We start from the raw sequence: 57,671 nt of genomic DNA on the forward strand, positions 1-57,671 counted from the left end.
CGGTCCGACAACCGCTCACCCGCAGGCACCCTGACCTGCCCCACCCTCGCCACACCACAACCAACGAGCGCAGGACATTTAAGTCACCGGCATTGCGTCTAGGCCACGACTGAGCCCCCGTCCTCGACCCAGGGCCCCGTCCTGCGCCCAAGCCTGTCCTCGGCCCAGAGCCCCGTCCTGCGTCCAAGCCTGTCCTCGACCCAGGGCCCCGTCCTGCGCCCAAGCCCCCGTCCTCCGCCCGGAGCCCCGTCCTCCGCCTAGAGCCCCTCGTCCCCGTCCCCGTCGTCGCCGGTCCCGTCCCCGTCCTCGTCGTCGCGGGTCGCCAGGGCCGGCACGCGTATCGTCACCGCGCCCGAGGCGAGGTCGATCGGCCCACGCCCGGGGTCCGCGTCACCCAGGTCCTCCCGGGTCAGTTCGAGCCGCTGCCGTTCGTCGGAGGCGTGCTTCTGGCTCGGCGCGAAGAGTTCTTCCATCAGGTGGAACATCGGGCTCCTATTCGACCTCCAGGCGGAGGATCTTGTCGTCGCCGGGCTCGGGCGTGCCCCGGGTGTCGGTCTCGCTCGTCGTCAGCCAGAGCCGGCCGTCACCCGCCGCCAGGACCGTGCGCAGCCGGCCGTACTCCTCCACGAGGAACGCCTCGGGGTCTCCGGAGCGTTCCGCTCCGGACAGCGGGATCCGCCACAGGCGCTCGCCTCTCAGGCCCGCCATCCAGATCGCGCCCTCCGCGTAGGCGATGCCGCTCGGCGACGCCTCGTCCGTCCGCCACTGGGCCACCGGGTCCACGAAGCCCGAGACGTTCGCCGTGCCCTCGACCTTCGGCCAGCCGTAGTTCTTCCCGGCCTGGATCAGATTCAGCTCGTCCCAGGTGTTCTGGCCGAACTCGGCCGCCCACAGCCGTCCGTCCGCGTCCCAGGCCAAACCCTGGACATTGCGGTGACCGTACGAGTAGACCACCGAGCCGGGGAACGGATTGCCGGGCGCCGGCTTCCCCTCCGGCGCCATCCGCAGGATCTTGCCGCCCAACGACTCCACGTTCTGCGCGAGCCCCGTCTCACCGCGCTCGCCCGTGCCCGCGTACAGCATTCCGTCCGGGCCGAACGCGATCCGCCCGCCGTTGTGCACGTTGCCCTTCGGGATGCCCGAGAGGACCACCTCGGCCGCGCCGAGCCGGTCCGACGCCCCGCCTCCGTACGGCATGCGAACGATGCGGTTGTCCGACTCCGCCGTGAAGTACGCGTACACGTGGCCGTCCCGCACGGCGAGTCCGAGGAGACCGCCCTCGCCCCCGGGGACCACCCCCGGCACCTCTCCGACCGGCGTCTTTCCTCCCGTCTCCGCGTCGACCCGGGTGATCGTGCGCTCGTCACGCGAGGCGACGAGGAGATCACCGTCCGGCAGCGCGGCCACGCCCCACGGCGACTCCAGATCCTCGGTCAGCGTCCCGGCGACGCGCACGGAGCCCGGAGAGCCCCGCGTCCCGGATTCCGTGGCGGACACGGACATCGAGGGCGCTGCCGAGGGCGGCGCGGCTCTCTCCCCGTCTCCGTCCGACGCACAACCCGTCAGCAGCCCCAGAACGGCGGCGGCCCCCACGGCTCCCACTGAAGTTCGGCCCACGGTCCCGGTCCCTTCGAACGGCGATCTCTACCCTTGATACACCGCTCGGCCCGGTCAGGTTCCCGCTCTCACCGCCGATCCTGCGGCTCGCGCTCTCAGTCCCACGATCCACGCGGCCCGGGCAGCCCCGCGATCTCCGCGAGATCCCGGGCCGTGAGCACCAGTTCCGCCGCCCGCGCGTTCTCCACCGCCCAGCACTCCCGCTTCGCCCCCGGGATCGGCACCACGTGCGGCCCCTGGGCCAGCGCCCACGCCAGCGTCACCTGCGCCGGAGTGACGTGCTCCCCGTGCCGCGCGGCCACCCGCCGCAGCCCCGCCACCAGCGGCTGGTTCGCGGCCATCATCTCGGCGGTGAACCGGGGATGCCTGGCCCGTGGGTCGTCCGGCTCGAAGCCCCCGCCCGGGGTCAGGGTCCCGGTCAGGAACCCGTTCCCCAGCGGCATCGCGGCCAGGAACCCCACGCCCCGCGCCTCACACCACGGCAGCAGCCGCTCCAGCGCCTCCGGGGACCACACCGACAGCTCCGCCTCCACCGCGCTCACCGGGAAGACCTGCTGGATCCGCTCCAACTGCCGGATCGTTCCCTCGTACACGTGTGCAACTCCGCCGCGCCGTGCCGCCCGCGCTCCGACCGCGCAGAACCCGAGCGCCCGCACCTTGCCGGCCGACACCAGCTCGGCCATCGCGCCCCAGGTCTCCTCGACCGGCACCTCCGGATCCGCCCGGTGCAGCTGGTAGAGGTCGATCACGTCCGTCTGCAGCCGCCGCAGCGAGGCGTCGCAGGCCCGCCGTACGTACCCGGGCCGGCCGTTGGCCACGATGTGCTGGTCACCCACGAGCAGACCGCACTTCGTCGACACGAACGCCTCCGCCCGGCGTTCCCTCAGGGCCCGCCCCACGAGCAGCTCGTTGGTGAAGGGGCCGTACATGTCGGCGGTGTCGAGCAGACTCACCCCGGCGTCGAGCGCCGCGTGCACCGTACGCAGCGAGCGGTCACCGCGCTGCTGCGAGGCTCCGTAGGCCCAGTTCATCGGCATACAGCCCAGGCCGACCGCGCCCACGTCGAGCGCCGCCGCCCCGATAGTCCTGCGCTCCACCTGCCGGTACCCCTCCCTGTGCCGCCCCCAAAGTAACCAATGGCGACCGGGATTCTTCGCATAGCCTCCCGGTCATGACATTCGATGAGACGACCGCCGACGTGTGGCTTCCGATTCCCGCGGACGAGATCGAAGGACTTCCCGACCCGGGCGCGTCGGGACTCAACTACCGTCTCTGGGAAGGCGGTCGTGACTTCCCCTCCGATCCGGCGCGCTGCGTCTTCTACGTCGTCCCGTACATGAAGGGCTCGGAGGTCGCCGTCCGGCCGCTCGCCCATATGACCTCGGTGCGCGCGGTGCAGACGCTCTCGGCGGGCACGGACCATGTGACGCCCGGTCTCGGCTCACTGCCCCCGGGCGTCGAGCTGTGCAACGCCAAGGGCGTCCACGAGGCCAGCACCGCCGAGCTGACGCTGGCCCTGATCCTCGCCTCGCTGCGCGGGATCCCCGGCTTCGTCAGGGGCCAGGACAAGGAGGAGTGGCGGGACGGCTTCTATCCGGCCCTCGCCGACAAGTCCGTCCTCATCGTGGGGTACGGATCGATCGGCGCCGCCATCGAGGACCGGCTCGTGCCCTTCGAGTGCGCGCGGGTGATGCGCGTCGCGCGCTCCGCACGCGCCACGGAGCGCGGTCCCGTCCATCCCCTCTCGGAGCTGCCCGCCCTTCTGCCGCAGGCGGACGTGGTCGTGCTCTCCACTCCGCTCACGCCCGGGACCAGGCACCTCGCCGACGCGGGGTTTCTCGCCCGGATGAAGGACGGCGCCCTTCTGGTGAACGTGGCCCGCGGTCCCGTCGTGGACACCGCCGCGCTGCTCAAGGAGGTCGAGAGCGGGCGGATCACCGCCGCGCTCGACGTCACCGATCCCGAACCGCTGCCGCCGGGCCACCCGTTGTGGCACGCTCCCGGTGTTCTGGTGAGTCCCCATGTCGGCGGCTCAACTTCGGCGTTCATGCCCCGTGCCAAGCGGCTGATCGCGGCCCAGCTCACCCGTTTCACGGCGGGGGAGCGGCTGGCGAACGTGGTCCTGACCACCTGATCCGCGCGGCCGAGCGGAGCGCCCCCTCAGTGCGCCTGCGGCGAACCCCAGGCCCGTCACGCAGCGTACAGCACCCCTGTCCCTGAGTGACGGTCCTGGTGTATCGTCCCGAAGCGGGGGGCTGCGTCGAGTACGAGCTGACGCCGGGGAGCGACGTGACGGGACATCAGATTCCGAGGGGGGCGACGGGTGACGTACGGGCGACGGACCGACGATCCGACGCGGCGGGGCTGCCGTCGACCACCCTCGCGCGCGACGACGGCACGGGGCCGCCCCGTCAGGGCGCGGGACTCCGCAGGCCGACCGGTGGAGTCGGCCTCCCCGTCCAGGCCGACCGGCGCACCGCCGAGCCGGACGCCTCGGGGCCGCACGCGACGGCCCAGCGTCCCGGAGCTCCGGACCGCGACGCGGACGCCCTGGAAGTACTCGCCTCACCCCTGGCCCCCTCGGGCCCCGCACCGGCTGCTCCGGTCTCCGCGGAGGTCGCCTCAGTCCCCGTCGAGGCCGACGCGGGCCACGCCGCGAGCGCCGCGCGTCGCGCCTGGCGCTTCACGATGCCTCGGCGCCCTGGTGCGGACGAAAGCCCGGTGGCGATGAGCGCCCCCGGCGCGCTCATCGAGCGCGGCCGCGTCGCGGGACCCGCCGTCGCCCCCGGCTCGGGGGAGCGCCGTCGCGGCCCCCGCTCAGGGTCCCCGGTGGTCCTGACCCAGATCCTCCTCGGGTTGATCTGCGGGGGATACGCGACGGGTGCCGCCCTCGGCTGGGGTTCCGAACAACTGGCCCTGATCATGGGTGACTTCGGCCTCAGCGTCGCCGCCCTCGCCGCGGCCGTCTCCTGCTTCGTCTACACCCGCGTCCACGAGAGCCGCTCCCGCCCGGCCTGGCTGCTCTTCGCCTTCTCCTCGGCGATGGCCGCCGCGGGGAACGCCGTCTGGGGGTGGTACGAGGTCGTGCTCCACAGGGAGGTGCCCAGCCCCTCCGTCGCGGACGTCTTCTTCCTGCTCTTCGCGCCGCCCGCCATCGTCGGCCTGCTGGTGCTCGCCAAGAAGCCCGTCACCCGGGCCGGATGGGTCTGCCTCGCCCTCGACGCCTGGCTCATCGGCGGCTCGCTGCTCACCCTTTCCTGGAGCCTCGCCCTCGCGCACACCGCCCACTTCGAGGGCGAGAGCGTCGCCCGGACCGCCCTCACCCTGGCGTACCCCCTGCTGGACATCGTCCTCGTCAGCATGGTCCTCGCCCTGCACTTCCGACGCTCGCAGGCGAACCGCTCGGCGACCAACACCGCCATCGCCGCTCTCGCGCTCACCGTCCTGTGCGACGCCCTGTTCACCTCGCCGCTGCTGCGCGAGAGCTACACCTCCGGCCAACTGCTCGACGCCGGCTGGTTCGCCGGCTCGCTGCTGCTGGCGTACGCCCCCTGGGGGGTGCGCCGGACGTCCGAGGGCGCCCCCTCCCCGCGCGGCCAGCGCCAGCACAGCCGCCCCGTCGCCGGCTCGCTGGCCGCCCTCACCCCGTATCTCGCCGCCGCGGTCTGCACGCTCGGCATCCTGTACAACGTCGTCGAGGGACGCAGAGTGGACCGCGTGGTCGTCTTCACCGGCTGTACGGTCGTGCTCGCCCTGGTCGTACGGCAGGGCATCATGCTCCTCGACAACATCGCCCTCACCCACGAACTGGCCCAGAAGGAGAACCACTTCAGGTCCCTGGTACAGGGCTCCAGCGACGTCATCATGATCGCAGCACCCACCGGCATACTCCGCTACGTCAGCCCTGCCGCCTCCGGGGTCTACGGACGGGAGGCCGAGGACCTGATCGGCTCCGAGCTGGCCTCGCTCATCCATCCCGAGGACCTCGGCGGAGTCGTCCACGAGGTCCGCCGCTTCCTGGCCGCTCCTCCTTCGGAGGAGCCGACCACACGGATCGAGTGCCGCTTCCGCTCCGGCCGCGGTGACTGGCTCAACGTCGAGTCCACCGTCAACCGCCACCAGGGTGGGCTGATCTTCAACAGCCGGGACGTCACCGAGCGGGTCCGCCTCCAGGCCCAGCTCCAGCACAACGCCGAGCACGACCCGCTCACCGACCTGCCCAACCGGGCGCTGTTCACCCGGCGCGTCCGCAAGGCGCTCGCCGGCCGGCGCTCGTCCGACCCCGGCACCGCCGTGCTCTTCATCGACCTCGACGGCTTCAAGGCGGTCAACGACCGGCTCGGCCACCAGGCGGGCGACGAGCTGCTCGTCCAGGCCGCGCGCCGCCTCCAGGACTCCGTACGGGCCGGGGACACCGCCGCCCGGCTCGGCGGCGACGAGTTCGCCGCGCTCATCCTCGGTGACGGCGCACGCGACCGCTCCGCCCGCGAGTACCAGGTCCGCGAGATCGCCGACCGGCTGCGCCTCACGCTCTCCCAGCCGTACCAGGTCGAGGGCGGGAACGAGGTGCGGGTGGCCGCCTCCATCGGCGTCGCCTTCGCCGAGCCCGGCATCAGCGCCGGGGACCTGCTGCGCAACGCCGACCTGGCCATGTACCGGGCCAAGGCGGCCGGCAAGGACCGCGTCGAGATGTACGCCCCGCAGATGCAGGCCGAGATCGTCCGCAGGACCGAACTGGCCACCCGGCTGCGCACCGCGCTGGACGACGGCGAGTTCGCCCTGCTCCACCAGCCGGTGGTGGACCTCTCCACCGGCCGGATCACCGCCGTCGCCGCCCAGGCCCGCTGGCGCTCCGCCCAGGGCGTCCTCTTCACCCCGGCGGAGTTCCTTCGGGTCGCCGAGGACGGCGAGCGGGTCGCCCAGCTCGGCCGCTGGCTCCTGGAGCAGGCCGTCGAGCAGGCCGCCGAGCGGGCCGCGTTGGGCCACCGGACCCCGGTCTCCGTCCGGCTCTCCGCCCGTCGCCTGCTCGACCGCTCGCTGCCGCTCGGCTCTGTCGAGGCGCTGCTGACCCGGTACGAGCTCCCGTCGGGCTCTTTGGTGATCGAGCTGGCCGACAGTGACCCCCGGGTCTCCTTCGACGACCTGGAGCAGCGCCTGGTCGTTCTGCGCCGGCTCGGCGTCCGGATCGCGCTCGACGGCTTCGGCAGCGGCTACGCGGCCATCAACGCGCTGCGCCGCCTCCCCGTCGACGTACTGAAGCTGGACCGGGGACTCGTCGAGGGCGTGGTGGAGTCCGCCCGGCTCCGCAAGATCACCAGCGGACTGCTCCGGATCGCCTCCGATCTCGGGCTGCAGTCCGTCGCCGACGGCGTGGACGTCCCCGAGCAGGTGCTCACCCTGCGCGCCATGGGCTGCACCCACGGCCAGGGAATGGCGTTCTCGGGCCCGCTCGACGAGTACCGGCTGCGCCGCGCGCTCGTGCGGGAGGAGTACCCCGTCCCCGGTGGCGAGGCGGTTCCGGCCGGAAACCATCACCCGATGCGCTCAAATAATGAGACGCCCGTCCCACCCACTTGACACTGATAGTGCGTCGGGGGGAGGGTCAGTGCCATGCGCACCCGAATTCTCGTACTTGGAAAGCGCGTCGGCTGAAGCAGGGCCATGACGGCCCGGCTTGAAACGCTACCGACGCGCTCCCCTCGCTTGCCTCCCGGCACGAGGGGTTTTTTGTTGCACCGGCTCCCCCCAAACCCTCGCAAAAACCCTCTGCTTCGAGAAGAGAATGCTGATGACCGAGCAGGCCACCGGGCACCATCCGCAGCCGCGGGCCCGTAGCGGCGGACAGATCGCCACCACCGTCGAGCACGTCACGGGTGCGCAGTCCCTCATCCGTTCTCTCGAGGAAGTGGGGGCCGACACCGTCTTCGGTATTCCGGGCGGCGCCATCCTCCCCGCGTACGACCCGATGATGGACTCCCAGAAGGTCCGCCACATCCTGGTCCGCCACGAGCAGGGCGCGGGCCACGCCGCAACCGGCTACGCCCAGGCGACCGGCAAGGTCGGCGTCTGCATGGCGACCTCCGGTCCCGGCGCCACCAACCTGGTCACGCCGATCGCCGACGCCCACATGGACTCCGTCCCGCTGGTCGCGATCACCGGCCAGGTCGCCTCCAAGGCCATCGGCACGGACGCCTTCCAGGAGGCGGACATCTGCGGCATCACGATGCCGATCACCAAGCACAACTTCCTGGTCACCAAGGCCGAGGACATCCCGAGGACGATCGCCGAGGCCTTCCACATCGCCTCCACCGGCCGTCCCGGCCCGGTCCTGGTCGACATCGCCAAGGACGCCTTGCAGGCGAAGACCACCTTCAGCTGGCCGCCGCAGACCGACCTGCCCGGCTACCGCCCGGTGACCAAGCCGCACGCCAAGCAGATCCGCGAGGCCGCCAAGCTGATCACCGGCGCAAGGCGCCCGGTCCTGTACGTCGGCGGCGGCGTCCTGAAGGCCGGCGCCACCGCCGAGCTGAAGGTGCTCGCCGAGCTCACCGGAGCCCCCGTCACCACCACCCTGATGGCGCTGGGCGCGTTCCCCGACAGCCACCCGCTGCACGTGGGAATGCCGGGCATGCACGGTGCGGTCACAGCCGTCACCGCGCTGCAGAAGGCCGACCTGATCGTCGCCCTCGGAGCCCGCTTCGACGACCGCGTCACCGGCAAGCTGGACAGCTTCGCCCCCTTCGCCAAGATCGTCCACGCGGACATCGACCCGGCCGAGATCGGCAAGAACCGCGCCGCCGACGTCCCGATCGTCGGTGACGCCCGCGAGGTCATCGCCGACCTGGTCCAGGCCGTCCAGGCCGAGTACAGCGAAGGCAACCAGGGCGACTACACCTCCTGGTGGAGCGACCTGAACCGCTGGCGCGAGACGTACCCGCTCGGCTACGACCTGCCGGAGGACGGCAGCCTCTCGCCGCAGCAGGTCATCCAGCGCATCGGTCAGCTGGCCCCCGCCGACACCATCTACGCGGCCGGCGTCGGCCAGCACCAGATGTGGGCGGCGCACTTCATCGACTACGAGAAGCCGGCCACCTGGCTGAACTCCGGCGGCGCCGGAACGATGGGCTACGCCGTCCCCGCCGCCATGGGTGCCAAGGCCGGCATGCCGGACCGCCCGGTCTGGGCGATCGATGGCGACGGCTGCTTCCAGATGACGAACCAGGAACTCGTCACCTGCGCGCTCAACAACATCCCGATCAAGGTCGCCATCATCAACAACGGCGCCCTCGGGATGGTCCGCCAGTGGCAGACCCTCTTCTACAACCAGCGCTACTCCAGCACGGTCCTGCACGCCGACGAGACCGGCCACGAGGCCACCGGCTCCCAGGTCGGTGCCAGCACGGCGCCCCGCAAGGGCACCCGTATCCCGGACTTCGTCAAGCTGTCCGAGGCCATGGGCTGTGTCGCCCTGCGCTGCGAGGACCCGGCCGACCTGGACAGGGTCATCGAAGAGGCCAACGCCATCAACGACCGCCCGGTCGTGATCGACTTCATCGTCCACGAGGACGCCCAGGTCTGGCCCATGGTCGCCGCCGGCACCTCCAACGACGAGGTCATGGCAGCCCGGGGCGTCCGCCCCGACTTCGGCGACAACGAAGACGACTGAGACCGAGAGCCGTAGGAAGAGGAACGACACATGACTAGGCACACGCTCTCCGTCCTGGTGGAGAACACCCCCGGCATCCTCGCCCGGATCGCCGCGCTGTTCTCCCGCCGCGGCTTCAACATCGACTCGCTCGCCGTCGGTGTCACCGAACACCCCGACATCTCCCGCATCACGATCGTGGTCAATGTCGAGGACCTGCCGCTGGAGCAGGTGACCAAGCAGCTCAACAAGCTGGTCAACGTCCTGAAGATCGTCGAACTCGAGCCCTCCGCTGCGATCCAGCGCGAGCTCGTCCTGGTGAAGGTCCGCGCCGACAACGAGACCCGCTCCCAGATCGTCGAGATCGTCCAGCTGTTCCGCGCCAAGACCGTGGACGTCTCGCCCGAGGCGGTCACCATCGAGGCCACCGGTTCGAGTGACAAGCTCGACGCGATGCTCAAGATGCTGGAGCAGTTCGGCATCAAGGAGCTCGTGCAGTCCGGCACGATCGCCATAGGGCGTGGTGCGCGGTCCATCACGGACCGTTCCCTGCGGGCCCTCGACCGCAGCGCCTGACCGGCCACTACGGCCGGCCTCCAGGGCGGTCCGTCGACGCGTCCGTCGACCGGTCCGCCTGGCGAGACAGAAGACTTCCCTTCCCCCGCCCGCCGTACGGTGGGACGCAACACCAGCACACCAAGGAGATTCCCAGTGGCCGAGCTGTTCTACGACGACGATGCCGACCTGTCCATCATCCAGGGCCGCAAGGTCGCGGTGATCGGTTACGGCAGCCAGGGCCACGCCCACGCGCTGTCGCTCCGTGACTCGGGTGTCGACGTCCGTGTCGGTCTGCACGAGGGCTCCAAGTCCAAGGCCAAGGCCGAGGAGCAGGGCCTGCGCGTGGTGACGCCCGCCGAGGCCGCCGCCGAGGCCGACGTCATCATGATCCTGATCCCGGACCCGATCCAGGCCAAGGTCTACGAGGAGTCGATCGCCCCGAACCTGAAGGACGGCGACGCCCTCTTCTTCGCGCACGGCTTCAACGTCCGCTTCGGCTTCATCAAGCCCCCGGCCGGCGTCGACGTCGCGCTCGTCGCCCCGAAGGGCCCGGGCCACCTGGTCCGCCGCCAGTACGAGGAGGGCCGCGGCGTCCCCGCGATCGCCGCGGTCGAGCAGGACGCGACGGGCAACGCCTTCGCCCTGGCGCTCTCGTACGCCAAGGCCATCGGCGGCACGCGTGCGGGCGTCATCAAGACGACCTTCACCGAGGAGACCGAGACCGACCTGTTCGGTGAGCAGGCCGTCCTGTGCGGTGGCGCCAGCGCCCTCGTCAAGGCGGGCTTCGAGACCCTGGTCGAGGCCGGCTACCAGCCGGAGATCGCCTACTTCGAGTGCCTGCACGAGCTGAAGCTCATCGTCGACCTCATGTACGAGGGCGGCCTGGAGAAGATGCGCTGGTCCGTCTCCGAGACCGCCGAGTGGGGCGACTACATCACCGGCCCGCGGATCATCACCGACGCCACCAAGGCCGAGATGAAGAAGGTCCTCGCGGAGATCCAGGACGGCACCTTCGCCCAGAACTGGATGGACGAGTACCACGGCGGTCTGAAGAAGTACAACGAGTACAAGACCCAGGACGAGAAGCACCTCCTGGAGACCACCGGCAAGGAGCTGCGCAAGCTCATGAGCTGGGTGAACGACGAGGAGGCGTAAGCCTTCGTGGGGGGCCGGACACAGCGTCCGGCCCCTCCCCGCGTCGTTGGACAGGCCGTCCAACCACGGACGGGTGATCCTTCCAACGAGGCGCATGATCGACGCCGACGCACCACTACACTGCTCAACAACATACGCGTTCAGGCCCACAGCGTCGTGCGCTTTCACGCGGCAAGCCCCCTCCACCGCCTGCGGCCGTCGGGACGGCCGTCCTCCCCCGCAGCGCTGCGCGCGCGGGAGGTGCCCCCATGGATCTGTGAGGACTCACGTGAGCTCGAAACCTGTCGTACTCATCGCTGAAGAGCTGTCGCCCGCCACCGTCGACGCACTGGGCCCGGACTTCGAGATCCGGCACTGCAACGGCGCGGACCGCGCCGAGCTGCTCCCCGCCATCGCCGACGTGGACGCGATCCTCGTCCGCTCCGCCACCAAGGTCGACGCGGAGGCCATCGCCGCCGCGAACAAGCTCCGGGTCGTGGCCCGGGCCGGTGTCGGCCTGGACAACGTCGACGTCTCCGCCGCCACCAAGGCCGGCGTGATGGTCGTGAACGCCCCGACCTCCAACATCGTCACCGCCGCCGAGCTCGCGTGCGGTCTGCTCGTCGCCACCGCGCGCAACATCCCGCAGGCCAACACCGCGCTGAAGAACGGCGAGTGGAAGCGCTCCAAGTACACCGGCGTCGAGCTCAGCGAGAAGACCCTCGGCGTCGTCGGTCTCGGCCGCATCGGCGTCCTGGTCGCCCAGCGGATGTCCGCGTTCGGCATGAAGATCGTCGCGTACGACCCCTACGTGCAGCCCGCCCGCGCCGCGCAGATGGGGGTGAAGCTGCTGGCCCTGGACGAGCTCCTGGAGGTCGCCGACTTCATCACCGTCCACCTGCCGAAGACCCCCGAGACCCTCGGTCTCATCGGCGACGAGGCCCTGCACAAGGTCAAGCCCTCCGTCCGCATCGTCAACGCCGCGCGCGGCGGGATCGTGGACGAGGAGGCGCTGTACTCGGCGCTCAAGGAGGGCCGGGTCGCCGGCGCGGGCCTCGACGTGTACGCGAAGGAGCCCTGCACGGACTCCCCGCTCTTCGAGCTCGACCAGGTCGTCTGCACCCCGCACCTCGGCGCGTCCACGGACGAGGCTCAGGAGAAGGCCGGTATCGCGGTCGCCCGTTCGGTGCGCCTCGCGCTCGCCGGCGAGCTGGTCCCGGACGCGGTCAACGTCCAGGGCGGTGTCATCGCCGAGGACGTCAAGCCCGGTCTGCCGCTCGCCGAGAAGCTCGGCCGCATCTTCACCGCGCTCGCGGGCGAGGTCGCGGCGCGGCTCGACGTCGAGGTGTACGGCGAGATCACCCAGCACGACGTCAAGGTGCTCGAACTCTCCGCGCTCAAGGGCGTGTTCGAGGACGTGGTCGACGAGACCGTGTCGTACGTCAACGCCCCGCTGTTCGCGCAGGAGCGTGGTGTCGAGGTCCGTCTGACGACCTCCAGCGAGTCCCCCGACCACCGCAACGTGGTCACCGTGCGCGGCACGCTCTCGAGTGGCGAGGAGGTCGCGGTCTCCGGCACGCTGGCCGGCCCCAAGCACCTCCAGAAGATCGTCGCCGTCGGTGACTACGACGTGGACGTGGCGCTCGCCGACCACATGGTGGTGCTCCGCTACGAGGACCGCCCGGGTGTCGTCGGCACCGTGGGCCGCATCCTCGGCGAGGCCGGTCTGAACATCGCGGGCATGCAGGTGGCGCGCGCGGAGGAGGGCGGCGAGGCGCTCGTCCTCCTCACCGTGGACGACACCGTCCCGTCGGCGGTGCTCACGGAGATCTCGGACGAGATCGGCGCGGCGTCGGCCCGCTCGGTCAACCTGGTCTGATCCCGGTCCGGGCGCGGCCCGGTCCCGCACAGGTACCCGTACCCGGTGCGCTAGACGATCGTCTTACACGATCGTATGGCGGCCGGGTACGGTGCTCTCATCGGACACAGGGAAGACCTGCTGGACGGCGCCAAGCGCTGCCTCCTGGAGAAGGGGTACGCCCGCACCACGGCCCGCGACATCGTCGCCGCCTCGGGCACCAACCTGGCCTCCATCGGCTACCACTACGGTTCCAAGGAGGCCCTGCTCCAGCAGGCGTTCCTCGCGCTCACGGAGGAGTGGGGCAACCGGGTGGGCCCGGCCGGGAGCGGTGAGGAGGGCAAGACGCTCCCCGCGGACCCGTACGAGCGCTTCCACACCGTCTGGGAGCGGGTCATCGCCGCCGCCGGCGCCGGCCGGCCGGTCTGGAAGCTCCAGACGGAGGTCGTCACCCGCCTCGACGACGACGAGAATCTCCGCGAGGCCGTCAAGGAGCCGCAGCGAGAGGGCCGGCTGGCGATGGCCGAGGTCTTCCTCGGCCTGGACCCGGAGGCCGACCCCGAGAAGGCCCGGGTCGCGGGACTGCTCTGCCAGGCCCTGGCGACGGGCGTGATGATCCAGTGGATGGTGGACCCGGAGACGGCTCCGACCGCCGACGACCTGACCGAAGGGCTCAAGGCGCTGATGGGGGAGCGATAGCGCCGGTCCCGCCCGGAGTCGGCGTGGCGGCGCGCCTCAGCGCCACGGGATGTTCCGCCAGGGGCTGCCCTCGTGCTCCGTCAGGACGCGGTGGGCGGCCACGTTGTCCTCGTGGTACGAGCCGTACTCCTCCGCGTCGAAGCGCAGCACCCGCCCGAGCGCGTACCCCGCCGAGTACTCCTCCCACGACCCGTAGGCCGAGCGGGCGAGCGCGCCCGCGTGGACGATGGCCTGTTCCGCCTCCGGGGGCGCGCAGAACCGGGCCGTCAGACCCCAGCGGGCCATGTTCACCGCCCGGCCGTAGTCGTACGCGACCGTCTTCCGCACCCGCCCGTCCGGCGCGAGCAGCCCGTCGGCCCGGAACCGGGCCTCGTAGCGCAGGATGCGGCGCACCAGTGCCTCGATGTGCCGCACCGTCACCGGGCTCGCGCCCAGGTCCTGGGCGTGCCCGGCGGCCGTCTCGCGCCATTCGTCCGGCGAGGGCACCGCGCCACGGGCGGCCCGCAGCTCCTCGCGGACCCGGAGGGCGAAGTCCGGCTCCGGCGGGCTGTTGCGCCCGTCGAGCAGCGCGTCCAGCTCCTTGTGCCAGCCCTCGCGGTCGGCGACGTCCCATCCGTCGCGGAGCGTGTCGAGGACGGTGGTGTACCCCATGTACGCCGAGCCCACGTCGTTCCACGGGACGCCGTTGCCGAACGCCAGATGGGCGCCGCAGGCGAGGCCGAAGGCGAGCGGACCGTGCAGGGGGCCGTGCCGCAGTGCGACGAACCGGTCGCCCGGACCCCGCTCCTTCTCGGCGTACGCCCGCAGCCACCCCGCGCGGTGCTCGGGCGTGGCGGGCAACAGCAACTGGCCGGGGGTGCCGCCGTTGACCGAGAGGAGAACCCGGGGGTCGCGCCAGTCGAACTCGGCGGCCCAGCGCAGGGTGACCTGGTGGAAGACCCACTCCGGATGCCAGGGCGGCAGCATCCCGCGCGTCAGGACCGGCCGGACGAGGAGTCCCTTGGCCACCTGCTGGGCGCGCCACCAGACGGCTTCCGGGTCGGCGTCCACCTCGGCCTTGGAGGCGGCGATGAAGAGTTCGGCCCCGGCCAGGACACGGACCTGCCCCGCGAGATCGCCGCGGCGCCCCGCCTCGTACAGCAGCTGCTCGGTCTCGGACGGCGGGATCCAGGGGGCGCCCTGCGGTGCGGGCGGACGGCGAGGACTCATGACCACGGGATGTTCCGGTAGGGGCTCGACGCGTCCTGCGTGAGCGTGCGGTGGACGGTGAGGGATTCCTGGTACATCGGTTCGGGGTCATCACCCTCGTCGAAGTGGATCAGCCGGGCCAGCACATAGCCGAGCGAGAACTCCTCCCAGGAGCCGTAGGTCCGCCGGGCGGCTTCGAGGACGCTCAGGACGGACTGCTCCGCCTCCTGCGGATCGCAGTAGCGCGCGCCGAGCGCCAGCCGCACGACGTTGACGGCGCGGCCGTGGTCGAAGGCGGCGAGGGTGTCGACCCGGCCGCCCGGCGGGAGCAGGCCGTCGACGCGGAACCGCCCCTCGTAGTGGATGATCCGGCGCAGGAACTCCATGGCCTCGGCCCGGTCCTCGCCGTAGGGGTCCTCCAGCTGGAAGGTCTCGGTGACCGCCGCCGCCCACTGCTCGTCGGAGGGCAGGCCGCCCAGCCGCGCGGTGAGACGGCGCCGGACCCCGAGGACGGCCTCGGGGATCCGGCCGACGAGCCGGGTGGCGATCAGGGTCCGCAGCTTCTCCCGGAAGTCCGCGCGGTGGCGGACCGCCCACGGCCTGCGCAGCCGGGCGACATCGGTGGGGTAGTCCTCGTACTGCGCGCCGAGCCCGTTCCACACCAGGCCGTTGAGCACGGCGAGGTGCGCGCCGAGCGCGAGGGCGTGCGCGACCGGGCCGTGCAGGTGCCCGCCTGTGTGGGTGAGCAGGCGCAGCCGCGCGGGGCCGCCGCCGCGCGCGCCCGCTTCCTGCCAGGCCCGCCGGTCGGCGGACCGGGCCGGCAGGGCGGCCTCGAACGGGGTGTCCGGGTTGACCGCCAGCCACCACCGGTCGTTCGGCCAGGCGGCGGCGAGGCGGTCGATCGTGGTCTGCCTGAAGACCCACTCCGGGTGCCACGGCGGCAGCATGCCCTCGGTCAGCACCGGTACGACGGTGCGCCGGGCGGCCTTGTCGCGCCGGCTGGGGAGCGGCGGGGTGTGTCCGGGCACGTCGGCCTGCAGCCGGGGGAGGAGCACGTAGAGACGGGTCCGCCCGAGGGCGTCCAGGACGGCCGCCCGGTCCCCCCGCTCACCGGCCTCGTACAGCAGCTGCTCGGTGTACGTCGGCGGTGCCCAACTCCCCGTGGTCATGGGGAGATCCTATGAACCTGCCGGAAGTGGGCTCACGCTCAGAGCCTGGCCGCCTTCAGTGCCATGTGCAGCAGCAGGCGGTCCTCGCCCGAGTCCAGGTCGAGGCCCGTCAGCCGCTCGACGCGCGAGAGGCGGTAGTAGAGCGTCTGGCGGTGGATGCCGAGGGCCGCCGCCGTACGGCCCGCCTGGCCCGCGTGGTCGAGGAACACCTCGGCGGTGTGGGCCAGTTCGGTGTGGTCGGGGGTGAGCAGGGCTCGGACCACCGGGTCCGGGTCGGTTCGGGGGAGGGCGGTGAGCAGGCGGTACGGGCCGATGGCCGACCATTCGGCCAGTGGGCCGAGCCCCGGCTGGGCCGTTGCCGCCCGCGCGCCCGCCGCGGCCTCGTGCCAGGCGGTGTCCAGATCGGCGAGCCCTCGGCGCGGGAGCGAGACCCCGGCGACGGCTCCCGGGCCCGCGGTGTCCCGCAGCCGCCCGGCCGCCGAGGCGGCGGGCGCGAGGTTGTCCGCGGCCCGCAGCCGTACCAGCACGCCGAGCGCCCACGCGCCCTCGCCGCCGAGGGCCGTGGTCCGCGCCGGCTCCGGCTCACCGTCGGATCCGCCGGCCTGGCCCCCGCCCCGTTTCGACGGGCCCGCCGGGAGGCGCCACGGCACGGTGCAGAGCGCCGCGGCGGCCGGGACCGTACGGGGCGACGGGCTGTCCTCACCCGGCCAGGGCGCCACGCACGCCATCGCGTGCAGCCCGTCCGCGTCCGGCCCCAGGGCCGTACGCAGCGCCGTGAGCGCCATGTCGTACTGCCAGCCGCGCTCCGCCGTCAGGGCCGCCCGCAACTCGCGGGAGAGGTCCGAACCCGCGCGCTCCTCGTCCGCGAGCAGGCCGCCGATCCGGGTGGCGACCTCCATGGCCGCCGTGAGCTGGGCGTGCGTGGGATGGGGCTCGGCGTCCAGCAGCCAGACGTACCCGAGGACGACGCCCCGATGCCGTACGGGAAGACAGATCCGGTCCCGGAACACCCCGGCGTCCGGGGCGGCCGGGATACGGACCGGGCCCGTCGCCCGGGTGATGCCGAAGCCCTCGAACCAGGCGCGGACCGCCGGGGTCGACTTCCGGGTCAGGATCGAGCGCGTCCGGACCGGGTCCAGCGTCGTTTCGTCGAAGTCACTGCCGCTGTCGTGGGCGCCGAAGGCGATCAGCCCGAAGTCACGGTTCTCCAGCGTCGCAGGCGCTCCCAGAAGCGCGGAGATCTCGTCCACCAGTTCTTGGTAATCGCCCTTCACGGTGTCATTCTCGCACCCCTTCAGACATTTGTATGAGATGCCGCGCACGGATGCGTGACAGCTGTCGATGGCAGAGGATCGGAGCGATCCTTAGGTTTCACGGTGGTTCTCCGTGCTGTTCCCGATTGCTTACGAAAGTTCGGGTAGGCACCCTTCGTCACCCTGCCCTTCTGGAGGTCCCCGTGCTGGGTCCCGTGATCCTCGCCGCGTCCCGCAGCGACAAGATGCGCCGTTTCGTGTCGGCCGCCCCCGGGACCAAGCAGGTCGTGGACCGGTTCATCGCCGGTGAGAGGGTCGACCACGTCATCCCGATCGTCCAGGACATCACCGGCCGCGGCCTGGAGGTCACCCTCGACGTCGTCGGTGAGGACATCACCACCGTCGAGCAGTCCCACGCCGCGCGTGACGCCTACCTGGAGCTGATCGGCCGCCTGAAGGAGCTGGGCCTCGGCGAGCGCGCCGAGATGTCCGTCAAGCTCTCGATGTTCGGTCAGTCGCTGGAGATCGAGGGGGGCGCGCCCGCAGGGCTCTCGGTCGAGGGCGGTGGACGACGGACGGGCGGTCATGAGCTGGCCCTCGCCAACGTCCGCCCGGTCGTCGCGGCCGCCGCCGAGATCGGCACCACGGTCACCCTGGACGCCGAGGACCACACCACCCTCGACTCGATGTTCGCCATCCACGAGGAACTGCGGAAGGACTTCCCGCAGACCGGCTGCGTCATCCAGGCGTACCTCTTCCGCACCGAGGACGACGCCCGCCGCCTCGCCGCCAACGGCTCCCGGGTCCGGATCGTGAAGGGCGCCTACAAGGAGCCCGCCTCCGTCGCCATCCAGGACAAGCCCGAGATCGACCGGGCCTACGTCCGGATCATGAAGATCCTGATGGAGGGCGAGGGCTACCCGATGATCGGCTCCCACGACCCCCGGCTGATCTCCATCGGCCAGGAGCTCGCCCGCCGCGCGGGGCGCAAGCTGGACGAGTACGAGTTCCAGATGCTGTACGGCATCCGCAGCGAGGAGCAGAACCGTCTCGCCGCCGAGGGACACCGCATGCGTGTCTACACCGCGTACGGCACCGACTGGTACGGCTACTTCATGCGCCGCCTCGCGGAGAAGCCGGCCAACCTCCTCTTCTTCGTCCGCTCCATCCTCACCAAGGGCTGAGCCCACCCCTCAAAAGGAGTTTCGAGACTCATGGACGCTGTGACCCAGGTCCCCGCTCCGGTCAACGAGCCGGTGCACAGCTACGCCCCCGGTTCCCCCGAGCGCGCCCGTCTGGAGGCCAAGCTCAAGGAGCTGGCCGACAACCCGCGCGACCTGCCGATGACCATCGGCGGCGTGAAGCGCATGGGCGGCGGCGAGCGCGTCGACGTCGTGCAGCCGCACAACCACAAGTCCGTCATCGGCACCTTCGCCGGCGCGACCCGGCAGGACGCCCAGGACGCCATCGACGCCGCCCTGGCCGCCGCCCCGGCCTGGCGCGCGATGTCCTTCGACGATCGCGCCGCGATCATCCTGCGCGCCGCCGAGCTGCTGGCCGGCCCCTGGCGCGAGACGCTGGCCGCCTCCACCATGCTGGGCCAGTCCAAGACCGCGCAGCAGGCCGAGATCGACACCCCCTGCGAGCTCGTCGACTTCTGGCGCTTCAACGTGGCGTACGCCCGCCAGATCCTGGCCGAGCAGCCGCCGGCGAACTCGCCCGGTGTCTGGAACCGCCTCGACCACCGCCCGCTCGAGGGCTTCGTCTACGCGATCACGCCCTTCAACTTCACGGCCATCGCGGGCAACCTGCCCACCGCCCCCGCCCTCATGGGCAACGTGGTGGTCTGGAAGCCGTCCCCGACCCAGACCCACTCCGCCGTGCTCCTGATGGAGCTCCTGGAGGAGGCCGGTCTGCCGAAGGGCGTCATCAACCTGGTCACGGGCGACGGCATCGCCGTCTCCGAGGTGGCCCTCAACCACCGGGACCTGGCCGGCATCCACTTCACCGGTTCGACCAGGACCTTCCAGCACCTGTGGAAGACGGTCGGCAACAACATCGAGTCGTACCGCTCGTACCCGCGGATCGTCGGCGAGACCGGTGGCAAGGACTTCGTCGTCGCCCACCCGAGCGCCGACCGCGCGATCCTGAAGACCGCGCTGACCCGCGGCTCCTTCGAGTTCCAGGGCCAGAAGTGCTCCGCGTCCTCGCGTGCGTACGTCCCGGCCTCCCTCTGGAACTCGGGCTTCAAGGAGGAGTTCGCGGCCGAGGTCGACGGCATCAAGATGGGTGACGTGACCGACCTGACGAACTTCATCGGCGCCGTCATCGACGAGCGCGCGTTCGCCAAGAACAAGGCCGCGATCGACCGCGCGAAGGCGGACGACACCTGCACGATCGTCGCCGGTGGCACGTACGACGACTCGGAGGGCTACTTCGTCCGCCCGACCGTCATCGAGTGCACCGACCCTTCGAACGAGGTCTTCACGACAGAGTACTTCGGCCCGATCCTCGCGATCCACGTCTACGAGGACGACAAGTACGACGAGATGCTGACCCAGATGGAGTCGGCCTCGGACTACGCGCTGACCGGCTCGGTCATCTCCGGCGACCGTGCCGCCACGGCGTACACGATGGAGAAGCTCCGCTTCGCCGCGGGCAACTTCTACATCAACGACAAGTCGACCGGCGCCGTCGTCGGCCAGCAGCCCTTCGGCGGCGGCCGCGCCTCGGGTACGAACGACAAGGCGGGCGCCCCGCAGAACCTCATGCGCTGGACGCTGACTCGCGCGATCAAGGAGACGCTGGTCCCGCCGACCGAGTACGGCTACCCCCACATGGGCTGACGCCCCCTGGGCCGCCCTGAGGCCCACCCCTGACACCGCCCCCCTCCTGGACCCCCAAACCAGGACGGGGGCGGTTCTCATGCGCTGGGCTTACGCTGCTGGGAGGGGGCTCGGCGAGGAGGTACGACATGCCTGGTTCGACGACGATCCGCCCCGGGCACGGCGTCGACGCGATCGAGCACCTCGACGCGCTGCGGATGACGTCCCTGATGAAGGAGCTGCACCGGCTGCTGACCGTGTCGGGACCCGACCGGATCACGGACGCACAGGTCGCGGCCATGTGCGGGGACGAGGCACGCGGTCGAGCGGAGTTCACCGACTGGATCGAGCGAATGGTCCGCGATCTGGAGAAGGCCACGGCCTGACGGGGACGCGCCGCGTGAGGAAGTCGGCGATCAGCTCGGCGATCCGCGGCGCATGCGTCTCCAGGGCGAAGTGGACCGTCGGCAGAAGGTGGATCTCCGCGTCGGGAAGGTCGCCGGGAAGGCCTTCGCGCCCGCCGGGACGAAGACCTCGTCTCCCTCGCCCCAGACGGCCAGCAGGGGGACCTGCGTGGTGCGGAAGTACTCCTGGAAGGCGGGGTGGAGGGCGAAGTTGGAGCCGTAGTCGCCGATCAGGTCGAGCTGGATCGCGTCCTGGCCGTCCCGGGCCATCAGGGCGGCATCGTGGTGCCAGGCGTCCGGGCTGAGCAGGTCGCGGAACCCGGCCGGGACGCCCGTCTCGTACTGCCATCTGATGCCGTCGAGCGAGCGGATGGAGCGTACGGGCTCCTCGGTCCCGGGGGTCCGGTCGGCGATCATCGCGAGGGCCGGTGCCCAGGCCTCGGCGCCGAGGCCCTCCTCGGCCGACGGCGCCGCGCTGCGGCCGAAGCCGAGATGGTCGGGGGCGATCAGCCGGAACGGGTCGGCGAGCCGCGGGATCAGGTCGCGGAACATGTGCGAGCTGGTGGGGAACCCGTGCAGCAGAAGCAGGACGGGTGCGTCGGCGGGCCCGGCCTCCCGGTAGTGCCGCGAGTCGCCGGTCTCGGTGGTGAGACGGCTCCGGAGCCTCGGTGGTGGGACGGCTCCGGCCCTGCCCCGATCCGGCCGGCGACGCTAGCCGGATCGGGACACCAGCATCTTCCCGATGTTCTCGCCGCGCAGCATCCCCAGGAACGCGTCCACGATGTGCTCGAAGCCCTCCTTCACCGTCACGTCCAGCGGCAGCCGCCCGCTCCGCAGATGCGGCACGGCGAAGTCGTACAACTCCTGCTGCGCGTCCGTGTGGTTGCTGACCAGGAAGCCTTCGAGGCGGATACTCTTCTCCACCAGGTCGAAGAGGTTGCGCGGGGCCGGCGGGGGAGCGGAGAGCGCGTGGTACTGGGCGACCGCGCCGACCCAGGCGATCCGGCCGTGCTCGCGCAGTGAGGCGATCGCCGCCTCCAGATGGTCCCCGCCCACCCCGTCGAGCACCGCGTCCACACCCTCCGGCGCCGCCTTCGCGAGCAGCTCCGCCACCGGCCCGTCGTGATAGTCGAAGGCCGCGTCGAAGCCCGCCTCCTCCGTCAGATACGCGACCTTCCGCGCCGAACCCGCGCTGCCGACGAGCCGCCCGGCGCCCAGCAGTCGGGCGAAACGGCCGGCCGCCGTGCCGACACCGCCCGCGGCGGCCGAGACGAACAGGTCCTCGCCCGGCTGAAGCCGGGCGATCCGGGTCAGACCCACGTATGCCGAGAGGCCCGTGCCGCCCAGGACGCTCAGATGCGCGGTGAGTGGCACGCCCTCGAAGTCCGGGACGGCGCGCACCTCGTCGGGCGCTACCAGGGAGTGCGTACGCCAGCCCTTGCGGTGCAGGACCAGGTCGCCGGCGGAGAGCGCGGGGGTACGGGAGTCCAGGACGCGACCCAGGGTGCGGCCCTCCATGGGGGAGCCGAGTGTCCACAGGAAGTCGCCGTCCATCGCCTCGCGGTGGTACGGGTCCACGGACCAGAGGAGGTTCTCGACGAGTGCGGTACCGGGCGCCGGGGAGGGGACCGGGGCCTCCGTGAAGGCGAAGTGGTCGGAGGTGGGGAAACCGTCGGGGCGGGCGGTCTGATGGACGGTGATCATGGTGCTGTGCGTCATGAGGGAGACCGTAGAAAGGAATCCGGAGGCCGGGCAGTAGGTTGCTCCGATGGATCAATCCGGTCCATCGAAGTCCCTCATACCCCGAGGTGGAAGCCCGATGACCGACCTGGCGCCGCACGAGTTGCGCGTTCTCCTCGCCGTCGGGAGGGAGCGCGGCTTCTCGGCCGCCGCCCGGGCGCTCGGTACGACCCAGTCCGCCGTCTCCCACTCCGTACGGACCAGTGAGCGCAAGCTCGGCGTGGTCCTCTTCGACCGGGGGCGGAACGGGGCCGCGCCCACCGCCGCCGGGGAGCGGGCCCTCGCCCATGCCCGGCGGGTGCTGCGGCTCCTGGAGGTGATGGCCGCGGAGGTGCGCGGGGCCGAGAGCGGCACCGTCGCCGGGCCGCTGCGGATCGCCGCCTTCCGCAGCGCCGCCCTCCATCTGCTGCCGCGCGCACTGGAGCGGCTCGCCGCCCGGCACCCGGACCTCGTCCCGGAGGTGCGGATCGTGCGGGAGGTGGGGCGCGGGACGGCCGGCGAAGTCCTCGACGGGCGGGCGGACCTCGGTATCGCGACGATCGGGACGACCTCCCCCGTACCGCCGCGGCTCGTCGGGGGCGTGCTGGTCGAGGAGGCGTACGCGCTGGTGCACCCGGCCGGACATCCGGCGCCGCGCTCGCTGCCGCTCGTCGACTGGGCGGAGAACTGCACCTCCTACACCCGTCGATGGTGGGCGGAGCAGGAGTGGCTGCCGGCGGCGACCGTCGAGGCCGAGGACGACGGAGCGGTGCTCTCGATGGTGAGCAGTGGTTTCGGTATGGCCGTGATGCCGGAGCTCTCCCTGATCGGAGCACCGCCCTCGGTGGAGATCACCGATCTCGGACCGGAGCGACCGACCCGGTCCGTGGGCTACGTCACCACCCCTGAGCTGGCGAAATCCCTGGCTGTCCGGGCGCTCATCCGCGAACTGAGGGCCGTCCGGCAGCCGGTGTGAGCCGAGCGCCGTCTCAGATAGTAGGAAGTCCGAGTAATTGTGGAGACAGATGCGACCGCCTGTCCTAGCTTTGTAGGAGCCGAACGTCTCGCTCCATCAGCGAATGGCGGTCGTGAGCGCGATGCCCCCGTGCAGGCAACCCCTGCGGGCCCGCTCCCCGCCCCTTCCGGCGCCTTCGATCACCACTGATCTCGGATCATCACTGATCTCAAGGAGTCGATCCCCCATGGCCGCTGAGACCATCCGCCGTGTCCGCCACTCCGTCGCCCGCCCCAGTGGCGACGACGCCCGAAAGAACGCCGCCGCAGCCCTGCAGCGCGCCCTCGACCGCCGGGACAACGGCGGCTCCACCGGGCACTGACCCCACGGGGCCCCGACGTCCCGGGCGCGTGCCAGGCCCCGACGTCCCGGGCGCGTGCCTCCAGGCGGCGACCCCGGGTGCCGGGGTGCCGAGCCCGGGCGCCGGCCCCGGGCGCCTGGCCCCATGGGGGCCGTACCTCCGGGCCGTACCCCTGGGTCGTGCGCCTGGGCCGTACCCCTGGGGCCGTACCCCTGGGCCGTGCGCCCGGCCCCGAAGGGGTCGACGCGCGCGCCCGGTGCTTCGCGAAGAGCCGCAGACGCGGGCTGAACGGCGTTCGAGGAACGCAGGTTCGTCCGCATGATGGACGGCGAGTGTCAGACCGTGGGACGAGGAGTAGGGTGCCGACATGTCTCACAGCATCAATCTCGCAGTCATTCCCGGCGACGGCATCGGACAGGAAGTCGTGGCCCAGGGCCTCAAGGTCCTCGCTGCCGCGCTCCCGCAGGACGTGAAGCTGGAGACGAAGGAGTTCGACTTCGGCGCCAGGCGCTACCACGCGACCGGTGAGACCCTCACCGACGCCGACGTCGAGGCCCTCAAGCAGCACGACGCGATCCTGCTCGGCGCGATCGGCGACCCGTCGGTCCCCTCCGGCGTCCTGGAGCGCGGCTTCCTGCTGAAGCTCCGCTTCCTCTTCGACCACCACGTGAACCTGCGTCCGTCGAAGCTGCTCCCGGGCGTGTCGACCCCGCTCAAGGGCCAGCCCGAGATCGACTTCATCGTGGTCCGCGAGGGCACCGAGGGCCCGTACACCGGCAACGGCGGCTCGATCCGCACCGGTACCCCGCACGAGGTCGCCACCGAGGTCTCCGTCAACACGGCCTTCGGTGTCGAGCGCGTCGTCCGCGACGCCTTCGCCCGCGCCCAGGCCCGCCCGCGCAAGAAGCTGACGCTGGTCCACAAGAACAACGTCCTGGCGTACGCGGGTCACCTCTGGACCAACATCTTCAACCAGGTGGCCGAGGAGTTCCCCGAGGTCACCACCGACTACCTGCACGTGGACGCGGCGACGATCTTCCTCGTCACGCAGCCCGAGCGGTTCGACGTGATCGTCACCGACAACCTCTTCGGCGACATCATCACCGACCTGGCCGCGGCCGTCTCCGGCGGCATCGGCGTCGCCGCCTCGGGCAACATCAACCCGAGCGGCGAGTTCCCGTCCATGTTCGAGCCCGTCCACGGCTCCGCGCCGGACATCGCGGGCCAGGGCAAGGCCGACCCCACGGCCACCGTGCTCTCCGTCGCCCTCCTCCTGCGCCACCTCGGGTACGAGTCCGAGGCCGGTCGCATCGAGGCCGCCGTCGCGGCGGACCTGACCGAGCGGGGCGACTCCGTCCGTACGACGGACGAGATCGGCGACGCGCTCGCGGTACGAGTAGCGGGCTGACCCGACGAGCCACGCACACAGCCGCCGGGTCGCACCAGCACCCGGCGGCTGTACCTATGCGGTCGCAGGGTGCCACCATCAAACCCTGGATCGCGTCACACCCCGTTTCGTGCACCGGTCCCCACGGGCGATAATCGAACGTGGGGCCGCGGCATGCGGGAAAGCTCGGACGTCCTAGCAGAGCACTGATAGCGGCGTGAGCGCGGTCCGTCACACACAACCGGTGAAGGACTAGCACTCATGACGACGCCCACGATCGAGCTCAAGCCCTCCTCCAGCCCGCTGTCCGACGCGGAGCGCGAGGCGATCCTGGCCAACCCCGGATTCGGCCGCCACTTCACCGACCACATGGTGACCATCCGCTGGACCGAAGGGCGCGGCTGGCACGACGGTCAGCTCGTGCCGTACGGCCCGCTCTCGCTCGACCCGGCCACGAACGTCCTGCACTACGCCCAGGAGATCTTCGAGGGCCTCAAGGCGTACCGCCGTCCCGACGGCACCGTCGCCACCTTCCGCCCCGACGCCAACGCCCGGCGCTTTCAGTCCTCCGCTCGTCGGCTCGCCATGCCGGAGCTGCCCGTCGAGACCTTCATCGAGGCCTGCGACGTCCTCGTCCAGCAGGACAAGGACTGGGTCCCGGCGCACGGCGGCGAGGAGTCGCTCTACCTGCGTCCGTTCATGATCGCGACCGAGGTCGGCCTCGGCGTGCGGCCGGCGAACGAGTACCTCTTCTGCGTCATCGCCTCGCCCGCCGGGCCGTACTTCCCCGGTGGTGTGAAGCCCGTCTCGATCTGGCTCTCCGAGGACCGCGTCCGCGCCGTCCCCGGCGGCATGGGCGACGCCAAGACCGGCGGCAACTACGCGGCCTCCCTGCTGGCGCAGGCCGAGGCGGCCGGGAAGGGCTGCGACCAGGTCGCGTACCTCGACGCCGTGGAGCACAAGTGGGTCGAGGAACTCGGCGGCATGAACCTGTACTTCGTGTACGAGGACAGGATCGTCACCCCGACGCTGACGGGCTCCCTGCTCGCCGGCATCACCCGTGACTCGCTCCTCCAGCTCGCCAGGGACCTCGGATACACCTCCGAGGAGGGCCGGATCTCCATCGACCAGTGGAAGGCCGACAGCGAGAACGGCACCCTCACCGAGGTCTTCGCCTGTGGCACGGCCGCCGTCATCACGCCCGTCGGCACGGTGAAGTCGGCGCGCGGTGAGTGGCAGCAGTCGGGCGGGCAGCCCGGCGAGGTCACGATGAAGCTCCGCGACGCGCTGCTCGCGATCCAGACGGGCAAGTCCGAGGACGTCCACGGCTGGACGCACCAGCTGGGCTGATCACCCGGCCCCGGGGGCCGTGGCCATCCGTTCCGTACGAGAGGAACGGGACGGGCACGACCCCCGGGGCCGCTGCGCGGGCAGGTCCGTTCGCCCCGGGGGCGCGGCGTCTCTCAGGAGGCGGCCATCTCCGGCTCAGGCGCCAGATCCGGCGCCGCCTCGACGCGCGGCGTCAGCGTCGCGTACAGCGCCCCGCCCACCACTCCCGACAGCACGAAGCTGCAGTCGATCCCGCCCGTCAGGGCGAGCAGCGGTCCCTCGTACAGCGGGGTCGACACCGAGGCGAGGCCCACCGTCGCCCCCAGCGCCCAGCAGACCGAGGCCCGCGGGTGCCAGCCCGCCGAGAACCAGTACGCGCCGCCCCGCGCACGGCGGTTGTACACCTGGAGTGCCTCCGGGTCGTACGCGCCACGGCAGCGCGCATGACCGATCAGCGTGATCACGGCCCACGGCGTACCGATCGCCGTCAGCAGCAGCACGAACGACGTCATCGCCGACTGCGCGTCCGAGGCGAAGTGGCCGAGGAAGACGAAGGCCGTCGCCACCGCCGCCACCACCAGCGTCGCCCGCGCCCGGGTCGCCCGCGGCAGGATCGCGTCCAGGTCCAGGCCCATGGAGTACAGCATCAGACCTGCGTTGCCGACCGTGCCGGCGGTCGCAGCGAGCAGCAGCGGCACCACGTACCAGGCGGGGGAGGCCGCGACGAGCGGGCCCGCGTAGTCCAGCGCCCCGCGCGCCGCCAACGCCGTGTACGTACCGAAGAGCTGAGGGATCAGCAGGCCGAAGACCAGGCCGACGCAGGTGGTCCTCCAGACGGTCTTCGGGCCGTACCGCTCGGGGGATATGTAGCGGGTGTAGTCACCGAGCAGCGTGATGAAGGCGACCGGGCCGCTGAGGCCGGCGGCCACCGCCGAGAGCACCCAGGTCGGCCAGAACGAGCCGAGCAGATACGGGGTGTCGGGCACCGGGGCCGCGGTGGCGTCGCCCGCGTACGCGACGAGCCCGAGACCGAGCAGCAGGGTCATGGCGATCGCGAGCCCCTTGCTGAGCCGGAGCAGGAGACCGTAGCCGAACACGGCGAAGACGACCGTGCAGGCGGCGAGCACCGCGTACACCACCGCGTGCGTGGTGTCCCCGGTCGGTACACCGGTCAGCCGGGCGAGTGTTCCGACCACCACGTCGCCGCCGATCCACAGCGTCAGCGCCGTGTAGCCGAGGGAGAGCAGCAGCCCCACCACCGAACCGACGAGCCGGCCGCGCACGCCGAAGAAGGCACCGCTGGAGGTCGAGAGGTTCGTCGCGGTGCGCAGCGAGACGAGGGCGAGCGGGGCGGTGACGGCGACGCCGACGAGCGTGCCGGTGACGACGGAGGTCACCGACGCCCACAGCCCGAGGCCGAAGGAGACCGGCAGCCAGCCGAAGACGATCACTCCGAGGCAGAGGTTCGAGCCGAGGAGGATCGCCAACAGGTCCCGCGGGCGGCTGGTGCGTTCCGCTTCGGGGATGGTGTCGACTCCGCGCTGTTCGATCGGCATGGGGGCTCCCTGTCGGCAAGCGGGTGGACAAGATTTAGAGTGGCGCTCAATGTGACCCACTACCGGCGCGTACGTCAATGCTTGGATACGAGGCTCCAAACGTTTAGAGTGTCGCTCAAACAGGAGGTGTGTGGACGTGCGACTGACCCCCACGGAACGAGACCGGCTGCTGCTCTTCGGTGCAGCGGAGCTCGCCCGGGCCCGCAGGGCACGGGGCCTGCGGCTCAATGTGCCGGAGGCGACGGCCCTCATCGCGGACACGGTCTGCGAGGCGGCCCGCGACGGCAGGCGGCTCGCCGAGGCGATCGCCGCCGCCCGGTCCGTGCTCGGCCCCGACGACGTACTGCCGGGTGTGGCCGATGTCGTCACCGAAGTGCATGTCGAGGCCGTTTTCGACGACGGCTCGCGGCTCGCGGTCGTCTCCGACCCGATCGGCGGTCCCTCGCTGGGTGAGAGCGCTCCGGGCGCGCTGCTGCCGGGCCCGACGGAGGCGGAGGAGCCGCCCGCGCTGACCCTGAGTGTCCGCAACACGGCGACGGTCCCGGTCAGCGTGACCTCGCACTTCCACTTCTTCGAGGTCAATCCGCGCCTCGACTTCGACCGGGCCGCCTCCTACGGGATGCGGCTCGCGATCCCCGCCGGAGCGTCCTTCCGCTTCGACCCGGGCGGCGACGCCGAGGTCGGCCTCGTGCCCATCGGCGGCGCGCGCGTCGCCATCGGCTTCGCCGGCCTGGTCGACGGCCCGCTGGACGCGCCCGGCGCGAGGGAAGAGGCCCTGCGGCGCGCCGCGGCCTGCGGCTACCTGGGAGTTGAGGCGTGATGGACCCGTACGAGTACGCATCGGTGCACGGACCCCGCGCGGGCGACCGGGTCGTCCTCGGCGACTCCGGTCTCGTCGTCCGGGTCGAGTCCGACTCGCAGAAGCCGGGCGACGAGTTCCTCGCCGGCTTCGGCAAGACCGCCCGGGACGGTCTTCACCTCAAGGCGGCGGCCGTCCGCGAGACCTGCGACGTCGTGATCAGCAACGTCCTGGTGATCGACGCCGTTCAGGGCATCCGCAAGGTGTCGATCGGTATCCGCGAGGGCCGGATCCACGCCATCGGGCGGGCCGGCAACCCGGACACCCTCGACGGTGTCGATGTCGTCGTGGGCACCGGCACGTCGATCGTCTCCGGCGAGGGCCTGATCGCCACCGCCGGTGCCGTGGACACCCATGTCCACCTGCTGTCCCCCCGCATCATGGAGGCCTCCCTCGCCTCGGGTGTGACCACCATCATCGGACAGGAGTTCGGTCCTGTCTGGGGGGTTGGCGTCAACTCGCCATGGGCCCTCAAGCACGCCTTCGGTGCGTTCGACGCGTGGCCGGTCAACATCGGATTCCTGGCGCGTGGTTCGTCGTCGGATCCGGCGCCGCTGGTGGAGGCGCTGGCGGAGGGCGGGGCGTCGGGTTTCAAGGTGCACGAGGACATGGGTGCCCATACCCGTGCGCTGGACACGGCGCTGCGGGTGGCCGAGGACCACGATGTGCAGGTGGCCCTGCACAGCGACGGCCTGAACGAGTGCCTCTCCGTCGAGGACACGCTGAGGGTGCTCGACGGGCGGACCATCCACGCGTTCCACATCGAGGGCTGCGGCGGCGGGCACGTCCCCAACGTGCTGAAGATGGCGGGAGTGCCGAACGTGATCGGCTCGTCCACCAATCCGACGCTGCCGTTCGGGCGGGACGCGGTGGCCGAGCACTACGGGATGATCGTCTCCGTCCACGACCTGAAGACCGACCTGCCCGGTGACGCGGCGATGGCCCGGGACCGGATCCGGGCGGGGACGATGGGCGCGGAGGACGTCCTGCACGACCTGGGCGCGATCGGCATCACGTCGTCGGACGCGCAGGGGATGGGGAGGGCCGGCGAGACCGTACGCCGGACCTTCGCCATGGCCGGGAAGATGAAGGCGGAGCTGGGCCCGTTGGAGGGTGACGGGGCGCACGACGACAACGCGCGTGTGCTGCGGTACATGGCGAAGCTGACCATCAACCCCGCGATCGCCCACGGCCTGGCCCACGAGATCGGTTCGATCGAGGCCGGGAAGATGGCCGACATCGTGCTCTGGCGGCCGGAGTTCTTCGGTGCCAAGCCGCAGATGGTCATCAAGAACGGCTTCCCCGCGTGGGGGGTCGTGGGCGATCCGAACGCCGCCACCGACACCTGCGAGCCGCTGGTCCTCGGACCGCTGTTCGGTGCCCACGGAGCGACCCCGGCCGACATCTCCGTCGCCTTCGTCGCCCGGGCCGCCGTCGACCTCGGTTCGGACCGGATGCCGACCCGGCGCCGCCGGGTCGCCGTCCGCGGCACGCGGGGCATCGGCCCCGGAGACCTGCTTCTCAACTCCCGCGTCGGAGACGTCCAGGTCGACGGCCGGACGGGCCTGGTGTCGCTGGACGGCGACCCGCTCCGCTCCGAGCCGGCCGAGTCCGTCTCCCTCAACCGCCTCTACTTCCTCTAGGACCTGACCCATGACCTCCGAGACCTTCCGCATGCCGCCCGAGTGGGCCCCGCACGAGCGCACCTGGATGGCCTGGCCCGGCCCCAACCCCACGTTCACCGATGACGAGGAGCTGGCCGAGGCCCGTACCGCGTGGGCCTCCGTGGCCCGTGCCGTACGCCGCTTCGAGCCGGTCACGATGGTGGCCGGCCCCGGCCAGCTGGACTCCGCACGCGCCCTGCTCGGCGACTCGGTCGACCTGGTGGAGCGCGAGCTCGACGACGCGTGGATGCGCGACATCGGCCCGACCTTCGTCACGAACGGCACCGAGCTGGCCGCCGTCGACTGGGTCTTCAACGGCTGGGGCGCGCAGGACTGGGCCCGCTGGGAGCACGACTCCAAGATCGCCCGCCATGTCGCCGATCTCGTCGACGTGCCGGTGCTCGGCAGCCCGCTCGTGAACGAGGGCGGCGCGATCCACGTCGACGGCGAGGGAACGGTCCTGCTGACCGACACCGTCCAGCTCGGTTCCGGCCGTAACCCCGAGTGGACCCGTGCGCAGGTCGAGGCGGAGATCCACGCGAAGCTCGGCACCACGAAGGCGATCTGGCTTCCGCACGGCCTCGCCGGCGACTACGGCATGTACGGCACCCAGGGCCACGTCGACATCGTCGCCGCCTTCGCCGGGCCCGGCGTCGTGCTCGTCCACAGCCAGCAGGACCCGGCCCACCCGGACTACGAGCGCTCGCGGACGTACGCCGACATCCTCGGCCGCTCGACGGACGCCCGGGGCCGCCTCCTGGAGGTCGTCGAGATCCCGGCCCCGACCGTCCTGAAGGACGAGGAGGGCGACTGGGTGGACTACTCGTACATCAACCACTACCTCTGCAACGGCGGTGTGGTCCTGTGCGGCTTCGACGACCCGAACGACGAGATCGCGGCGGGCATCTTCCGCCGGCTCTTCCCGGACCGGATCGTCACCCTGGTCGACGCCCGCCCCATCTTCGCGGGCGGCGGTGGCATCCACTGCATCACGCAGCAGCAGCCGAAGGTCTGAGACCCGTGAGCGACGGCCGCGGGCGGCATGACAGCCTGCGGCCATGCCGCTGATTCCCCACGAAGGCGCCGACTACGCGCTCCGGATCCTGTACTCCCTACCGGACGACGCCTGGTACCTGGAACTGGACCACGTCGCCGAGAACCGGACCGTGCTGACGGCCGTCGTGCCTGACGAGGACCCGGCCCGGGAGCCGACCGTGTGCGTCGACCCCGTGTCGGGGCACCACCGGATCCCGTACGACGTCATGCGCTGGTTCATGGCGCACGTGGACGAGGAGATCCGCACGTCACGGGGGTGGATGCGGCTGAGACCCGAACTCGTCGAGATCATCCGAGCGCTGCGCGAGGAGTACCTCGGCGTGATCGACGACGAGCGGTTCGGGCCCGTGTTCGCGGAGCTGCGGGCGACCGTGCCCGTCGAGGATCTGCCCGCCGTCCTGGAGGCGGCATTCGGCCGGAACGCCGACGGCGGCGTGAGGTAGAACAGACGAGTGACCCGCATCAGTCCCGCCGGACCCCGGCGACGCAACAACGCCGCGCCTCCGCGTGAGGAGCTTCTCGCCGCCGCCATGGCCACCATCGCCGAGCGCGGTCTCGACGGGCTGACCATGGCCGGGCTCGGGCGCGAGGTCGGGATGAGCAGCGGGCACCTGCTCTACTACTTCCGAACCAAGGACGAGCTGCTGCTGCAGACCCTGGAGTGGAGCGAGGGCCGGCTCGGCGCCGAACGCAGCGCGCTGCTCTCGCGGCCCGGGACCGCCCGCGAGCGGCTCGACGGGTACGTCGACGTCTACGTCCCCGACGGCCCCCGCGACCCCCACTGGACCCTCTGGCTGGAGGTCTGGAACCGCTCGCAGAACGCCGACGACGACGCGCGCGCCCGGCAGGCCGCCATCGAGGGCGCCTGGCACCGCGACCTGGTCGCCCTGATCGCCGAGGGCGTCTCACGCGGGGAGTTCCGGCCCGTCGACCCCGACCGCTACGCGGCCCGGATGCGGGCCCTGCTCGACGGCTTCAGCGTCCATGTCGCGGTCGGCATCCCGGGCACGGGGCGCGATCAAGTCATCACGCACGTACGGGAGTTCGTCGCCGAAACCCTGATCCTGGCACCGCCAGGCCCATGAACGCCGCCGGCGCCTTCGCCGTCGGCTTCTTCACGCACCTCCACGTCCTCGCGGGCCGGTCGGACGGCGGCCGACTCCCGGGCCAGGCGGACGGCGGCCGACCGGGTGCCCACATCCTGAGACCGGCGTCCCGCGTACGGCAGGGGTATGGCAGACTGCGGGCGTGCTTGCTACCACCATGATTATCGGCAGCAGCGCGCCGGTCCGCAGTGGCCACTGAACCGCGACTCCACCCTCGCGGCAGTGGACACCGTGCCCCAGACCCGCGCGCAGACCTCTCGCACCCGCGAGAGGTTTTTTCGTTTTCCGGCCCCACCGTCGCCGGAAACGGACAGCGCGTGAGAATGGGGGCAAGTGGATCCAGACCTTCCGGAGCCACATCCGACAGGAGCCATCAGAGCCATGACCACGGAGACCGACGAGAGCTCGCGCCTCGACGACAGCTTCCATGTCTTCGACACGACGCTGCGCGACGGAGCGCAGCGTGAAGGCATCAACCTCACCGTCGCGGACAAGCTGACCATCGCGCGACACCTCGACGACTTCGGCGTCGGCTTCATCGAGGGCGGCTGGCCCGGGGCCAACCCCCGCGACACCGAGTTCTTCGCCCGCGCGAAGCAGGAGATCACGTTCAGGAACGCCCGGCTCGTGGCGTTCGGCGCGACCCGCAGGGCCGGCGGCAACGCCGCCGACGACCCGCAGGTCAAGGCGCTCCTGGACTCCGGCGCCCCCGTGATCACCCTGGTCGCCAAGTCGCACGACCGGCACGTCGAGCTGGCCCTGCGCACCACTCTGGACGAGAACCTGGAGATGGTCCGCGACACCGTCTCCTACCTGCGCTCCCAGGGCCGCCGCGTCTTCGTCGACTGCGAGCACTTCTTCGACGGCTACAAGGCCAACCCGCAGTACGCCAAGGACGTCGTCCGCGCCGCCTCCGAGGCCGGCGCCGACGTCGTGATCCTCTGCGACACCAACGGCGGCATGCTCCCCGCCCAGGTCCAGGCCGTCGTCGCCACCGTCATCGCCGACACCGGTGCCCGCCTCGGCATCCACGCCCAGGACGACACCGGCTGCGCCGTCGCCAACACGCTCGCCGCCGTCGACGCGGGCGCCACACACGTCCAGTGCACCGCCAACGGCTACGGCGAGCGGGTGGGCAACGCCAACCTGTTCCCCGTGGTCGCCGCCCTGGAACTCAAGTACGACAAGCGGGTGCTGCCCGAGGGCGCACTCGCCGAGATGACCCGGATCTCGCACGCCATCGCCGAGGTCGTCAACCTGACGCCCTCCACCCATCAGCCGTACGTGGGTGTCTCGGCCTTCGCCCACAAGGCCGGGCTGCACGCCTCCGCGATCAAGGTCGACCCGGACCTCTACCAGCACATCGACCCCGAGCGCGTCGGCAACACCATGCGGATGCTCGTCTCCGACATGGCCGGCCGCGCCTCGATCGAGCTGAAGGGCAAGGAACTCGGCGTCGACCTGGGCGGCGACCGCGCGCTGGTCGCCCGCGTCGTCGAGCGCGTCAAGGAGCGCGAGCTCTCCGGTTACACCTACGAGGCAGCCGACGCCTCCTTCGAGCTGCTGCTCCGCGAGGAGGTGGAGGGCCGCCCGCGCCGTTACTTCCGTACGGAGTCCTGGCGCGCGATCGTCGAGGACCGGCCCGACGGCACCCACGCCAACGAGGCGACCGTGAAGCTCTGGGCCAAGGGCGAGCGGATCGTCGCCACCGCCGAGGGCAACGGTCCCGTCAACGCCCTGGACCGCGCCATGCGGGTGGCCCTGGAGCGGATCTACCCGCAGCTCGCCAAGTTCGAGCTCGTGGATTACAAGGTCCGCATCCTGGAGGGCCGCCACGGGACGGAGTCCACGACCCGCGTCCTGATCACCACCAGCGACGGGAACGCCGAGTGGTCGACGGTCGGCGTCGGGGAGAACGTGATCGCCGCGTCCTGGCAGGCGCTGGAGGACGCGTTCACCTACGGACTGCTCCGCGTGGGGGTCGATCCCGCCGAGTGACTCGGGGGCAGGCCATATCTTCGGTCCGCTATGTCTCGGAATCGCCCTTTAGGGGTAGTTTCGAGGTATGAGGACCAGGCCGTTCCACCTTCTGTCGGCCCTCGCCGGGCTGGCCATGCTGCTGCTCCTGGTCCTGGCCCCCTCCGCGGGGGCCGGGACCACCGGGATCCCGGACGCCGGAGCGGCCCTGAAGCAGGGCCCGGTGTATGTCGATCCGGGCGCCGCCGACCAGCTCTCGACGGCCCAGGCGGATGCCCTCGCCCAGAAGATCGAGGATGCGGACAAGCCGCTCTTCATCGCCGTGCTGCCCGCGAGCAGCGAGTATCCGCCCGAGAACCTGCTGCGTAACCTGCGCACCCAGACCGGGGTGACGGGGCTGTACGCCGTCAGACTCGGTGACGGGTTCGATGCCGCCGCCGACCGTTCGGTGATGTCCGCGCAGGCCGTGGACAACCTGGTCACCTCCGTGCGTCAGCCCGGGGTGGACACCGCCACCGAACTCAACAACTTCGTCGACCAGGCCCTCCCGACAATGAACGGCACCGCCCCCGCCTCCTGGGGCTCGGTCGGCGCCGACGACGGTGTCCCGGTCGGCGGTCTGGTCACCCTCGGCGCGCTCGTCGCCGCCGGTGGCGCGGGTGCCTACGCGATCGTCCGCCGCAACCGCCTCCGCAAGCAGGCCGAGGAGCGCGAGGCGCTCGACAAGCTCCGGGTCGTCGTCGACGAGGACATCACGGCCTTCGGTGAGGAGCTCGAACGGCTGGACTTCCACCCCGCCGAGCCCGGCGCCGACGACGCGATGCGCGGCGACTACGAGCACGCGCTCGACTCGTACGACAAGGCGAAGTCCCTGATGGGCTCGGCCACGCATCCGCACGACGTCAAGGCCGTGACCCAGGCGCTGGAGGACGGCCGCTTCTCGCTCGCCGCCCTGGCCGCCCGCCGCGAGTCCCGTCCGCTGCCCGAGCGCCGCCCGCCCTGCTTCTTCGACCCGCGCCACGGCCCCTCGATCGAGGACCGGACCTGGACCCCGGCGGGTGGCGCCGCGCGCGAGGTCCCGGTGTGCGCCGTCGACGCCACCCGCCTCGACGGCGGGCAGGACCCCCTGGCCCGTACGGTCGAGACCGAGACCGGCCGCCGCCCCTACTGGGAGGCGGGACCGGCGTACGGCCCTTGGGCAGGCGGCTACTTCGGCGGCGGACTGCTCCCCGGCCTCCTCGCCGGCACCCTGCTCGGCACCATGCTCGCCACCCCCGCCTACGCCGGTGAGTACGGCGGAGGCGAGTTCGGAGGCGGCGACTTCTCCGGGGGCGACTTCAACTCCGGCGACTTCGGCTCGGGCGACTTCGGCGGCGGTGGTGGCGGCGGCTTCGGGGACTTCGGAGGCGGCGGCGACTTCGGCGGCGGCTTCTAGGACGGCGGCTCACAGGGGCGCGGCGGCGGTCTACGGGGGCGCGGCTTCTGGAGCGGGGCTTACAGGGACACGGCTGACAGCAGCGGCGGCCTACAGGGGCGCGGTTGACAGCAGCGGCGGCCTACAGGCGGGCCGGGCCTGCGGCAGCGGGGACTCCGAGGGTGCGCCCGGGACTACACCAGGGGCTTCACCGACATCAGCAGGTGCTGGTGGATCCCGCCCGCCCGGTCCGTGATCAGGGCGCGCTGCCCCGGCCCCAGCAGGTGGAAGCGGACCGAGTCGGTGGCGAAGGAGCCGAGCGCGTCCAGCAGGTACCCGGGGTTGAACGCGACCGTCATCGCCTCTGTCCCCGAGAGGACCGCCGGGAGCCGCTGGGAGGCGACGTCGTCCTCGTAGCCCGCCTGGAGATGAACGGCGTCGCCGCCGAACGCGAGCTGTACCGGACTGTCGCCCTCCGCGACCACCGCGACCCGCTTCACGGCCTCGACCAGCGGGACCCGCTCCGTCTCGGCGGCGGCGTGCTCGCCCAGGGAGAAGAGCTTGTCGTGCCGGGGGAGACGGCCGTCGAGCAGCCGGGTCGTCGTCCGGGTTCCCTCGCTCTCGAAGCCGACGGATCCCCCGTCGAGGGCGAGGCGGACGGGGCCCGCCGAGGTGAGCGAACGGGCGATCTCGGTCAGCCGACGGGCCGGTACGACCACGTCCGTGCCGCCGCCTCCCCGCGGCTCCTCGCCCTCCGGCTTCCACTCCAGCGTGCGGACCGCGTAGCGGTAGCGGTCGGTCGCGGCCAGTGTCATCGTCGTACCGTCCAGGGCGAGTCGTATACCCGTCAGCGCCGGCAGCGAGTCGTCCCGGCCGGTGGCGACCGCCACCTGCCCCACCGCCGCCGCGAACGCCCCGGCGTCCACGACGCCCCGGAACGCGGGCAGCTCGGGCGGCGCCGGATAGTCGTCCAGCGGCAGCAGGGAGAGCCCGAAGCGGGCGCCCCCGCCCGTCACCGAGAGTCGCGCCCCCTCGACCGCGCACGCGACCGGGCCCTTGGGCAGCACCTTGCAGATGTCGAGCAGCCGCCGCCCGAGGACGAGCGCTCGGCCGTCCCGCACGGTGTCGGCCCCGACCTCGATGCGTGCCGACGCCTCGTGGTCGAGCCCGGAGACGCGCAGCCGGCCGTCGGCCGATTCGAGGAGCAGCCCGCCGAGCACCGGGACGGGGGACCGGGCCGGGAGCACGCGCGCGGCCCAGGCCACGGCGTCGGTCAACTCGCTGCTGTCGATACGGAATTCCATGCCCGCGACGCTAGCGGCCCCCACTGACAACGCCCCGCCCCCGCCGGAACGCCGAGCGCCCGCCCCCCGTCGTGACGGAGGGGCGGGCGCGCTCGTGGTGCCCTCGCGGGCGGGGGTCCGGGGATCAGGCGGCGTTCTTGATCGCGGAGATGTCGAAGTTCAGCTTCACCTTGTCACTGACCACCACACCGCCGGTCTCCAGCGCGGCGTTCCAGGTCAGGCCCCAGTCGGAGCGGAGGATCTCGGCCGAGCCCTCGAAGCCGACGCGCTCGTTGCCGTAGGGGTCGGTGGCCGTGCCGTTGAACTCCAGGTCGAGGGAGAGCGGCCTGGTCACGTCCTTGATCGTGAGGTCGCCGGTCATGCGGTACCTGTCGCCGCCCAGGTGCTCCGCCTCGGTCGAGCGGAAGGTCATCAGCGGGAACCGCTCGGCGTCGAAGAAGTCGCCGCTGCGCAGGTGGGCGTCACGGTCGCCGATGCCGGTGTCGACGGAGGCGATCCGGATGTCGATCGAGGCGGCGGAGGCGCCCGGGTTCGAGCCGTCCAGCCGCAGCGTGCCCTCGTGGTCTCCGAAGGAGCCGCGGACGTTGGTGACCATCGCGTGACGGACGGTGAACCCGATGCTGCTGTGTGCCGGGTCGATCGTGTACTCGCCGGTCAGGGCGGCCAGCGCCGGGTCGACGGGGAGGGTGGCGACGGCGGTGGTGGTGTTGCTCTTGCGGTCGAAGATGCCCATGACGTGCTCCTTGGGGACGGTGCGCGGGGGTGGCGCGGAGGCTTGCACTGCGTTTCGTTGAACCTTCAACGAGAACGACCATAACCCCATTCCGTTCAACTTTCAACATTCTGATCCGATGTCCACCCGCTTGGACTAACCGACGGGGGTTCTTGGACTGGCGGGGCCGCCGGGACGCGATCTCGTTGACGGTGTCCTGCCGAACGGGCCCCACTAGTCCCCATGCCCCTCCCCAAGTCGCCAAGAATCCGTGTGGCCTGCGCGCTCGCCGCCGCGTCATCCGCCGTGTTCGCCCTGTCGGGACCGGCCCTCGCCGAATCGAGGACGCCCGCCGGGGCCGACGCCGCCGAGGCCCGCATCGGCTCCACCCAGCTCTCCGTCGCCGTCGCCGAGGACTTCCCGCGGGTCGTCTCGTACACGGACCGCGCCACCGGCGCCCGCCTCCTCGGCAGTACGGCACCGGTCACCCAGGTCGTCCTCAACGGCACCGCGTACGACGTCCGGGCCATCGGCGCGCCCGTCCTGACCGCCTCCTCCGCCGCGTACACCCTGGTCTTCCCGGCCCTGCCCGGCGTCGAGATCGACGCGACCCTGAGCGTCACCGGCCGGGCCACCACCTTCGAGGTGACCGCCGTACGCGACACCGAGGCCCTCCGGGTCGGCACGATCGACATACCCGGCCACGACCTGGTCTCCGTAGGCTCCTCGGACGCGGGCGCCGAGACCGCCTTCACCCGGCTCGACGCCGACTCCACACGTACCGCCGACGTCTTCACCGACATCACGGACGCCACCCCGGCCGAGACCACCGCCACCGGCGCGAGCTACGCACTGGTCAACACCGGCTCCCTCGCCGCCGCCGTCGAGTCCAACTCCTCCTACGACAAGCCCTCCGGCGCGAGCGCCCGCGACGGCGCCCGCTTCTGGCACCAGGCCCGCAAGAACGGCGGCGAGACCCGCGTCGGCGTCTGGTCCGGCCAGTGGACCTACCGCGGCGAGGGCGCCCCCGCCCCCGAGAGCGGGAAGAACCTCCCCTGGGCCAAGGTCGTCGTCACCCCCGACGCCAACGGCGACGGACGGACGGACTGGCAGGACGGCGCCCTCGCCTTCCCCGCCATCGGGATCAGGGCCCCGGGCGGCGAGCAGACCCCGGACCGGGTGATCGCCCATATTCCGTTCAACTTCGCCTCCAACGCCACCCACCCCTTCCTCCGCACCCTCGACGACGTCGAGCGGATCTCCCTCGCCACCGACGGACTCGGCCAGTTCGCCCTGCTCAAGGGGTACGGCTCCGAGGGTCACGACTCCGCCCACCCGGACTACGGCGGCAACTACAACAAGCGCGCCGGCGGCCTCGCGGACCTCAACACCCTCCTCAAGGAGGGCAGGAAGTGGGGTGCGGACTTCGGCGTCCACGTCAACGCCACCGAGTCGTACCCCGAGGCGAAGAACTTCAGCGAGACCCTCGTCGACAGGACCAGGCCCGGCTGGAACTGGCTGGGCCAGAGCTACTACATCGACCAGCGCCGGGACATCAACAGCGGTGACCTCGCCCGCCGCTTCCAGCAGCTGCGCGACGAGACCGACCCGAACCTGTCGACGCTCTACATCGACGTCTACCACACGCACGGCTGGATCGCCGACAAGACCCTCCAGGCCGTCCAGTCCCAGGGCTGGAACGTCGCCACCGAATGGTCCGAGAAGTTCGAGCGGGCCTCCCTCTGGTCCCACTGGGCCAACGACCTGAACTACGGCGGCGCCACCAACAAGGGCCTCAACTCCCAGATCGTCCGCTTCATCCGCAACGGAGAGAAGGACGTCTGGAACAACCACCCGGTCCTCGGCCAGACCGCCCTGGAGGACTTCGAGGGCTGGACCGGCGAGACCGACTGGAACCGCTTCTACGCCAACATCTGGCAGAAGAACCTGCCCGCCAAGTACCTCCAGCAGCAACGGATCACCCGCTGGAACGGCAACGACCTCGCCTTCACCGGCGACGTCCGCGGCACCGTCGAGAACGGCCGCCGCACCTTCCACGAGAACGGCCGCAAGGTCCTCGACGGGGAGAACTACCTGCTGCCCTGGGACGGCGGCACGAAGCTGTACCACTACAACAAGAACGGCGGGAAGACGAGTTGGGCGGTGCCCGGCACCCGCTCGTACAGCGTCTACAAGCTCACCGACAACGGGCGCGTCAAGACCGCGACGGTCCGGCCGAGCGGCGGCACGATCACCCTCGACGCCGTCGCGGGACAGCCGTACGTCCTCTACCCCGACCGCGCCCCCGAGCCCCGCGACCCGCGCTGGGGACAGGGCACCCCGGTCAAGGACCCCGGCTTCAACGACGCCCGCCTCGACGCCTGGTCCAGGACGGGAACGGTCGCCCGTGACACCGACGACCAGGGCCGCAACAGCGCCGAGCTGACCGGCGCGGCCCCCGCGTCCGTACGCCAGCGGATCACCGGCCTCACCCCCGGCACGCGCTACACCGCCTCCGCCCTGATCGAGGTCGAGCCGGGCAGGACCCGCCCGACCACCCTGTCCGTCGGCGGGAGGTCGGTCACCGTGGAGCGCTCGTCGATCGAGGACCGGGTCGCCGCGTCCGACTGGAACGGCACCCGTCTCCAGCGCGCCAAGGTCACCTTCACCGCCCCCGCGGGCGGCTCCACCACGCTCGGGATCCAGGCCGCCGGCGGCAGCACCGCCCGCGTCCGGATCGACGACGTCCGCGTCGTCGCCAACGACCCGGCGACCAGGGCCGGAGCGCTCGTGTACGAGGACTTCGAGGACGTCGACCAGGGCTGGGGCCCCTTCCTCAAGGGCGACTCCGGAGGCACGACCGACCCCCGCACCCACATAGCCCAGCTCCACGCCCCGTACACCCAGGCGGGCTGGAACGGAAAGCTCGTCGACGACGTCATCGGCGGCGCCGAGTCGCTGAAGTCCCACGACGAGAACAGCGGCCTGGTCTACCGGACCGCGCCCTGGACCGTGCCCATGAAGGACGGGCGCGCCTACCGCGTGGCGTACGACTACCAGTCCAGCCACGCGGGCGCCTATGAGTGGATCACCGGCTACGACCGTGCCGACGGGACCTCGGTGGAGACGCGTCGCACGCCCGTCGGGCAGCAGGGGGCACCTCCCAGCGGTAGCTGGGGGACGACGACCGGCCACTTCTCCGAGACCGTGACCGCCGGCTGCGGCGACACCTGGACCGGCCTGCGCAAGCGGGCCGACGCCCCCGACGGCGCCGACTTCGTCCTCGACTCCTTCACCGTCACCGACCTGGGCCCGGCGCCGGAGAAGGCCGCCTGCGGCACGCTCGCGCTCGCAGCGCCGGAGACGCTGGAGCCGGGGCGCCCGAACCAGGTCACCGCCACCTTCGCCAACGACGAGGCCGGGGCCGTGGACGGCGCCACGGCGTCGCTGGAGCTTCCCGAGGGCTGGACCGCCGAGCCGGCCGCCCCTGTGACGCTCGGGACCGTCGCCGCCGGCGCCAAGGCCACGGCCACCTGGCGCGTGACGCCCCCGGCGGACGCGAAGTACCAGCCGTACGCGCTCGGTTCCACGCTCGCCTACACCGTCGGGGGAGAGGCGCGGGAGCTGAGCGCCGCCGCCACCGTCCGTACGCTGCCCCCGCCGCCCACCACGGACAGCTGGGCGAGCGACCTGGACTGGACCTCGGCCGCGAACGGCTGGGGACCGGTCGAGCGCGACGGTTCCAACGGCGAGACGGGCGCCGGCGACGGCGGACCGCTGCGGATCGGGGGAGTGACGTACGCGAAGGGCCTGGGCGCCCACGCCCCGTCGACGGTGCGCTACTACCTGGGCGGGAAGTGCACCTCCTTCACCGCCGAGGTCGGCGTGGACGATGTGCAGACCGGCCGGGGCTCGGTGCGGTTCGGCGTCGTCGCCGACGGTACGGAGAAGGTGAAGTCACCGGTCCTGAAGGCCACCGACACGGCCTGGTCGCTCACCGCCGACGTCACCGGAGCCTCCTATGTGGAGCTCGTGGCCGACGACGGCGGGGACGGCAACGGCAACGATCACGCGGACTGGGGACACGCGCGCTTCCACTGCGCGGGTTAGGCGGAGGGCGGTCCGAGACCCTCCGGCAGCCCTGGCTCGCCATCGGGCCCGGCTCCGGCTTCGACGCCGGGGCCGGGCCCCGCGCTCCTGGCCGCGGATCACGCCCGGTACTGTCGGAGTCACCTACCGTGGCAGGGATCGCTGTAGTCTGGCTGGAGGGGCGCTGGAGCGGCTTCTGTGGGATCTCCACAAAGCGGAGGGGTGTCCGGCTGTCGACTCGGCCCGTACCGGACACGGTTCTGTCTTACTCCACCAGGATTCGACTCGGGAGACTGTACGGAGTCAACGGCGGGATTTCCTTGGTCGGCTTCGTAGGGTCGGTACATGACCGTTGTGGACCAGATCCCGAGCGAGCCGACCGACGCCCGAGGCCGTGTGGCCGAACTGCACGCCCTGCGCGAGGAGGCGCGGCGCGGACCGAGCGACCGGGCGACCGAGGCGCAGCACGCCAAGGGGAAGCTCACCGCCCGTGAGCGCATCGAGCTGCTGGTCGACCCTGGTTCCTTCAACGAGGTCGAGCAGCTTCGCCGGCACCGCGCCACCGGCTTCGGCCTGGAGGCCAAGAAGCCGTACACCGACGGTGTCATCACCGGCTGGGGCACCGTCGAGGGCCGTACGGTCTTCGTCTACGCGCATGACTTCCGGATCTTCGGCGGCGCCCTGGGCGAGGCCCACGCCACCAAGATCCACAAGATCATGGACATGGCCATCGCGGCCGGTGCTCCGCTGGTCTCGCTGAACGACGGCGCCGGGGCCCGCATCCAGGAGGGCGTCTCCGCCCTCGCCGGTTACGGCGGCATCTTCCAGCGCAACACCCGCGCCTCGGGTGTCATCCCGCAGATCTCGGTGATGCTCGGCCCGTGCGCGGGCGGTGCGGCGTACTCGCCCGCCCTGACGGACTTCGTCTTCATGGTCCGTGAGACCTCGCAGATGTTCATCACCGGCCCGGACGTCGTCAAGGCGGTCACCGGTGAGGAGATCACCCAGAACGGTCTCGGCGGCGCCGACGTGCACGCGGAGACCAGCGGCGTGGCGCACTTCGCGTACGACGACGAGGAGACCTGCATCGCGGAGGTGCGCTACCTCCTGTCGATGCTGCCGCAGAACAACCGCGAGAACCCGCCGACCGCGGCCTCCGAGGACCCGGCGGACCGCCGCTCGGACGCCCTGCTCGACCTGGTGCCGGCGGACGGCAACCGTCCGTACGACATGCACAAGGTGATCGAGGAGCTCGTCGACGAGGGCGACTACCTGGAGATCCACGAGCGCTGGGCCCGCAACATCATCTGCGCGCTGGCCCGCCTGGACGGTCAGGTCGTGGGCATCGTCGCCAACCAGCCGCAGTCGCTGGCGGGCGTGCTGGACATCGAGGCCTCGGAGAAGGCCGCCCGCTTCGTCCAGATGTGCGATGCTTTCAATATCCCGATCATCACCCTTTTGGACGTGCCCGGCTTCCTCCCGGGCGTCGACCAGGAGCACGGTGGAATCATCCGTCACGGCGCGAAGCTGCTGTACGCGTACTGCAACGCGACCGTCCCCCGGATCAGCCTGATCCTGCGCAAGGCGTACGGCGGCGCGTACATCGTCATGGACTCCCAGTCCATCGGCGCCGACCTGACGTACGCCTGGCCCACCAACGAAATCGCGGTGATGGGCGCCGAAGGCGCCGCGAACGTCATCTTCCGCAAGCAGATCGCGGAGGCCGAGGACTCGGAGGCCATGCGGGCCCGCATGGTCAAGGAGTACAAGGCCGAGCTGATGCACCCGTACTACGCCGCGGAGCGCGGTCTGGTCGACGACGTGATCGACCCCGCGGAGACGCGGGAGGTCCTCATCAGGTCCCTCGCCATGCTCCGCACCAAGCACGCCGACCTGCCGTCCCGCAAGCACGGCAACCCGCCTCAGTAAGAGGAGCCACAGACGTGACCACGCCTGCCACAGCCAACCTTCTCCGAGTCGAGAAGGGCCACGCCGACCCCGAGGAGCTGGCCGCCATCACCGCGGTCCTCCTGGCCCGCGCGGCGGCCCAGCCCGCCGACGACGCCTCGACGTCCCGCCACGGTCGCTCCACGGCCGGCTGGCGCCGCCTGGAGCGCCAGTCGGGCTTCCGCCCCTCCCACTCCTGGCAGGGCTGACCCCGGCCGCACCGAAGGCCCCGTCTCCACCCGGAGACGGGGCCTTCGCCATGCCCCGAGGACGGAGGCCTCCGGGCCTCGGCCACGCCGTGGGGCGCTGCCGTACGGGAGCCCTCCGCGGCCGTCATAGGGCGGCGCGGAGACGGAGAAGGCCTCGCCGCACCGGGACGGTGCGCGAGGCCTTCTCCGTACTGCCGTGGGGACGGCTACCGCAGGCGTGCCATCAGGGCGTGCTCGACCAGGGTGATGAGCGCGCTCTTGGCGTCGGCACGGTGGCGGGCGTCGGTGGTGATGATCGGCGTGTCCGGGCCGATCTGGAGGGCCTCGCGGACCTCCTCCGGGTTGTACGGCTGGTGACCGTCGAATCCGTTCAGGGCGATCACGAACGGCAGGCCGCTGTTCTCGAAGTAGTCGACCGCGGGGAAGCAGTCGGCGAGACGGCGGGTGTCGACGAGTACGACGGCGCCGATGGCGCCGCGGACCAGGTCGTCCCACATGAACCAGAAGCGGTCCTGACCGGGCGTACCGAAGAGGTACAGGATCAGGTCCTGGTCCAGGGTGATACGGCCGAAGTCCATCGCGACAGTCGTCGTCGTCTTGTCGCCGGTGTGCGTGAGGTCGTCGATGCCCGCGGACGCAGACGTCATCACGGCCTCGGTACGCAGCGGGTTGATCTCCGAGACGGCGCCGACGAACGTGGTCTTGCCCACGCCGAAGCCGCCCGCCACCACGATCTTCGCGCTGGTGGTTGAACGGGCCGCGCCGCCGCTAGAGCTTGCGAAGTCCACTGAGCACCCTTTCGAGCAGTGTCACGTCTGGCTGACCGCCGGCGGCCTCGTCGCCGCCGGGCTGGTGGATGGCGACAAGTCCGGCCTCGGCCAGGTCGGCGACGAGGATCCGGGCAACGCCGAGGGGAATCGAGAGAAGCGCCGAGATCTCGGCCACCGACTTGATCTCGAAGCACAGCTGGCAGATCCGCTGGTGCTCGGGCAACTGCCCCTGCAGCCGTGACGGATCGGCCGTCGTACTGACCAGCGCCTCGATGGCGAGCTGGTAACGCGGCCGGGTCCGGCCGCCGGTCATGGCGTAGGGGCGCACGAGCGGGTTGTGGTTCCCGCCCTGCCTGCCCGCCGCGCCACGCGAACCGCCCGCACCGCCCGCGCCCCGGTGGGCGGCGGGGCCGCCTCCGGACGCCGACGGGGCCTGCGGGGTCTGATAGGGCTGCTGCGTGCCCTGTCTGCTCGGGGCAGAGGGGAAGTTGAACCGGTTCTGCGCGGCTTCCGCCTGCGCGTGCGCGTCAAAACCGTTGTACGGGTGTCCGCCCGGGGGTGTCCCCACGTCTCCTCCTCCGACTGCCTCGCGGTCCATGTCCCTGTGGAGCCGCGCCACCGCACCTTACGGTGCGGTGGCGTGAAACGCACTGTCTGTCTGTTAGTTGAGAAGACTTCCCTGAAGTTCCGCCCGGAGGTCAGGTGTCAGAACACTGCCCGCGCGGTCGACGAGCAGAGCCATCTCGTAGCCCACGAGACCGATGTCGGCCTCCGGGTGCGCGAGCACGGCCAGCGAGGAGCCGTCCGAGATCGACATGATGAAGAGGAAGCCGCGCTCCATCTCCACGACGGTCTGGTTGACCGCACCGCCCTCGAAGATGCGGGACGCGCCCGCGGTCAGCGAGGTCAGTCCGGAGGCGACGGCCGCCAGCTGGTCGGCTCGGTCCCGGGGGAAACCCTCGGACATCGCCAGCAGGAGTCCGTCGGCGGAGACCACCACCGTGTGGGACACCCCGGGGGTGTTGTCCACGAAGTTGGTGATCAACCAGTTCAGATTCTGCGCCGCCTGGCTCATGCTCACACTAACGCTCCTGGTTGTAGGTACTGCCCGGGCCGAGGCCCGATCCGTTCGTGTCCGTTCCCGCGGTGCGACCCTGCTGCACACCACGGCGCAGGTTGCTCAACCTGCCCCGCACGTCCTCAGGAGCGCGGGAGACCTGGGGGCCGCCCTGCGGGGTCTGCTCCGCCGTGCCCTCGACCAGATTGGCCTTCGGGACCCGCTTCGGAAGACCGGAGGAGGTGACCCCGCCCGCCTTCGGGTCGCGGAGCTTCTCGGCCCGCTGCCAGCGCTCGTCGTTCGTCGAGCGCCACTCTTCGGTGCCTTCGGCTTGGTTCTGCTGCGCCGGCGCCGGTCGCTGGGCCGACTGCTGGGCCGTCCGCGTCGGCAGAGGCCCCTGCGAGGGCTGAGAGCCCTGCGGAGCGCTGCTGCCACGACGCGGCAGACCGGCGTCGGTCAGCGCGTGGCCGGCATCCGGGGTGGGGTTCGGAGTCGAACCCGGACGGTCGAAGCCTACGCGCTCAGGAGCCGCTTCGGGAGCGCCGGGGGCAGATTCCGATTCCGTTCCGTACGCCTGTTCGTAGCCGCCCGGGTATGCGCCCTGATCCTGCCACTCGCCCTGCTGCGCCTGGGGCTCGTATCCGTTGCCGTACGCGACCTGGCCGTTGTCCTGGTCCGGATAGCCGGATTCCGCATAGGACTGCTCGGAGTAGCCGCCAGCGGGCTGCGCATAGCCGTCGTAGCCCTGCTCCTGGTAGGCGTAGCCGTCGTGTTGGGCGGCCTGCGGCTGCCCGTACTCCGCGGCGTACTCCTGCCCGTACTGCTGGTCCTGCGCGTACTCCTGCTCGCGCTCGTGCTGGACGTAGCCCTGCTGCGAGCCGTCGATCTCGTCGGGGAACAGCGGACGCTCGCCGCCCTGCGCCTGCGACTCCAGAGCCGCCCTGCGCTCCTCGCGCATCAGCGAACGGTTCACCGGGTCGAGCTGGCGGTCGTCCGCCTGCTGCTCGTAGCGGGAGTCGTCGAAGCCCAGCTCCGCCGCCGTCCGCATCTGCGGCTGCGCCGGCTCGAAGGCGTGCTGCTGCTGTTGCGGGATGATCTGCGAGACCGTGAAGTCGCTCTCGGGGAGCTGCTCGCCACCACCACCATGGGTGATCGCGTCGGGCAGCATGACGAGCGAGGTCGTACCGGCCTGCTCGCCCGAGGGGCGGAGCTGGACACGGATGCCGTGCCGGTCGGCCAGCCGGCCGACCACGAAGAGGCCCATGCGCTGCGAGACGGCGGCGTCCACGGTCGGCGGGTTGGCCAGCTTGTGGTTGATGTCCGCGAAGTCCTCGGCGGTGAGGCCGATGCCCTTGTCGTGGATCTCGACCATCACCCGGCCGTCGGGCAGTCGGGTCGCGGTGACGCGGACCTTGGTCTGCGGGGAGGAGAACGTGGTGGCGTTCTCCAGGAGCTCGGCGAGCAGGTGCACGAGGTCGGTCACGGCCTGGCCGTGGATCTCCGCCTCGGGGACACCGGCCAGCTCGATGCGCTCGTACTGCTCCACCTCGGAGGAGGCGGCGCGCATCACGTCGACCAGCGGCACCGGCTGGTCCCAGCGGCGGCCCGGCTCCTCGCCGGCGAGGACCAGGAGGTTCTCGCCGTTGCGGCGCATACGGGTGGCCAGGTGGTCCAGCCGGAAGAGGTTCTCCAGCTGGTCCGGGTCGGCCTCGTTGTTCTCCAGGTCGGTGATGAGGGTCAGCTGGCCCTCGATCAGCGACTGGTTGCGGCGCGAGAGGTTGGTGAAGATCGCGTTGACGTTGCCCCGCAGCATGGCCTGCTCGGCGGCGAGCCGGACGGCCTCCCGGTGGACCTGGTCGAAGGCGCGGGCGACCTCGCCGATCTCGTCCTGGGAGTCGATCGGGATCGGCTGGACCCGGGTGTCCACGCGGCCCGGCTCGGTCCGGGAGAGCTGGTCGACGAGCATCGGCAGGCGCTGCTCGGCGATGGCGAAGGCGGCGGTGCGCAGCTCGCGCATCGAGCGGCTCATCTGGCGGGCCATCATCCCGGCGAGGATGAAGGCGGCCAGGAGCGCGATGACCACGATGCCACCGGTGACGAAGGCGTCGGTCTGGGCGTCGGAGGAGATGTCGGCGGCCTCGGTCACGGCCTTGTCGACGAGCTCCTTCTCGACCTCGGTGTAGCCGTCGAACTTGCCGGTGGCGACCGCCATCCAGGTCTCGGGCGTGATGCCCTTCTTCTGGAGGTCCTCGATCGCGTCGGCGTCCTTGGCGGAACCGATCTCCTTGGCCATGCCGGTGAAGACGGAGCCGTCGGGGCCCTTGGGCAGCGTGATGCCCGCCGCCTCCATCTTCTTGGCGCCCTCGGCGGCCTGGCCGGCCATGACCTCCTTGAGGCGGTCGACGTCCTCCTGGGTACCTCCGGAGTTGTACTCGCCGAGGGCGATCTGCTCCAGGTAGTTGTACGAGTTGAACGCCACCGACTGCTGGGCGAAGACGTCGCCCTTCTGGCTGGGGCGGACCAGGAGCTGGGTGCCGATCGAGCGCTGGAGCGACGCGGCGCCCTTGGCGAGCTGGACGGCGTAGAGCGTACGGCCGTAGGCGGTGACGTTGCCGGTGCCGAGCCCGAGCTCGTTGGAGAACTCCATCAGGTAGTGCTGGACGCCGGTGTACCCGAGCTGGGTGTTCACCGGGTCCAGGGCCCGCGTGTACGCGGCCTGGCGGAGCTTCTCCAGCTTGGGTATCTCGTCCTGGAACAGCCGCAGGCGGCGCTCGAGGCCCTGGCCCTCCGGCATGTCCTTGACGGCCTCGTCGAACTTCACCTTCGCGGCGTCGGTGGCGGCGTACGCCTGCGTCACCTCGTCGCTCTTGCGGTCCTCGGCGGACTTCGCGGTCAGCAGGGGAGCGGCGGTCAGGTCACGCTCGTTGAGCAGCGCCTGGCTGTACTCCGAGGCGGCGCGCACGATGAGCGCCGTCTTCTCGGCGTTCTGCGCCTCCTGCCAGGTGTTGATCGCCCCGTTCACCTGGAAGCCGCCCATGACGAGGCCGACCAGCACGGGTACGAGCAGGATCGCGTTCAGCCTGGTCGGTACGCGCCAGTTGCGGGGGGACAGCTTGCTGGAGCTCCCCTTGCCGCTGGTGGCAACAGGCGTCGCGGGCACCTCAGCGGGCGGCGCCACCGTGCGCGCCGGCGGCGTGAAGTTGCCTCGCGCCTGCTGCTCCGCGGAGCTTTCCTTGCTTCGCCTCACTCGACCAACAACCTCTCGGCGTCGGCACCTACGTTGTGCCGGTGTTTCGTTCAGGGCCGTACTACTCGGGAGTTCATGAATTGCAGCACGTGAAGGGGGTCCCCTCCAAACGTTCCCGAGCTTCGGTTTTCGTCTCCTCAAGCCCCAGATAAAACGGGCATAAAGAACGAGCCCCGCCAAATGGCGGGGCTCATGTGAGCGCAGTGGTACCGATCGGATGCGTCGGGTGTCCGCCGCGGCGCAATTCTCTGTCGAAACGTTATGAACGCGAGGGCGGACCGTGGCAAAGGACACAGGCCGCCCCCTCAAATGACGTACGACAACTTCCGTACGCGTTCTCCTACTTGAGTCGTGCCATCAACGCGTGCTCCACGAGCGTGATCAACGCGCTCTTGGCGTCGGCACGGTGGCGGGCGTCGGTGGTGATGATCGGGGTGCCGGGGCCGATCTGGAGGGCCTCGCGGACCTCCTCCGGCGTGTACGGCTGATGCCCCTCGAATCCGTTCAGCGCGACGACGAACGGCAGGCCGCTGTTCTCGAAGTAGTCGACCGCGGGGAAGCAGTCGGCGAGACGGCGGGTGTCGACGAGTACGACGGCGCCGATGGCGCCGCGGACCAGGTCGTCCCACATGAACCAGAAGCGGTCCTGACCGGGCGTACCGAAGAGGTACAGGATCAGGTCCTGGTCCAGGGTGATACGGCCGAAGTCCATCGCGACAGTCGTCGTCGTCTTGTCGCCGGTGTGCGTGAGGTCGTCGATGCCCGCGGACGCAGACGTCATCACGGCCTCGGTACGCAGCGGGTTGATCTCCGAGACGGCGCCGACGAACGTGGTCTTGCCCACGCCGAAGCCGCCCGCCACCACGATCTTCGCGCTGGTGGTCGACCGGGCCTGGGGACCGGGGTCGCCGCTAGATCTTCCGAAGTCCACTGAGCACCCTTTCGAGCAGTGTCACGTCCGGCGTGCCGCCGGCCTCTCCGTTGCCCGGCTGGTGGATGGCCACCATGCCCGCCTCGGCCAGGTCGGCGACGAGGATCCGGGCAACGCCGAGCGGCATCGACAGGAGCGCCGAGACCTCCGCCACCGACTTGACCTCACGGCAGAGGTGGCAGATGCGCTGGTGCTCGGGGAGCAGGGTGGCGAGGTGCGCCGGGTCGGCCGTGGTGCTGACCAGGGCCTCTATGGCGAGTTGGTACCGCGGCCGGGTCCGGCCGCCGGTCATCGCATAGGGCCGGACCAGCGGCTGGTCGCCCTCATGTCCGTACGACTCGTCGAGCGAGCCGCCGTACGGATCGTGAGAGGCGGGGGGCGGGGTCATGAATCCTCCGGGCGTGACGGCACGAGATCATGCCGTTCGATGGGGCCGGTGGGGGGCCGGGTGGGGCGGCCGGACGGTTTCTTGATGCCCAGGGCGGCACGGAGGGGCGTGCCGCCCTGTCGATACATGTGCCGAAACATGTCTAGTACAGCAGGCTCCCCTGGAGCTCGGCACGGAGGTCCGGGGTGAGGACACTGCCGGCCCGGTCGACCAGCAGCGTCATCTCGTAGCCCACGAGGCCGATGTCGCACTCGGGGTGCGCCAGCACGGCCAGCGAGGAACCGTCGGAGACGGACATCAGGAAGAGGAAGCCGCGCTCCATCTCCACGACCGTCTGGGAGACGGGACCGCCCTCGAAGATGCGGGACGCGCCCGCGGTCAGCGAGGTCAGTCCCGAGGCGACCGCCGCCAGCTGGTCGGCGCGGTCCCGGGGGAAGCCTTCCGACATGGCAAGGAGCAGACCGTCGGCGGAGACCACCACCGTGTGGGACACCCCTGGGGTGTTGTCCACGAAGTTGGTGATCAACCAGTTCAGATTCTGCGCAGCCTGGCTCATCGCGCTCAACTAGTGCTCCTGCTGGGTGGTGGGGCCGACGTGGAAACTGCCGGTCGTGGAGTTGCCCGCCTGGCGGCCCTGCTGGATGCCGCGGCGCAGATTGGTGAGCCGGCCGCGGACGTCATCGGGTGCACGCGAGACCTGCGGGCCGGCCGTGTGGGCCTGTTCCTGCGCGGTCCCGGGTACGAGGTTGGCGCGCGGTACGCGCTTCGGCAGCCCGGAGGTGGTGATGCCACCGGCCGCGGGCTTGCGGACCCGCTCGGCCTGGCGCACCAGCTCGTCGTTGGGCGAGGTCCGCCAGGAGGCGGGACCGCCCTGCTGCTGACCGGCGTTGCCGTCGGCCGGAGCGGCGGGGCGCCGCTGAGCCGGGGGAGCGGGCGGGCCCTGCGGCGCCTGTCGGCCGTCCGAGGGCATGCCGTTGGCGTGCTGCTGCTCCTGGCTGCCCTGACCCTGGCCGTCCTGCTGCTGGCCGCCGGCCTGGCTCTGGTGGAACCAGTTCGTCTCCAGCGTGTCGTACAGAGGGGTACGAGCGTCGGCGGAGGAGCCGGCCGGAGGCAGGGCCTCGGGCTGGCGGGGCTGCTGAAGCTGGGGCTGCTGCGGCTGCTGCGGCAGGTTTCCGGCCGGGCGGGGCGCACCGTAGTCGCCGCCGCCGCGCTGGCGCGGGGCCGGAGCCTGGGGAGCCTGCTGCTGGTAGCCCTGCGGGGCCTGCTGCTGGGGGGCCTGCTGCTGACCGAAGTCCGGGCGCGGGAACTGGGCGGTGGACGCCGCCTCCTGCGGTCCGGCCTGGTAGCCCTGCGGGGCCTGCTGCTGCCGGCCGAGGTCGGGGCGCGGGAACTGACCCGTGGAGCCCGGTCCCTGCGGTGCCGACGGACGGGCGTACTGGCCCGTGTTCTCCGGCTCCTCGTGACCGCGCGGTGCGTCCAGCGGCGACATGTCCTGCTGCGGGCGGCGGACCGGCTGCTGCTGGTCGTTGCCCCAGCTCGCGGACTGCGGACGCTGCTGCTGCGGGTTGCCTCCGGGCAGCTCGCCACGCGAGAAACCGCCCTGGCCCTGCTGCTGGCCCTGGGCCTGCTGACCCTGGCCCTGGTTGCCCTGGCCCTGGTCGGGCTGTCCGCCCCAGACGTCCGTACGGGACGGGATGGCGCTCTGCGCGCCCCCGAAGCCACCGGCGCCGAGGCCCGGCCGCTGCGGCTCCGCGGGGACCTGCGGCATCTGCGCCGTCGGCTGGCCCTGTTGCTGCGACTGCTGCTGCGGTGCCTGGCCCTGCGGAGCGCCGTCACGACCCGGCAGCGCGGCCCGCGGACCGCTTCCGGCGCCGACCTGACCACGGGGGGCCGCACCGGCGCCGAGCCGGCCGGCGGACGACGCCGACGGCGGCCCGCCGAGGCCCGGACGGGCACCCGTACCGGCGCCACCGGCCGCGCCGGGACCGCCGGTCAGACGGCCACCGGGAGCGGACGGACCCTGGGGCATCGCCCCCTGGCCGCCGGCACCCGGCTTGGGCGCCGGCTTCTTGCCGCCGTGGGCGACGTCGACCGGGAGCATGACGAGCGCGGTGGTGCCGCCGGAGTCCGACGGGCGGAGCTGGATGCGGATGCCGTGTCGCAGGGACAGGCGGCCGACCACGAACAGACCCATGCGGCGGGAGACGGAGACGTCCACGGTCGGCGGCGAGGCGAGCCGCTCGTTGATCGCGGCGAGGTCCTCGGGGGAGAGGCCGATGCCGGTGTCGTGGATCTCGACGAGCACCCGGCCGTCGGGCAGCGCGTGACCGGTGACGCGGACCTTCGTCTGCGGCGAGGAGAACGAGGTGGCGTTCTCCAGCAGCTCGGCGAGGAGGTGCACGAGGTCGTTGACGACGCGGCCGGCGACCTCGGTCGCGGGGACGGCGGCCAGTTCGATGCGCTCGTACTGCTCCACCTCGGAGGCGGCGGCACGGAGCACGTCGACCAGCGGGACCGGACGGGTCCACCGGCGGCCCGGCTCCTCACCGGCGAGGACGAGGAGGTTCTCACCGTTACGCCGCATGCGGGTGGCGAGGTGGTCGAGCTTGAAGAGCGAGGAGAGCTGGTCCGGGTCGGCCTCGCGGGACTCCAGCTCGGAGATGAGCGAGAGCTGACGCTGGATAAGACCCTGGGAGCGGCGCGAGAGGTTGGTGAACATCGCGTTGACGTTGCCCCGGAGGAGGGCCTGCTCGGCGGCGAGGCGGACCGCCTCGCGGTGCACGTCGTCGAAGGCCGCGGCCACCTGGCCGATCTCGTCCCGGGAGTGCACACCGACGGACTCGACCGAGGTGTCGACGTCCTGCGGGTCGGTCTCGGAGAGCTGCTTGACGAGCTCGGGCAGACGGTCCTGGGCGACCTTCGTGGCGGTGTCCTGCAGTCGCCGCAGCGACCGGATCATGGACCGGGCCACGACGAAGGCGCCGATGAGGGAGACGCCGAGGACGAGCAGGATCAGGGCACCGTTGATGATCGCTTCGCGCTGCGACTCCGCACGCAGCTCACGGGCCTTGGTCTCCATCTTGTCGAGGAGGTCGGCCTCGATCTTGTTCATGGCCGTGATCTTGGTGCCGTACTCGTCCGTGAAGTTGAGGTAACCGCGCGGGGCGCGGCCGGCCAGCCCGGAGTCGTTGCTCAGCACCCGGTCCGCGTACTTGTCGGCGGCGTCGATGGACGGGTTGCCGGTGCTCAGCGAGCTGGTCAGCCCGTCGGCGTCGCCGCCGGCCGACTCGAAGATGGTCTGGAACTGCTTGAGTTCCACCTTCTCGCCCTGCTGGGCGGCGTAGCCGTACAGACGGTCACCGGGCTCCAGCTTGCCGATCCGGCTGTCGTTCGCGGGGAGCGCGGACGCGATGATCGCCTGCTGGACGGAGGCGTACTCCTTGGCGGACGAGAAGGCCGCGAGGGCCCGGGTCCGCTTGATCATCTCGGGGTTGCTGGTCGCCTGCGCCATGTCCTGGGAGAGGCTGAGCAGCGAGCGGATGAGCCGGCTGTACGCCTCGACCGTCACCGAGCGCGCGACGCCGGTCTTGTACGCCTCCTGGCGGATGCCGCCGATCTGGACGACCTGGGACGCGATCTGGCTGACGTTCTGGCGGATGCTCTGCAGCGCCTCGTCGCCCTCGGTGGCCGGGATCTCCGAGGTGGCGTCCATGAACGCCTTCTGGGCCCGGTCGGTGTTCTTCCGAGGGTTGGCGACCTGGTAGTCGCTGGCCGACTTGCCGTTGGCCAGCGGGCCTGCGGACAGGTCACGCTCGGCCTGGAGGGCCTTGGCGAGGTCGGTCGCCTCTTCGGTCAGCTTCGTGAGCAGCTGCATGTGGTCGAGCTGCTCCATGTCCTGGAGCGACTCGCTGATACGGATGCCGCCGAGGCTGGTGGCCGCGACCACGGGGAGGGTCAGCAGGGCGACCAGACGCGTCGAGATGCGCCAGTTGCGGAGGGCTATTCGAGGCCCGACCTCGTTCTCGCTCCTGGGCTTCTTGGCGGCCGGGGCTGCGGACTCGGGGGCGGCGGCCGTCGAGCCGTCACCGCCTGACGCACCCTGACCGGGGTTCTGGGCGTGCTGGGCCGAGGAACCGCGGTCGGTCCCGGCGCGAGGCTCCTGCTCCGCGGCAGCGTTGCTGCCATCCCTCTTGAATCGTCCCTGCACTAGCGTCGCAACCTCTGGACCAGGCGTCCTTCCGCGTGAACGGATTCGGACGGTGTCGGCGTCTCGGGACGCGAATGCGCCCCAGTGGTGGTCGTCGTGACCGGCGCAGTTCCCCCTTCCCCGCCGCTCACCCGGCGCTGCGTCGCGCCACCCTGCGCGCCGGCTTGAAACCCGCGGCGGTGCGTGGAATTCCAGCACAGTGCCGGATCTCCAACAAGGGCCGCGTGTCGGCCACCGGTCGGCATGACAACCCGTGCGCATCATGTCACCCCACGTAGAAGATGATCATGGATGAATCGGATTTATTACCCCCAAAGGCTCATGGAGTCCGTGTGTCCCAGTCGCCATGATCAGGAGCGGAATGAAGCATTCAGTAGGGAAATGTCCGGTTGTTTGACCTCGGGACGCGGTCCGTAATGTCTGGATCATCCCGGCAGTGGTGAGCAAACTCACACGTAGGCCGATGTCTCCCCCATGCATTCGAAGGGAATCGCGCGTTTAGCCTGACGCTTTACACGACCCCCCGTTCTGTAGAGGCCTTCCGCGATGACGATGAAGACGACGATGCTGCTCCGCTCCACGGCCAACCCCCGCCGCACCACGCTCGCCCACCTCGACGACGCCGAGCAGCTCGGACGGGGCGCGCAGCCGGAGCACACGGTCGAGCTCCCCACCCAGACGGCCAACCCCCGCCGCACCGTCCTCATGAACGCTCCCGAGGCCGCGCTCCCCGCGCAGTAGGCCGGCGGAGGGCGCGGCCCCCTGCCGGGCGGCTCGCCTCCGAGGCGGTCGTCGACGGTCGATCGTGCTCACCGGCTCGTTCCTCGCCGCCTGCGCGCGTTCTCCCTTCCGACGGCCGCGCGCCTCAGCGGCTCACTCGCCCCGCCCCTTGCCGCGTTAGCCTGGAGCGTCAGACTCCAGCCAGTACCAAGTGAGGGGCGACAGCACTCGTGCGCATCGCCAGATTCTCCATCGACGGCAATGTCGCCTTCGGCGCGGTCGAGGGCGAGGGAACCGTCGAGTCCGGCGGCCTCGTCCTCGACATCATCAAGGGCATCCCGTACACCGACTTCGAACTGAGCGGCACGAAGGTACCGCTCAGCAAGGTACGGCTCCTGCCGCCCGTGCTCCCCAACAAGGTCGTGGCCATCGGCCGCAACTACGCGGAGCACGCCGCCGAACTCGGCAACGAGGTCCCGGAGGTCCCCGTCGCCTTCTTCAAGCCGACCACCTCCGTGATCGGCTCCGGCGACGCCATCGAGTACCCCTCCTTCTCGAACGAACTGCACCACGAGGCCGAACTGGCCGTGGTCATCGGCCGCATGTGCCGCGAGGTTCCGCGCGAGCGGGTCAAGGACGTCGTCTTCGGCTACACCTGCGCCAACGACGTCACCGCGCGCGACGCGCAGCAGCGCGAGAAGCAGTGGGCCCGGGCCAAGGGCTTCGACACCAGCTGCCCGCTGGGCCCCTGGGTCGAGACGGACCTCGACCCGAGCGACCTCACCATCCAGGCCACGGTCAACGGCGAACAGCGCCAGCTCGGTCGTACGAGTGACATGGTCCGCTCCATCGAGGACCTGGTCGTCCACATCACCGAGGCCATGACGCTGCTCCCGGGCGACGTCATCCTCACCGGCACTCCGGCCGGGGTCGGCCCCCTCAACGTCGGCGACGAGGTCGCCGTCACCATCGAAGGCATCGGCACTCTCACCAACAAGGTGATCAAGCGTGGCTAACGCGATCCGCGTACGTTTCTGTCCCTCGCCGACCGGCAACCCCCACGTGGGTCTGGTCCGCACCGCCCTCTTCAACTGGGCCTTCGCCCGGCACAACGAGGGCACCATGGTCTTCCGCATCGAGGACACCGACGCGGCGCGCGACTCCGAGGAGTCGTACGCCCAGCTGCTCGACTCGATGCGCTGGCTCGGTCTCGACTGGGACGAGGGCCCGGAGGTCGGCGGCCCCCACGAGCCGTACCGCCAGTCGCAGCGGATGGACATCTACCAGGACGTCGCCCAGCGGCTGCTCGACGCCGGACGCGCGTACCACTGCTTCTGCACCGCCGTGGAGCTGGAGGCCCGTCGTGACGCCGCCCGGCTGGCCGGCAAGCCCTCCGGCTACGACGGCACGTGCCGCAACCTGAGCGCCGAGCGCATCGAGCGCTACCGCGCCGAGGGCCGCGAGTCGATCGTCCGCTTCAAGATGCCCGACGAGCCGATCACCTTCACCGACCTGGTCCGCGGCGAGCTGACCTTCACCCCGGACAACGTCCCGGACTACGGAATCGTGCGCGCCAACGGTGCGCCGCTGTACACCCTGGTCAACCCGGTCGACGACGCGCTGATGGAGATCACCCACGTCCTGCGCGGCGAGGACCTGCTCTCCTCCACCCCGCGCCAGATCGCGCTCTACAAGGCGCTGATCGAGCTGGGCGTCGCCAAGGAGATCCCCGCCTTCGGCCACCTGCCGTACGTGATGGGCGAGGGCAACAAGAAGCTCTCCAAGCGCGACCCGCAGGCCTCCCTCAACCTCTACCGGGAGCGCGGCTTCCTCCCCGAGGGCCTCCTGAACTACCTCTCCCTCCTGGGCTGGTCGTTCTCGGCGGACCAGGACATCTTCACCATCGAGCAGATGATCGAGAAGTTCGACATCGCCGACGTGAACGCCAACCCTGCGCGCTTCGACCTGAAGAAGGCCGAGTCGATCAACGCGGACCACATCCGCATGCTGGACGTGAAGGCCTTCGCCGCGGCCTGCGAGCCCTGGCTGACGGCGCCGCACGCCAACTGGGCGCCCGAGGACTTCGACCGCGCCGCCTGGGAGGCCATCGCCCCGCACGCCCAGACCCGCCTCACGGTCCTGTCCGACATCACGGCCAACGTGGACTTCCTCTTCCTGCCCGAGCCGGTCTTCGACCAGCCCTCGTGGGACAAGGCCATGAAGGGCGAGCCGGCGGCCCTCCTGACCACCGCCCGCGCCAAGCTGGAGACGGCCGACTGGAGCGACCCCGAGTCGCTCAAGAACGCCGTCCTCGCCGCCGGCGAGGAGCACGGCCTGAAGCTCGGCAAGGCCCAGGC

Annotated in this window: 45 protein-coding genes and 1 pseudogene (1 of these 46 running past the window's edge); 27 read left to right on the plus strand and 19 right to left on the minus strand. The window is 71.1% G+C overall.

Annotated elements, in window-relative coordinates:
* Positions 1-257: 257 nt before the first annotated feature.
* The 3 genes from ACFUJR_RS02725 to ACFUJR_RS02735 all read right to left on the minus strand — a co-directional run bounded on the left by ACFUJR_RS02725 (position 258) and on the right by ACFUJR_RS02735 (position 2,714).
* Positions 258-485 (minus strand): DUF6191 domain-containing protein, encoded by a 228-nt coding sequence (locus ACFUJR_RS02725; RefSeq protein WP_383169198.1) that lies wholly within the window; start codon positions 483-485, stop codon positions 258-260.
* Positions 486-492: 7 nt separating this feature from the next.
* Entirely contained in the window at positions 493-1,602 is a 1,110-nt protein-coding gene (locus ACFUJR_RS02730; RefSeq protein ID WP_383169249.1) for a PQQ-dependent sugar dehydrogenase, read from the minus strand.
* A 110-nt stretch (positions 1,603-1,712) separates the two neighbouring features.
* Positions 1,713-2,714, minus strand: a complete 1,002-nt coding sequence (locus tag ACFUJR_RS02735; RefSeq protein ID WP_383169200.1) for an aldo/keto reductase — start codon at positions 2,712-2,714, stop codon at positions 1,713-1,715.
* A 74-nt stretch (positions 2,715-2,788) separates the two neighbouring features.
* On the opposite strand from ACFUJR_RS02735, the gene ACFUJR_RS02740 reads away from it, so the two are divergent.
* From ACFUJR_RS02740 to ACFUJR_RS02770, 7 genes are all read left to right on the plus strand, one after another.
* Positions 2,789-3,751, plus strand: coding sequence for a 2-hydroxyacid dehydrogenase (locus tag ACFUJR_RS02740; RefSeq protein WP_383169202.1), 963 nt, complete (start codon positions 2,789-2,791; stop codon positions 3,749-3,751).
* Between the two features lie 593 nt (positions 3,752-4,344).
* Complete coding sequence (locus tag ACFUJR_RS02745; protein ID WP_383169251.1) at positions 4,345-7,194, plus strand: putative bifunctional diguanylate cyclase/phosphodiesterase; 2,850 nt, start codon at positions 4,345-4,347, stop codon at positions 7,192-7,194.
* 211 nt (positions 7,195-7,405) lie between these two features.
* Positions 7,406-9,283 (plus strand): acetolactate synthase large subunit, encoded by a 1,878-nt coding sequence (locus ACFUJR_RS02750; RefSeq protein WP_383169204.1) that lies wholly within the window; start codon positions 7,406-7,408, stop codon positions 9,281-9,283.
* Between the two features lie 30 nt (positions 9,284-9,313).
* Positions 9,314-9,838, plus strand: coding sequence for an acetolactate synthase small subunit (gene ilvN, locus ACFUJR_RS02755; protein WP_215065241.1), 525 nt, complete (start codon positions 9,314-9,316; stop codon positions 9,836-9,838).
* A 135-nt stretch (positions 9,839-9,973) separates the two neighbouring features.
* The gene (ilvC, locus tag ACFUJR_RS02760; RefSeq protein ID WP_383169206.1) at positions 9,974-10,975 is read left to right on the plus strand and encodes a ketol-acid reductoisomerase; all 1,002 of its coding nucleotides are present in this window, start codon (positions 9,974-9,976) and stop codon (positions 10,973-10,975) included.
* Between the two features lie 268 nt (positions 10,976-11,243).
* Positions 11,244-12,833 carry a phosphoglycerate dehydrogenase gene (gene serA / locus ACFUJR_RS02765; protein ID WP_383169208.1) on the plus strand — a complete coding sequence of 530 codons (1,590 nt, stop codon included), beginning with the start codon at positions 11,244-11,246 and terminating at the stop codon, positions 12,831-12,833.
* Between the two features lie 99 nt (positions 12,834-12,932).
* Entirely contained in the window at positions 12,933-13,511 is a 579-nt protein-coding gene (locus ACFUJR_RS02770; protein ID WP_383169254.1) for a TetR/AcrR family transcriptional regulator, read from the plus strand.
* 36 nt (positions 13,512-13,547) lie between these two features.
* Here the strand turns inward: ACFUJR_RS02770 and ACFUJR_RS02775 are convergent, their stop codons facing one another.
* The 3 genes from ACFUJR_RS02775 to ACFUJR_RS02785 are packed head-to-tail and all read right to left on the minus strand — an operon-like array spanning position 13,548 to position 17,142.
* Positions 13,548-14,720 (minus strand): DUF1266 domain-containing protein, encoded by a 1,173-nt coding sequence (locus ACFUJR_RS02775; RefSeq protein WP_383169210.1) that lies wholly within the window; start codon positions 14,718-14,720, stop codon positions 13,548-13,550.
* The gene (locus ACFUJR_RS02780; RefSeq protein ID WP_383169212.1) at positions 14,717-15,868 is read right to left on the minus strand and encodes a DUF1266 domain-containing protein; all 1,152 of its coding nucleotides are present in this window, start codon (positions 15,866-15,868) and stop codon (positions 14,717-14,719) included. The genes ACFUJR_RS02775 and ACFUJR_RS02780 overlap by 4 nt, the downstream gene beginning before the upstream one ends.
* Positions 15,869-15,906: 38 nt before the next feature.
* Entirely contained in the window at positions 15,907-17,142 is a 1,236-nt protein-coding gene (locus ACFUJR_RS02785) for a PucR family transcriptional regulator (protein ID WP_383169214.1), read from the minus strand.
* A gap of 182 nt (positions 17,143-17,324) precedes the next feature.
* On the opposite strand from ACFUJR_RS02785, the gene ACFUJR_RS02790 reads away from it, so the two are divergent.
* The 3 genes from ACFUJR_RS02790 (at position 17,325) to ACFUJR_RS02800 (ending at position 20,332) form a co-directional block, all read left to right on the plus strand.
* Positions 17,325-18,305, plus strand: a complete 981-nt coding sequence (locus ACFUJR_RS02790; RefSeq protein ID WP_383169216.1) for a proline dehydrogenase family protein — start codon at positions 17,325-17,327, stop codon at positions 18,303-18,305.
* 30 nt (positions 18,306-18,335) lie between these two features.
* Positions 18,336-19,967 carry an L-glutamate gamma-semialdehyde dehydrogenase gene (gene pruA, locus ACFUJR_RS02795; RefSeq protein WP_383169217.1) on the plus strand — a complete coding sequence of 544 codons (1,632 nt, stop codon included), beginning with the start codon at positions 18,336-18,338 and terminating at the stop codon, positions 19,965-19,967.
* A gap of 128 nt (positions 19,968-20,095) precedes the next feature.
* Positions 20,096-20,332, plus strand: a complete 237-nt coding sequence (locus tag ACFUJR_RS02800; protein WP_383169219.1) for a hypothetical protein — start codon at positions 20,096-20,098, stop codon at positions 20,330-20,332.
* Here the strand turns inward: ACFUJR_RS02800 and ACFUJR_RS02805 are convergent.
* Together ACFUJR_RS02805 and ACFUJR_RS02810 are read right to left on the minus strand one after the other, a co-directional pair.
* Positions 20,280-20,938, minus strand: a pseudogene (locus ACFUJR_RS02805) (alpha/beta fold hydrolase). The gene ACFUJR_RS02800 and the pseudogene ACFUJR_RS02805 overlap by 53 nt on opposite strands.
* A 123-nt stretch (positions 20,939-21,061) precedes the next feature.
* Entirely contained in the window at positions 21,062-22,069 is a 1,008-nt protein-coding gene (locus ACFUJR_RS02810; RefSeq protein WP_383169221.1) for a zinc-binding dehydrogenase, read from the minus strand.
* 100 nt (positions 22,070-22,169) lie between these two features.
* Here ACFUJR_RS02810 and ACFUJR_RS02815 point away from each other — a divergent pair, with 100 nt between their 5' ends.
* The 4 genes from ACFUJR_RS02815 (at position 22,170) to ACFUJR_RS02830 (ending at position 26,122) form a co-directional block, all read left to right on the plus strand.
* On the plus strand, positions 22,170-23,045 hold the full coding sequence (locus ACFUJR_RS02815) for a LysR family transcriptional regulator (RefSeq protein ID WP_383169222.1): 876 nt from the start codon (positions 22,170-22,172) through the stop codon (positions 23,043-23,045).
* Positions 23,046-23,271: 226 nt separating this feature from the next.
* Complete coding sequence (locus tag ACFUJR_RS02820) at positions 23,272-23,406, plus strand: hypothetical protein (protein WP_383169224.1); 135 nt, start codon at positions 23,272-23,274, stop codon at positions 23,404-23,406.
* Positions 23,407-23,752: 346 nt separating this feature from the next.
* Entirely contained in the window at positions 23,753-24,793 is a 1,041-nt protein-coding gene (locus ACFUJR_RS02825) for a 3-isopropylmalate dehydrogenase (protein WP_383169226.1), read from the plus strand.
* A 240-nt stretch (positions 24,794-25,033) separates the two neighbouring features.
* Positions 25,034-26,122 carry a branched-chain amino acid aminotransferase gene (locus ACFUJR_RS02830; RefSeq protein ID WP_383169228.1) on the plus strand — a complete coding sequence of 363 codons (1,089 nt, stop codon included), beginning with the start codon at positions 25,034-25,036 and terminating at the stop codon, positions 26,120-26,122.
* 113 nt (positions 26,123-26,235) lie between these two features.
* On the opposite strand, the gene ACFUJR_RS02835 is transcribed toward ACFUJR_RS02830, so the two are convergent.
* Complete coding sequence (locus ACFUJR_RS02835) at positions 26,236-27,657, minus strand: cytosine permease (RefSeq protein ID WP_383169230.1); 1,422 nt, start codon at positions 27,655-27,657, stop codon at positions 26,236-26,238.
* Positions 27,658-27,793: 136 nt separating this feature from the next.
* On the opposite strand from ACFUJR_RS02835, the gene ureA reads away from it, so the two are divergent.
* The 7 genes from ureA (at position 27,794) to ACFUJR_RS02870 (ending at position 35,754) form a co-directional block, all read left to right on the plus strand.
* Positions 27,794-28,477 (plus strand): urease subunit gamma, encoded by a 684-nt coding sequence (gene ureA, locus ACFUJR_RS02840; RefSeq protein WP_383169232.1) that lies wholly within the window; start codon positions 27,794-27,796, stop codon positions 28,475-28,477.
* Positions 28,477-30,159, plus strand: a complete 1,683-nt coding sequence (locus ACFUJR_RS02845; protein ID WP_383169256.1) for an urease subunit alpha — start codon at positions 28,477-28,479, stop codon at positions 30,157-30,159. The genes ureA and ACFUJR_RS02845 overlap by 1 nt, the downstream gene beginning before the upstream one ends.
* A 10-nt stretch (positions 30,160-30,169) precedes the next feature.
* Positions 30,170-31,195: an agmatine/peptidylarginine deiminase gene (locus ACFUJR_RS02850; protein WP_383169234.1), complete on the plus strand. Its 1,026-nt coding sequence runs from the start codon at positions 30,170-30,172 to the stop codon at positions 31,193-31,195.
* Positions 31,196-31,238: 43 nt separating this feature from the next.
* Entirely contained in the window at positions 31,239-31,679 is a 441-nt protein-coding gene (locus ACFUJR_RS02855) for a hypothetical protein (RefSeq protein WP_383169236.1), read from the plus strand.
* 18 nt (positions 31,680-31,697) lie between these two features.
* A complete protein-coding gene (locus tag ACFUJR_RS02860) occupies positions 31,698-32,321 on the plus strand; it encodes a TetR/AcrR family transcriptional regulator (protein WP_383169258.1) in 624 nt (207 codons plus the stop codon).
* A 402-nt stretch (positions 32,322-32,723) separates the two neighbouring features.
* On the plus strand, positions 32,724-34,340 hold the full coding sequence (gene cimA / locus ACFUJR_RS02865) for a citramalate synthase (protein WP_383169238.1): 1,617 nt from the start codon (positions 32,724-32,726) through the stop codon (positions 34,338-34,340).
* Between the two features lie 67 nt (positions 34,341-34,407).
* Positions 34,408-35,754 (plus strand): hypothetical protein, encoded by a 1,347-nt coding sequence (locus tag ACFUJR_RS02870; RefSeq protein ID WP_383169240.1) that lies wholly within the window; start codon positions 34,408-34,410, stop codon positions 35,752-35,754.
* A gap of 173 nt (positions 35,755-35,927) precedes the next feature.
* Here ACFUJR_RS02870 and dnaN read toward each other — a convergent pair whose 3' ends face one another.
* Together dnaN and ACFUJR_RS02880 are read right to left on the minus strand one after the other, a co-directional pair.
* Complete coding sequence (gene dnaN, locus ACFUJR_RS02875; RefSeq protein WP_383169242.1) at positions 35,928-37,037, minus strand: DNA polymerase III subunit beta; 1,110 nt, start codon at positions 37,035-37,037, stop codon at positions 35,928-35,930.
* 124 nt (positions 37,038-37,161) lie between these two features.
* Positions 37,162-37,770: a YceI family protein gene (locus ACFUJR_RS02880; protein ID WP_383169243.1), complete on the minus strand. Its 609-nt coding sequence runs from the start codon at positions 37,768-37,770 to the stop codon at positions 37,162-37,164.
* Between the two features lie 222 nt (positions 37,771-37,992).
* On the opposite strand from ACFUJR_RS02880, the gene ACFUJR_RS02885 reads away from it, so the two are divergent.
* The 3 genes from ACFUJR_RS02885 (at position 37,993) to ACFUJR_RS02895 (ending at position 43,994) form a co-directional block, all read left to right on the plus strand.
* Positions 37,993-41,859, plus strand: coding sequence for an endo-alpha-N-acetylgalactosaminidase family protein (locus ACFUJR_RS02885; RefSeq protein WP_383169245.1), 3,867 nt, complete (start codon positions 37,993-37,995; stop codon positions 41,857-41,859).
* A gap of 324 nt (positions 41,860-42,183) precedes the next feature.
* Positions 42,184-43,767 (plus strand): acyl-CoA carboxylase subunit beta, encoded by a 1,584-nt coding sequence (locus ACFUJR_RS02890; protein WP_383169247.1) that lies wholly within the window; start codon positions 42,184-42,186, stop codon positions 43,765-43,767.
* A gap of 14 nt (positions 43,768-43,781) precedes the next feature.
* A complete protein-coding gene (locus ACFUJR_RS02895; protein ID WP_352191208.1) occupies positions 43,782-43,994 on the plus strand; it encodes an acyl-CoA carboxylase subunit epsilon in 213 nt (70 codons plus the stop codon).
* 206 nt (positions 43,995-44,200) lie between these two features.
* Here the strand turns inward: ACFUJR_RS02895 and ACFUJR_RS02900 are convergent, their stop codons facing one another.
* The 8 genes from ACFUJR_RS02900 to ACFUJR_RS02935 form a co-directional block, all read right to left on the minus strand.
* Positions 44,201-44,782: an ATP/GTP-binding protein gene (locus ACFUJR_RS02900; RefSeq protein ID WP_050791473.1), complete on the minus strand. Its 582-nt coding sequence runs from the start codon at positions 44,780-44,782 to the stop codon at positions 44,201-44,203.
* Entirely contained in the window at positions 44,763-45,332 is a 570-nt protein-coding gene (locus ACFUJR_RS02905; protein ID WP_383177948.1) for a DUF742 domain-containing protein, read from the minus strand. Before ACFUJR_RS02905 ends, ACFUJR_RS02900 begins: the two co-directional genes overlap by 20 nt.
* 93 nt (positions 45,333-45,425) lie before the next feature.
* Positions 45,426-45,839 (minus strand): roadblock/LC7 domain-containing protein, encoded by a 414-nt coding sequence (locus ACFUJR_RS02910; protein ID WP_005311461.1) that lies wholly within the window; start codon positions 45,837-45,839, stop codon positions 45,426-45,428.
* A gap of 7 nt (positions 45,840-45,846) precedes the next feature.
* On the minus strand, positions 45,847-49,068 hold the full coding sequence (locus ACFUJR_RS02915; RefSeq protein ID WP_383177951.1) for a nitrate- and nitrite sensing domain-containing protein: 3,222 nt from the start codon (positions 49,066-49,068) through the stop codon (positions 45,847-45,849).
* 340 nt (positions 49,069-49,408) lie between these two features.
* A complete protein-coding gene (locus ACFUJR_RS02920; RefSeq protein ID WP_383450200.1) occupies positions 49,409-49,999 on the minus strand; it encodes an ATP/GTP-binding protein in 591 nt (196 codons plus the stop codon).
* Entirely contained in the window at positions 49,980-50,387 is a 408-nt protein-coding gene (locus ACFUJR_RS02925) for a DUF742 domain-containing protein (RefSeq protein ID WP_260227791.1), read from the minus strand. Before ACFUJR_RS02925 ends, ACFUJR_RS02920 begins: the two co-directional genes overlap by 20 nt.
* Positions 50,388-50,529: 142 nt before the next feature.
* Positions 50,530-50,943, minus strand: coding sequence for a roadblock/LC7 domain-containing protein (locus ACFUJR_RS02930; RefSeq protein WP_383177966.1), 414 nt, complete (start codon positions 50,941-50,943; stop codon positions 50,530-50,532).
* Positions 50,944-50,952: 9 nt separating this feature from the next.
* Positions 50,953-54,594 carry a nitrate- and nitrite sensing domain-containing protein gene (locus tag ACFUJR_RS02935; RefSeq protein ID WP_383177957.1) on the minus strand — a complete coding sequence of 1,214 codons (3,642 nt, stop codon included), beginning with the start codon at positions 54,592-54,594 and terminating at the stop codon, positions 50,953-50,955.
* Positions 54,595-55,146: 552 nt separating this feature from the next.
* Here ACFUJR_RS02935 and ACFUJR_RS02940 point away from each other — a divergent pair.
* The 3 genes from ACFUJR_RS02940 to gltX all read left to right on the plus strand — a co-directional run.
* Complete coding sequence (locus ACFUJR_RS02940; RefSeq protein ID WP_352190358.1) at positions 55,147-55,335, plus strand: hypothetical protein; 189 nt, start codon at positions 55,147-55,149, stop codon at positions 55,333-55,335.
* Between the two features lie 209 nt (positions 55,336-55,544).
* A complete protein-coding gene (locus ACFUJR_RS02945; protein WP_383177960.1) occupies positions 55,545-56,330 on the plus strand; it encodes a fumarylacetoacetate hydrolase family protein in 786 nt (261 codons plus the stop codon).
* A protein-coding gene (gene gltX, locus ACFUJR_RS02950) for a glutamate--tRNA ligase (RefSeq protein WP_383177963.1) crosses the window boundary here: on the plus strand, positions 56,323-57,671 show its 5' portion. 124 nt of this gene lie beyond the right edge of the window; the window shows 1,349 of its 1,473 coding nt (coding positions 1-1,349); it begins with the start codon at positions 56,323-56,325; its stop codon lies beyond the right edge, outside the window. The genes ACFUJR_RS02945 and gltX overlap by 8 nt, the downstream gene beginning before the upstream one ends.

The organism is Streptomyces sp. NPDC057271 (assembly GCF_042668715.1).
In the GTDB taxonomy this organism is placed as follows: Bacteria; Actinomycetota; Actinomycetes; order Streptomycetales; family Streptomycetaceae; genus Streptomyces.

What these genes read in the sequence shown, in the direction of transcription:
- ACFUJR_RS02725 (WP_383169198.1), bottom strand. Translation starts at nt 485, where the DNA reads ATGTTCCACCTGATGGAAGAACTCTTCGCGCCGAGCCAGAAGCACGCC.
- ACFUJR_RS02740 (WP_383169202.1), top strand. Translation starts at nt 2,789, where the DNA reads ATGACATTCGATGAGACGACCGCCGACGTGTGGCTTCCGATTCCCGCG.
- ACFUJR_RS02745 (WP_383169251.1), top strand. Translation starts at nt 4,345, where the DNA reads ATGAGCGCCCCCGGCGCGCTCATCGAGCGCGGCCGCGTCGCGGGACCC.
- ACFUJR_RS02750 (WP_383169204.1), top strand. Translation starts at nt 7,406, where the DNA reads ATGACCGAGCAGGCCACCGGGCACCATCCGCAGCCGCGGGCCCGTAGC.
- ilvN (WP_215065241.1), top strand. Translation starts at nt 9,314, where the DNA reads ATGACTAGGCACACGCTCTCCGTCCTGGTGGAGAACACCCCCGGCATC.
- ACFUJR_RS02775 (WP_383169210.1), bottom strand. Translation starts at nt 14,720, where the DNA reads ATGAGTCCTCGCCGTCCGCCCGCACCGCAGGGCGCCCCCTGGATCCCG.
- ACFUJR_RS02780 (WP_383169212.1), bottom strand. Translation starts at nt 15,868, where the DNA reads ATGACCACGGGGAGTTGGGCACCGCCGACGTACACCGAGCAGCTGCTG.
- pruA (WP_383169217.1), top strand. Translation starts at nt 18,336, where the DNA reads ATGGACGCTGTGACCCAGGTCCCCGCTCCGGTCAACGAGCCGGTGCAC.
- ACFUJR_RS02800 (WP_383169219.1), top strand. Translation starts at nt 20,096, where the DNA reads ATGCCTGGTTCGACGACGATCCGCCCCGGGCACGGCGTCGACGCGATC.
- ACFUJR_RS02810 (WP_383169221.1), bottom strand. Translation starts at nt 22,069, where the DNA reads ATGACGCACAGCACCATGATCACCGTCCATCAGACCGCCCGCCCCGAC.
- ACFUJR_RS02815 (WP_383169222.1), top strand. Translation starts at nt 22,170, where the DNA reads ATGACCGACCTGGCGCCGCACGAGTTGCGCGTTCTCCTCGCCGTCGGG.
- ACFUJR_RS02820 (WP_383169224.1), top strand. Translation starts at nt 23,272, where the DNA reads ATGGCCGCTGAGACCATCCGCCGTGTCCGCCACTCCGTCGCCCGCCCC.
- ACFUJR_RS02825 (WP_383169226.1), top strand. Translation starts at nt 23,753, where the DNA reads ATGTCTCACAGCATCAATCTCGCAGTCATTCCCGGCGACGGCATCGGA.
- ACFUJR_RS02830 (WP_383169228.1), top strand. Translation starts at nt 25,034, where the DNA reads ATGACGACGCCCACGATCGAGCTCAAGCCCTCCTCCAGCCCGCTGTCC.
- ACFUJR_RS02835 (WP_383169230.1), bottom strand. Translation starts at nt 27,657, where the DNA reads ATGCCGATCGAACAGCGCGGAGTCGACACCATCCCCGAAGCGGAACGC.
- ACFUJR_RS02845 (WP_383169256.1), top strand. Translation starts at nt 28,477, where the DNA reads ATGGACCCGTACGAGTACGCATCGGTGCACGGACCCCGCGCGGGCGAC.
- ACFUJR_RS02850 (WP_383169234.1), top strand. Translation starts at nt 30,170, where the DNA reads ATGACCTCCGAGACCTTCCGCATGCCGCCCGAGTGGGCCCCGCACGAG.
- ACFUJR_RS02855 (WP_383169236.1), top strand. Translation starts at nt 31,239, where the DNA reads ATGCCGCTGATTCCCCACGAAGGCGCCGACTACGCGCTCCGGATCCTG.
- cimA (WP_383169238.1), top strand. Translation starts at nt 32,724, where the DNA reads ATGACCACGGAGACCGACGAGAGCTCGCGCCTCGACGACAGCTTCCAT.
- ACFUJR_RS02870 (WP_383169240.1), top strand. Translation starts at nt 34,408, where the DNA reads ATGAGGACCAGGCCGTTCCACCTTCTGTCGGCCCTCGCCGGGCTGGCC.
- dnaN (WP_383169242.1), bottom strand. Translation starts at nt 37,037, where the DNA reads ATGGAATTCCGTATCGACAGCAGCGAGTTGACCGACGCCGTGGCCTGG.
- ACFUJR_RS02880 (WP_383169243.1), bottom strand. Translation starts at nt 37,770, where the DNA reads ATGGGCATCTTCGACCGCAAGAGCAACACCACCACCGCCGTCGCCACC.
- ACFUJR_RS02885 (WP_383169245.1), top strand. Translation starts at nt 37,993, where the DNA reads ATGCCCCTCCCCAAGTCGCCAAGAATCCGTGTGGCCTGCGCGCTCGCC.
- ACFUJR_RS02890 (WP_383169247.1), top strand. Translation starts at nt 42,184, where the DNA reads ATGACCGTTGTGGACCAGATCCCGAGCGAGCCGACCGACGCCCGAGGC.
- ACFUJR_RS02910 (WP_005311461.1), bottom strand. Translation starts at nt 45,839, where the DNA reads ATGAGCCAGGCGGCGCAGAATCTGAACTGGTTGATCACCAACTTCGTG.
- ACFUJR_RS02925 (WP_260227791.1), bottom strand. Translation starts at nt 50,387, where the DNA reads ATGACCCCGCCCCCCGCCTCTCACGATCCGTACGGCGGCTCGCTCGAC.
- ACFUJR_RS02930 (WP_383177966.1), bottom strand. Translation starts at nt 50,943, where the DNA reads ATGAGCCAGGCTGCGCAGAATCTGAACTGGTTGATCACCAACTTCGTG.
- ACFUJR_RS02940 (WP_352190358.1), top strand. Translation starts at nt 55,147, where the DNA reads ATGAAGACGACGATGCTGCTCCGCTCCACGGCCAACCCCCGCCGCACC.